This window comes from Clostridium sp. Marseille-P299 (assembly GCF_900078195.1).
Taxonomy (GTDB): Bacteria; Bacillota; Clostridia; order Lachnospirales; family Lachnospiraceae; genus Lachnoclostridium.
The window spans coordinates 749,729-807,399 of sequence record NZ_FJVE01000007.1 but is presented as its reverse complement, the minus strand read 5'-3'; the positions used below and the strand labels follow the sequence as shown (position 1 = coordinate 807,399).

The window sequence follows — 57,671 nt, the reverse complement described above, 5'->3', positions numbered from 1 at the left end:
ATATCCTTCATATTTATTTTTCCATACATTTTTAGTACCTTTTGCATGTCAGCCATCGCTTTTCCCAATTCTATGTAATCGAGCAGATTCATCATATCTATTGGCTTTTTAACTGGCATCTCGCAACAAGCCGCATAGGTTACATGCTTAATAAGCGTATTAATTTCCTGCTCATCTTCCGGGGATAACTCCAGCAGTTCTCTTTTTGTCCTTTCTATATCTTTCCAAAGTGTTATGCATTGATTGCCAAGATAACTCGTGTAAAATTTATCATTCTCAACAAATTTAATATCTGGCGATAATGCACCAACCTCTTCCCATAATTTCCGAAGTCCTGTATCTTGTTTTGTACCTGTCAGCCAATGTATGCAATTATCAATATGATGATTTTTACGATTCCACCCAATACATTGTCCTCCTGCTACCTGATTTTTTTCATATATATCTACCTCAAATCCAGACTTTCTGGCATAAATACCTGCTGTTAAGCCAGCGATTCCACCACCAATAATTACTATTTTTTTCATTTCATTGCATCTCCCACTGTATTTTTTCAAAATACATTATTTTATTTTCCCTACAATCGTCAAACCTTCTAAGATAGAATTTCCATGTGGAGCTTTACTAAGTACTTCCGTCAGATCTGTTCCTGCCTTCTGACCATTATGTTTTCCGTTTTTCCACTTTGGAATATCCGTGACATCATAGACCAGACCTTTATAGGCGATATATGCTTTATTACCATTTTCTCCATTATACTTTGACAATTCATCCAAAGTAAAAGATGGTAATTTTGAAGTATCTTCAGAATCAGATATCTGATATGTATTTTCCTTTCCTGGCGTTATATCAAATGCATTAGGAATAATTAAGTGAATTGCAATCCCAAGAATAAGCAGTCCCGCTATCACTCGGTGTGCAATGAACCACGCGCCTTTTCTTGGCATCTTCTTTACGTTTGCATAAATACCAAGCAATGCCTGTAAAATCATAAGAATGGCTGCAATACATCCAGTTACATTGATTCCAAACTTAGTAAACTGCGCAATAAAATGTGCCAACAACAGAACAACTGTAGCCAAACCAAAGTATTTGTGATTACGTACAAACATAGTCATCAGTACTTTCATAATCTTCTTCCCAACGGGAAAAGCAGAAATATTCTTACTAAAATGTTTATTCACAATTTTCAAACAATAGTTCAATATCGTACCCATAAAAGCAAAGACAAGAAGCCAACCAAATAATCCACCAAACTCTTCAAACATAGGAACCCCTCCCAATTTTATTTTATAATGATTAAAAGCAATACTAATATTATACAATAGCTTTATACATATTCCAATAAATTCCTTTCTCATATTACAATACATAGTAATATGCAATACTTTATAAAATTCGATACATCAAAAAAGGGAAATGGTTTTCTGAATTGAATACCATTTCCCTTTTATAGTGTGCCCAGCATGGGCGCAATCTAATGGGTTAAAGTCCCTAACACAGCCTAGTAGTGGCAAGTGTATAGCCCAAGACAAGGGTGTCGTTCGTGAGGGCGAATCTGAAGGAAGTCCGTGGGCAAATCTCTGGTCTGACGAACAGAAATCACATACAAGGCATTAATTAAGGATAAGATTGCTATACAAATCGAAGTCCAATAACTACTCGAAATTAATTAATGTAAATGTGGCAGATAGATGGAGAGGAAGATTGCGTTCTTACCTGGGGAGGTCTTAGTGATACGTCATGGAAGTGAACTCTGAAATGACAACCCATGCAGTGATGTATGGCTGAACACTAAGAAGTCAGCAGAGGTCATAGTACCGGAGGTAGTCGACGACCTTTGGGAAGGACTGAACAATAGGAGGTTTTGAAAGTTTGAAAGAAACAAAGAAATGTGATGACAGCAGACAACTGAATACAGAATCAGGTCATTTGCAAAAGGATAGAGTGGAACTCGAAAGCTATGCAAAGGCGCCGAGCATTTCTATGACGTCGGATAACAGACAGAACGCCCGAAGAGAATATCACTATGGATTGCTAGAGAAAATCATTAGTAATGAAAATCTAAATGAAGCCTTTAAACGTGTAAAGAAGAATAAAGGAAGTCATGGAATCGACAAGATGGGAGTAGATGAACTTCTACCATATCTAAGAAGTCATGGCGAAGAGCTTAAGCAATCCATAGCAGATGGAAGTTATAAACCGAATCCCGTAAGAAGGGTAGAGATACCAAAGGATAACGGGAAAACAAGACCATTAGGGATACCAACTGTAGTAGACCGAGTGATACAACAGGCAGTATCACAAGTACTAACGCCAATCTTTGAGAAGAAATTTTCAGAGAATAGTTATGGATTTAGACCAAATCGAAACGCGCATCAAGCAATTCTAAAATGTAAAGAATACATGGATGAAGGCTATAAATGGGCGGTAGATATAGATTTAGAAAAGTACTTTGATACTGTCAACCACGATAGGTTAATTGGGCTGATTTATAAAGAAGTCAAGGATATACGAGTAATCGGACTGATAAGGAAGTATCTAAATGCAGGAGTGATGGAAAAGGGATTAGTAAGTGCTACTGTAGAAGGGGTGCCTCAAGGTGGGAACTTATCTCCACTATTAAGTAATATCATGTTGCATGAACTAGATATGGAATTAGAACGAAGAGGACTTAAGTTCTGCCGTTATGCAGATGATTGCAATGTATACGTGAAATCAAAGAAATCAGCAGAACGAGTTATGAAAAGTATCACGGAGTTTATAGAAAAGGACTTGAAGCTTAAAGTTAACAAAGAGAAAAGTAAGGTAGACCGACCATGGAAACTAAAATATTTAGGATATACCTTTTACAATAAGAAAGGTGAAATGGGAATAAGAGTACATCAAGTTTCTGTTAAGAAGTTAAAAGGAAAACTTAAGAGTATCACTGGAAGAAGTAATGCAATGAGTATGGAACTCAGAGCTATTAAACTAAAACAATTAATTGTTGGCTGGATAAGTTACTTCAAACTAGCAGATATGAAAGGTACCTTACGAGAACTTGATGAGTGGCTAAGAAGACGTTTACGTCTTTGTTACTGGAAACAGTGGAAAAAGATTAAAACGAAACATGATAACTTAGTTAAACTAGGGGTAGAGAATTGGAAAGCATGGGAACATGCGAATACAAGGAAAGGCTACTGGAGAATCTCCAATAGCCCAATCTTAAATTCAACTCTTACCAATAAATATCTTAGAGAACAAGGTTTTATAACACTTAGTGAAAGATATTCGCAAATAAGGTAATCTTATTGAACCGCCGTATACCGAACGGTACGTACGGTGGTGTGAGAGGACGGAAATTCAATTAATGAATTTCCTCCTACTCGATTCTCTCCGGTGGTTGTTTTTAGTTCCTACAAATATTCACATATTCTATGTTCTAGCTTTATCATTAAATCTTAAATAAACATGTTTATTTTCACAATATCATCTTTATTAGCATCATTTATGTGAGTACCAGCAGAAACTGCCTATGTTTAATTAGTTTTACACAACGACATTTATTGCATCTTAATAATCTCTTTATAAAAATCTACTCCAGAAGGAAGTGTTGCCAAGCCGATGTTTTCATTTTTTGCATGAATGCTTTTGTACTGCTGCCCCGTAATGTAAAGTGGTGCAAAACGTAAACAATTATCACAGACGTCACTATAATATTTAGCATCCGTACCACCTGTCATAACATAAGGTGTTACGGTTACATCTGGATAAAATTTATGAACTGCCTCTTCTAGCATATTAAACTCAGCACTTTCATAGGAAACTACTGGACATGGTTGTTCCGCTATAATAACTTCCGTATCGATGTCATATTTTTTTGCTATTTTAGAAATCAATTCAATACTTTCATCCGTTGCTTGATGAGGAATAAAACGCATATTGCCTGTAACATAAGCTTCTGAAGGTAATACATTATAACCTTTTGAACCTTCTCCCTTTGTAAAAGCAAGCGTGGTTTGCATTAGCGCAGCTCCCACGGGACTAATCACTGGCATTAGTTTCTTTAAAAGGCCCTCAAATAGCCACAAATTTGAGAATAATAAACGCATTTTAAAATCCATATTCGGAGTCATTCGTTTGAACATTTCACGAACCGTTGGGTTTATTTCCAAACGGAAAGGATTCTTGGTTTCCACCTCATGAATGAATGCAGCAAGCCTTGCCCATGGGGTGTTTTTTCCAGGTGCACTGGCATGACCGCCCTTACCTTTGGCAACAAACTTCACATCTCCATATCCTTTTTCTAATACACCAACCATAGCAAACATGCCTTTTACACCATTGATTGGTTCTTCGATAATCATGCCACCTTCATCAATTAACATACGTAAATGAACACCTTGTTCTTTTAACCATGCTACTGTAGCAGGCGCCCCATCACCACTCCATTCTTCCGTGCAACTACCAGCAAGATAAACATCCGTTTTTGGCATATAACCATCACGAATCATTTCCTCTGCTGCCTGCATTAGACAAAAGAAGCTTCCTTTTGTATCAACGGTTCCTCTTCCCCAAACATTTCCGTCAATAATCTTACCACTAAATGGATCATGTTCCCAACCATCACTAGCAGAAACAACGTCCAAATGACTCATGAAAAGAATCGGATCCTTGCTTTCCTTCCCCTTCCATTTTAATAGTAAGCTACCATTAAAATGATGATACTCACAATTTGCCCAAACATTTGGAAAAAGTTCTTTTAAAACTTCATGATACTTATAAAACTTACTTCGATCTTCTTGATCACGACAAGAAATCGTTTCACATTGAATCATTTTTGAGAGTTTTTCTCCATATTCCTTGTTACGTACTGGATCCCCAACTGGAGCTTTTGCATGTATGGCAGACGTAGGTTTTAATCGCAGTGTACGTATTAAAACAATTGCGATAATAATAGCTAAAATAATTAAAACAGCGAATAAAAGTTTTATAATCATAATAATCTCCATTCTTGCACACGTTATTTGCCCATAACAAGTTTGTAGTGCGCAAATACAAACTTGCTTGTGAAAATTGATTTCAACTTTTCACATTATAGCTCCTACTATAATAAATTCTTTTTAAATAACACAAAGCTAATAACAAGTGCAAGACCGCCCGCAGGAATAATTAAAATACTAGTTTGAGTAATCATAGATGGAACTAAAATACACAACACAATCATAGCTAATAGCGGTACTGCTGTTATCTTTAAACTTTTACGGAAATATTTTAATCCAAGTGTACCAAATAACGCAGGTACCACCATATCAAAGGCTGGTGTTAGCACTGGATTTTCTAATATTGGAGTTAAAGGAACTAATAATAAAACGCCTACTAATAAGACCAACATCGTAACCAATGCACTTGTTGCTACACTCAACGTTGAAATAATTTCATGCTCAGGAGTACCAACTTTTGTTTTACAAATATCACGAGCATTCATTGCACAAGGCAATTTCATATTCGCGATATTTCCAGTTAAAAACGCCAGATAACTTCCGCCAACACCAAGCATAGGTGCATAAACAAAAAATTCAACTACGGAAACTGGAACATAAATAATCGCAACTTTATAAAAGCCATTCCAAAAACTTCTCCAATCAATGGATACCCCATAGATACCACCTATAAAAAGAGGTATTCCCAGTAAGAGTAAGGTTGCCACGATCAATGTGATTCTTCCTAACCTATGTAAATGATCTGTAAAATTCTGATTGTCAAATTTATTATTCTTCTGATCCATTGCTTCCTCCCCCATTATAGATTAATTACTACAGCAGCAATCATACCACAAAGCATGCTGACTGCTACACTAAAATTGTCAAGTACAGACAATCCTTTTTTAGTTGCTAAATATTCAAACACTGCCATCACAAGAGCAGAAATTACTGCAACAAACAAAGGCATATAATCACCATATGCTACAAAACTTCCAACATAAGAACCGATATAAGCACTACATAATCCAATAAACATAGCGATTGTTGCATAAGCCCCAAACCCTGGTTTCTTCTCTTTAACTTCACTCTCTAGTTGATGATTTTTAGACTTACTTACCTGTTCTTTCTCACTAGATACACTTTGTGATTGCTTATTTTCGGACTCAATCTCTTGTTGTATCGATACGCTTTCATTCACTTGATTCTTTCGATTTAATTTCCCTAAGTATTTTTTTAGTCCAAATAAACTACATAGAACTCCCCCTAAAATTCCAGCAGTCATTACCATAGCAACGGTAACAAAAACCTGTATCGACATTTCAGTCACTTTAAGTCCTGTTAACCCAGAAGCTGTTGCCGCGATTTCTGCTACATTTAACTCATACTGAAGTGCTCCTACTACGGATAAACGTAACCATGAAAACGGAACGCCAAGTGTTCCACTTAATGCAATAACTCCAAGTAAAATGCTAATACTCGGTAATAAAGTAAAGGTAGCGCTAGAAGTAATCGCTCTTTTTAAAAGCTTTTTGTCCATTCCTTGCGCAACGCCAGCACGATAGCTTTTAATAATAAAAACCAAGCACATAATGGCGATAAATAACAGTACTGCAGCAACAACTAGATACAGTGTAACCGCATTCACTTGTGAAATATAGTTTGACATAGTTTTCCTTCCTTTGTAGAAATATTTTGTTATTGTATATTGGAAATTCATTTCCAAATACAATAAAAAAAGTATACAAGAATACAATTGAAGATTCAATAGAGAATGAAGAAAGTATAAAAGAAAGTATAAAAGAAAGTATAGAAAAAAGGCACCAAAATATAATCATTATTCTGATGCCATTAATTTTGTTTATTATTTTATTTTTTCATTTTCCAAGCTAAATCCCAGAATTTCATTTCATAACGAGAACAGTTCACAAAAATCTGAACCAAATGCTCAATTTGCTCTTCTGTATAGTTTTCTGTCATTTTATCAAGAGTATTTAGTAAAATGATATTCTCCTCATGATAAGCATCGGATGAATATCCTTTGATCCAATCGCCATAAAATGGATGGTTAATAGAATCCGGATTGTTACGTACCATGTTTCTTGCAATCACTTCATAGCTATAAGCACAAGATAAAATTGCAGTTAAAATTTCAACCTCGCCTTCTTCATAAGCCACACGAAGCATATAAGAAGTGTAGGAAAGATTGTCTAGAGCTACTGGAGTATTATTAAGTTCTTCTTTTGTAATCTCAAACTTTCCCATATACCCTTTATGTATATCCATCTCACTGTTAGCAAGCAGATGAGAATACGATGAGAATAACTGTATGATTTCTATCGTTTTCGCTTTGGCAATACCGATACCAAATACCTTTGTGTATTCAATCAAATAAAGATAGTCTTGTAGAATATAATACTTGAATTTTTCCTTATCAAGCACACCGTTTTGTATACCACAAACAAACGGATGTTTATTATAATCTTCCCATAATTGTTTTGTTGCTTCAAGAAGTCTTTCTGTTGTATTCATAATAATTTCCTTTCTTGGCATGTTCTTTACACATAATCTTTACACACGTTCTTTTCCCATAACAGTTTGTGATGCACAAGCACCAAATTACACATAAAAATTGATTTCTATTTTTCACTCGAATCTCCTAGCGAAAGTTTTTTTGTCGTCTTAAGGTGTTTATAGGAATAAACATCAAAATAAGTATAGTAATCAGTGATTCTGGAATACTGGAGGAAAAATTATATGCCAAACTATATCCCCATGATCCCCATCCATCCCAAGCGTTTGATGAAAAGAATAAAACACCGGATAATAAATGCCCAAAGAACTTAATTGTAAGTGCAATTGCAATGCCAAACCATAACTTATATTTTTTCTCTGTTCCAAATGCACCTACATATCCCAAGCAAGAAAAGCAAACAAGATGTTCTACAAATATCTGTCCCCAATGTACTGGTTGCCACGTAGGAACGAAAAATAAGCACATTATACCAGTAATCCATCCGCATACTATAGCAAGGCGGTAATCACACAAGATTGCCAATAAAATCAAAGGTATTGCATAACCGACTGAAATGCTTGCACCCGTTGGGATTGGAATCATAATGCAGCCCAGCACAACCGTAAGAGCGCAGACAATGCCTCCAAAAGCTAAATCCTTTACCTTTATTTTAAGTCCACGGCACAAATAAATAGAAATGACAAAATATATAACAGAAAATCCTCCAGCTATGTATAGTGAAATCATAATGTGAACCTACCTTGTATTCCAAATCCGTGATTCATTGGTCCACTTCCTGCACCAAGATCAAGCATATCTGCAAGAGCTCCAGAAATATATGCTTTTGCATTCTCAACTGCTGTAATCAAATCTTGACCTTTAGCGAGATTTGATGCGATTGCACTTGAAAGTGTACAACCAGTTCCATGAGTATTAGGATTATCAATTCTCTTTCCATAAAACCAACGGTATTCACCATCCGCGTATAATAAATCGTTGGCATCGTTTAAATTATGACCACCTTTACAAAGAACAGCACAGTGATAAGTTTCACTGATGTATGCTGCTGCATCTATCATATCCTCGGCACTTTTTATCTCTCTCCTAGACAAAACCTCAGCTTCTGGTATATTTGGAGTTACAACAGTAGCGATCGGTAGCAATTTATCTTTCATAATATTCACAGCATCGTCGCAGAGAAGTTTCGATCCACTTGTAGCCACCATCACAGGATCCACCACAATATTTTCTGCTTTATACTGTAGTAGCTTATCTGCAATTACGGTTATAAGCTGCGCAGAGGACACCATACCGATTTTAACGGCATCAGGTCGGATATCGCTAAACACGCTGTCAATTTGCATACTAAGAAATTCAGGGCTAACTTCAAATATCCCTTGAACCCCTACGGTATTTTGTGCCGTTAATGCTGTAATTGCACTCATAGCAAATACACCATTTGTGATCATTGTTTTAATATCTGCTTGAACACCTGCTCCACCGCTAGAGTCACTTCCTGCTATTGTTAGTGCTGTTTTCATAAGATAAATTCCTCCGTTTTCTAAAGTCTTTATTTCATTTCGAGCATAACCCGAAATGTTTTTTCTTTACTCTTGCACCATTTTCTCCGAAAGCGAACGTAAAATAGTACATTCCATTTTGATATCTTCTGCTGCAAATATAGCAGAAACCAGCGCCACACCATCAACACCAGTGCCTGAAAGTTCTAAAATATTTGACTTATTGATACCACCAATTGCAACAACAGGAATAGAAACCGCTTCACAGATTGCTTTTAATGTCTGGTGTGATACCGAATTTGCATCTAATTTTGTGGTTGTTGTAAATACTGCACCAACCCCAAGATAATCCGCTCCTGCTTTTTGTGCAGCAAGGGCCTGCTCCACTGTTTGAACAGAAACTCCAATCATCATATTTTCACCTACCAAAGCTCGAACGTTCCCAGCTTCCATATCCCTTTGTCCAACATGGATACCATCCGCACCACATTTTATGGCAACTTCAACATTATCGTTGATTATAAATGGTACATGATGCCGAGAGCATATCTCCTTCATTTCAATTGCTTCTGCAAGGAAGGCTTCCTCCTCCAATTCTTTTTCACGAAGTTGGACACAGGTGACCCCTCCTTTTATTGCATCCTCTACTTGTTCCATGAGGGTTTGCCTACCTGTCCACGCACGATCCGTTACGGCATACAGTAGCATGGTCTCTTTATTACATTTCATCGTTAGCACCTCCTTATAATTTGTTAATGAATTTCATATCTTGCTAGACGCTCTAGTTCTTCTCCATTTAGGTTGTAAATAGCGTCAATAATATAGTTTCTATAAGTTGCATTACCATCCTCTGGGGATAAACGCTGGTGTGCTTTTTCGCCGCATATTCCCATCGCAGCAACGGCCGCCACAGTTGCTGATAACGGCGTATCCTGGTTTGCTGTAACATAAGCAGTAATAAGAGCAGATAGTTGACAACCAGTTCCTGTTATACTACTCATCATAGGATGACCATTGAAAATGCAATATGCCATATCGCCATCTGTTACAATATCAATGGCACCAGTGATTGCCACAACAGCACCGGTTTTCTTTGCAAATGATTTTGCAAAAAGAACTGCAGGTTCTAATGTTTCCTTTGTAACACTATCAGAAATATCTGCATCCACACCTCTTGTCGTTCCTTCTCCAAGGGCAAGGGTTTTTATTTCAGAGATATTCCCTCGTATCACAGTAAACTTCACTTCTTTTAACAACTCATTTGCAGTTTTTGTTCTTAGGGCCGAAGCACCTGCCCCCACTGGGTCTAATACAACAGGATGGCCAAGTTCATTTGCTTTTTTACCCGCACGAAGCATCGCTGGTATGGTTCGTGAATTCAGCGTTCCAATATTAATATTAAGCCCTCCACAAATGCTTGTAATTTCCTCGACTTCTTCTAGATCATCCGCCATAATCGGAGAACCTCCACAGGCAAGAAGAATATTTGCACAATCATTAACGGTTACGTAGTTAGTTATGTTATGTACCAATGGGCAAGCAATTTTTACATTTTGTATCATTTCTTTTAGCATCGTTATGTCTCCTTACATTTCCATAAATATTTTTAACACATTGGTTTTCTTAAGAATTCCGATAAAAACGGCTGAGAGCATTGCACCTGCTGCCGTTGAAATAAAAAACGGTATAATATATGCGTAAAATGCAATACTTCCAGCACTTTGGCCCATAAATAAAATAGCAATTGGATAGGCACAAAGTCCGCCAAGAATAGCAGTTCCAAATACCTCAGAAATTAAGGTAAATGTCATGTTCTTTGTTTTCCAATAAATGACGCCACATAACAGGGCCCCAAACATACTTCCCGGGAATGCCATCAAGCTACCAAGACCTATCATATTCCGGATAAAGCTTGCAGCAAATGCAACGCCTATGCCATACCACGGTCCTAAGAGAACTGCACATAGAATATTTACCATATGCTGAATTGGAGCACATTTGCTACTAAAAACGGGGAAGGAAAATAAACTACCTACTACAGCTACCGCACACAGGATTCCTGCGATGCATAGTTTTTTTGTTTTATTGTTCTTCATATGAATTACTCCTTTGCATACAATTAAAAAGTGAGAACGGCAATCACAGCGTCGTTCTCCGATTCTACGAAACCATATCCTGATTTCGCTAGGAAAAGGTCGGTAAAAGCTTACTGGCTTCCTCTCACGCCGGAACACGGCTTCCCATCGCTGTTATATACAAGACATGAGGCGCTCCCCTCTGTCCGCCCGAACTATATCGGGATACCGTTCATCACTTCCTTTCTTTTGGAGTATTCTTTGCTTACATTGATCTAAAAATGGACAAAAAAACAGGAGATACCTTTTGCGATATCTCCGTCTAAAATCAACTATGACTTCCTACGGCGGCATTATCCGCATCAGGTAAAGGGTCGAAGTTGATTACTTCCTCTCAGCCTGCTAACACAAGCTCCCCTGTAATTTTTATCTATTTAAACACATAAACATTAAAAAGTCAATTGTTTTTGCAAAATCTATGGAAAGACTTCTTTACAAAGCTTTCACAAAATTCACAAGTTCCATTGCATATTTTTTATCTGTGTGATCGGTAAAGGTAACTGGCTTTTTAGTCACCATCTTTACTATAAATCTTGAAAAGAATCCCATTTCCTTAGGATTCAAACCACCTTCCATATAAAAGAAAGGAATATCTGCTAGCTTATTCGTCTCAATTATCGCAGCTTCACATTCACCTTTTTTAGATGATCCAACACCAAAAGTCACTATTTTCTTATGTGGCATTTTACGAATTTTCTCTAGATGGCTTATCATATTCCCCATAATCCATCCTCCATAGATAATAAGATCCTGTGAGGATATGTCTTGCTCCGTCACCTCTTTTGCGGTTTTTAATCCACAGGAAAGTTCCTGTGCAATCCACTGTGCATACTTCTTAGTAAATCCTGTTTTGCTTTGATAAACCACCAGCATCTTCATAAATTTCCTCTTCTTTCTTTTATATTGTTTTACATTACTGTATTACATTTCTTTTAGGTTCTCATCTAATTGCATCAAGGTCTCAATCGTAATTTTTAATTTATCCATATCAATATTTCTATAAAGCTGTTTTATAAATAGATTGCTTGGTTCCCCATAGAATTTATCAAACTCTTCCGCTTTTTCTGTCACTATGATTCTCTGTTTTCGTTTATCTACTTCATCTGGAACAAACTTAATGAATCCTGCTTTCTCAATCTTTAATAACATCTGCTTTACATTTTGATGAGAACTTCCAACGGCATCGGATAATTCTTTTATTGTTGGTGGTATTTCAAACATTTTAATGCAGATTAATAAAAAACATTGCTTCCAACTAATTTTCTCAAAAAAACTATCTCCTTTTGTTTGGAGACGGTTGGAAAACGCGGTGATCTGGCCAATGAAAAAATGTGCTTCATCAATCCCTTTAAAATCAAGTTGGTTATTCATAATTAATCACACCCCTCTGTGCTATCTGCTTGTGCACTGCTACTGATGTCATGAAGTAAACTTAATCTCTCTTCGTATATTTTATGACATTTCATTTATGATGATTAAATTAAATTTACTTTTATAAAGAAGAAAGGGAATATATTATGTAATATATTCCCTTTCTTCTTTATTGTCAACGATTTTAAAATATTTTTTTCGAAGCACCTTAGACACATAATAAACGATGTAAGTACATAATCCCATAATGGCAAGATAGTAGATAAAAAATACAATGATTGGTTCATCAAAATCAATTATCTCTTTCATTCACTTTTTTTGATGATTTTTGACCCCCCGAAAACTTCGGACATTTCCATATTGTCTAGTGCATGATCCAACTGCTGTATTTCCTGAACTGACAACTCGATTTCTGCTGCACCTGCATTTTCTTTTAATCTGTCAAGCTTTCTTGTACCGGGGATGGGTACAATATACGGCTTTTTACATATCATCCAAGCTAAAGAAATCTGTGCTGGTGTTGCATTTTTAATTTCAGCCATTGTATATAAAAGGTTTAATAGTTCCTGATTTTTAGTCAAGGCTTCTGGCGTAAACTGGGGCATCATACTGCGGTAATCCGTTCCTGCTTCAAACTTAGTGTTACTGTCATATTTTGCCGTAAGGAATCCATTTGCAAGAGGACTAAATGGAACAAAACCAATTTGAAGCTCCTCCAATACAGGGAACAACGGTTCGTAATGACGGGCCATCATTGAGTAACGGTTTTGAATCGCTGTTACCGGACAAACCCTATGAGCACGACGAATGGTATCTTCCTTCGCCTCCGAAAGTCCCCAATGGGTGATTTTTCCTTCCTTTATTAAATCTGCCATAACACCAGCAACTTCTTCTATCGGAATTTGCGGGTCAGTACGATGCTGATAATAAAGATCAATGTGATCCATATTTAATCGTTTTAAAGAACCTTCTACGGATGCCCGGATTACTTCTGGTCTGGAATCTGGCACCAGCGGTTTATTTACCTCAGCACTTGTCATATCAAAGTGAATTCCGAATTTGGTAGCAAGTACGATTTTGCTACGAAACGGTTTTAATGCCTCGCCTAGCAATTCCTCATTCTCGTTTGGAGCGTCAGGCGTGCCATACACCTCTGCTGTATCAAAAAAGGTGTAACCCATATCTACTGCCTGTGACAGCAATTCAACCATTTCCTTTTTATCTGCCGGGGCACCATAAGCATGGCTCATTCCCATACAGCCAAGTCCAACGGCAGATACATTTAAATTATTTCCTAATTTACGATATTTCATTGTTTTCTCCTATCATACATTCCTGCCCATTTCATATGCTTCCTGCATTAACGGAGTATTTTGAACTGTTCCGGATTCAGATAGACCTTTTCCGTATATAACACCCATTTCCTTTGAACCATCCAAACAAACTGCAAACCCTCTAAAGCATTCTAGTGTACAATCCATTACGGTATCGGTATCATCGGCAGAAGTCATAATGTAATAAAGTTCTTTATTCTTAATCTTTGTCCATTGTGCAAAGCAGCGGTCAATCAAAGTTTTCATTTGTGCGTCAATGGAATAAAAGTAAACAGGGCTTGCCATAACGATGACATCTGCCCAGTACATTTTTTCAAGTATTTCTGCCATATCGTCCTTAATGGCACAGACACCATCACTTTTTAGACAATAGTAACAGGAAGTACAAAAACCTATTTTCTTATTTCTTAGAAATATCTTTTCCGTCTGATTTCCGCTCTTTGCTGCACCACGCATAAATTCATCGCACAGCAAATCGGAATTACCACCTTTTCGGGGACTTCCTGATAAAACTAAAATATTCTTACTCATAATAACCTCCTATTTTGTATATCCCAATTCCTGCAGCCAGCGAATAACATCAGGCTCAGCTTCGTGGACATTGTTTCTTGATACGGTATAACCATCTTTGTTGACGTGATGTTGGAATGAACGAATTATTGGAAGTATTTTTATTGCTACTTCAAGCAACAAGACTGAATATAAGCACAAGGCTTAGTAAAAACAAGCTAATCTTCTTCATTAAGAAACTCCTTTCAAATCAAAGACATTCTTGAAAGATTTCAAGTATTTCTTCATGTATCATTCGTTTATAGCTACTAGGAACAAGATTGCATGAATCCGCAATCGCTTTTAAGTCCGTTTGCTCATCATAGTTGTCACGATTGCTGTCATACTCTTTTGCTCTTTGGTCTCAAGCTCTTCGTGCTATTTTAACTGTACCCCATCCTTGAACGCATTTCCAACAATGCTTCCAAGAACTCTATAGGAAGCAGAAGTCGAATCAAACGCAATAGGTTCCATCTTGTCAATGTCAATATTTCCATTCTGGTCCAGAATGGTTTCATCTGCACTCATGTTCACTACTTCACCAACAATTCTTGTCTCTCCAAGGAGTTCCTGGATATCAATTACTTTGCACTCCAATGTAAGTGGATACTCTTCAATCATTGGTGCATCTACATGTGTACTTTTTGTCACATGCACTCCAGCTTTTGCAATCTTATCGGTATCTCTTCCAGATTCCAATCCAAAATAATCCGAAATTACCATTGTTTTCTTAGTTGCAAAACTTACAGTGAACTCCTTTTTAAGTTTCAAATTATCTGTTGTTTTATGGCTGGATAAATTAAGTGCCACGTGTTTTCCACCACATTGCCCTCCCCAGGCTGCATTCATAACATCTGGAGTTCCATTCTCATCATAAGTTGCTATCATTAATACTGGTAATGGTGTTACAATAGTTTTTGTTCCAAAGTCTTTTCTCATTTTCTAATCCTCCGTTTTTTTATTTCTGTAGTTTCCGATACCCACCTCGCCATTTGCTGTACATTACCTGACCAGGAAAAATAGGCCACTAAAACATTACTTTCTCCATATCTTTGTGCTGTTTCGCAGATTCCTTTTATTTATAAAATGAGATGTTTTATTAAGCCTATCATCCGATAGTAGCTACCGATCAAGAATAAAAGTATGTTTTTGTGTGAACAAATATACGACTATGCATGTTACTTATTTACGTTGCATGAACTTGCTTATATATTTAACGGAGACTCAGATGAGTCTCCGTTCCTTGATATTCAGTATTATTCGTGTATCTTTGCACTATGAAGATATTTTACAAAATCAGGACTGCTGTGATCTACAATTTCACTATGTCCAATATCCATTTTTGCAATTTTATCCATGTCTTCCTGTGATAATTCAAAATCCCAGATATCAATGTTCTGTTCCATACGATCTTTGTGTACGGATTTTGGAATAACAACAACACCTCTTTGTGTATTCCAGCGAAGTGCAACCTGAGCCGCAGATTTTCCATACTTATTTCCAATCTCAGTGAGTACTGGATCTGTAAATATTCCATGATTTCCTTCTGCAAATGGTCCCCATGCTTCTGGCTGAACACCAAATTCTTTCATTACCTTAAGTGCATTTTCCTGCTGGAAGAATGGATGAAGCTCTACCTGATTTACAGCTGGTATTACTTCTGCTGTAAGGCAAAGGTCTGTCAGTCTTTCAGGATAGAAATTACATACACCGATTGCCTTTAAGGTGCCTGCTTTGTATGCTTCTTCCATTGCACGGTATGCACCATAGTAATCGCCAAGTGGCTGATGAATCAGGTATAAGTCAATGTAATCCAGTCCTAGCTTGTCAAGGGAAGTTTGAATTGCTGCTTTTGCACCTTCATAGCTTGCATCCTGAACCCATAGCTTTGTTGTAATAAATAGTTCTTCTCTTGGAACTCCACATCTTTTAATCGCTGCTCCAACTGCTTCCTCATTAAAATAAGCTGCTGCTGTGTCGATCAGTCTGTAACCTGATTCAATTGCGTCTACTACTGACTGTTCACACTGTGCTGGATCTGGTACTTGAAATACCCCAAATCCTTCTTTTGGCATTTTTACTCCATTGTTTAATGTTACAATTTCCATATTTTTCTCCCTTTCCTGCGCATCTTGCAAATACGATATCGTTTATTGGCTCTTTTGTTGATTCATTTTGCTGTTGCTTTGTTTTGCTGTTGATTCGTTCTTTCATTTCTAGTGGATGTTCCACTCATTCAGCCACTTTGCTGTATAGGCACTCCTATGATCAATAATCTCACTATGTCCAATATCAAGCTTTTCAATCGTCTGGATGTCCCTGTTATTTAATTCAAAGTCCCAAATATCCATATTCTCAATCATTCGCTTTTTATGGACAGTCTTTGGAATAGCAATGATACCTCTTTGCATATGCCACCGAAGTACAATTTGCGATTCTGTTTTTCCATATTTCTCTGCAACTTTTGCTAATACTGGGTGCTTAAATATATTGTGCTGTCCTTCTGACAAAGGTCCCCAGGCCATTGGCTGTACATCATATTCCTTCATGATATTTAGCTCAGATTTCTGACAAAGGAATGGATGAATTTCAATTTGATTGACAGCCGGCTTTATCTGACTATGAAAGCATAAATCAACCAACCTGTCTGAAGCAAAATTGCATACGCCTATAGATTTGATCCTGCCATCTCTCACCAAATCTTCCATTGCTCTCCATGAACCATAATAATCTCCAAATGGATGATGAATTAAATACAGGTCCAGATAATCCAGTCTCATTTTTTTTAAAGATAACTGGAATGCCTGCATCGTTGCCTCATACCCTGTATCCTGAATCCAGACTTTTGTTGCCAGACAAAGTTCTTCTCTTGCCACGATTCCATTGCTAATGGCTTTACTTATTGCTTCTCCAATTGCCTCTTCATTTCCATAAGATGCCGCCGTATCAAATAATCGATACCCTGACTCTATCGCTTCCGTTACACACTGTTTGCAAAGTTCCGCATCTGTAATCTGAAATGTTCCAAATCCCAAGAGTGGCATAGACTCTCCATTATTTAGTATGATGTTCTGCATTTCATTCCTCTTTCTCTTGACACTTATAATTTAATAAAAAACATAAAAAAAGTACAATGTTCATTTCACATTGTGCTATAATTTAAACACATACTGAAAGTTTAAGAATAACTGAAAGAAGGTCTGAACATGTTTGAACTAAATCAATTAGAACAATTAATAACGATTGCTGAAGCTGGAACTGTATCAAAAGCCGCTGAGCTTCTTCATCTTTCTCAGCCTGCTTTAAGTCGATCTATACAACGATTGGAAGAAGAACTACAAGTATCGCTTTTTGATCGTCAGAAAAATAAAATAACATTGAATGCAAACGGAGAGCTTGCTCTGGAATATGCAAGAAAAATACTTAGTGAAGCAGCTTCTATGTCTGAAAGACTCCAAACTTTCGAGCGAAGTCAACATACCTTAAGCCTTGGTTCCTGTGCACCGGCTCCATTGTGGCGTCTTACCCCCACACTTTCAAGACTATATCCCGATATGACCATTCAATCTGAGATAAAAACTTTTGAGCAATTAACATCCGGCCTGTTAAATGGAACTTATCAAATCATTATCACCACGAAACCATCGGATCATCCAGATATTCTTTCTTTCCAATACCTAGAGGAACATCTTTACGTTGCCCTTCCACCTGCGCATCCCCTTGCAGTATATAAGAACCTTTCATTGCGGGATTTGAATGGTCAGAGTATGCTTATTTTATCTAAAATTGGTTTCTGGTATGATATTTGCAAAGCAAAAATGCCCGATTCCCTATTCCTTGTTCAGGAAGATATACAGGTATTGGATGAACTTCGAAGATCATCCGCCTTGCCTTCATTTTCAACAAATCTTGCTAATCTCGATACAAATAAGAATGGGAATCGTGTTTTAATTCCGCTTACCGATTCAGAAGTGAATGTGACGTTTTATTGCCACATAAAGAATTCAGATTCACAACGCCTAGAACGTTTTGTCTCTGCTATAGAAAATAGTTAGGAGAAATCCATATGAGTGAAACTTGTAAAGAAATAACTTGTCCTACAAAACATTAAAGTATTATTGCAAGGAAGGTTTGATTCCAAATGTATACGGAGATGCTCAGAATCGACGAGTCTATAATGAAAAAGATATAGTGGTAGCAAGGCTTTTATCAAGATGTGCTTTCTGGAAAAACCAAATACTTTAGTAATTTGCCTCCAACAAAGTGATAACAACTGATTATGAGCCTCACCAAAATAAGGATTAGCTAATTTACAATATGAAAATTAACTAATCCTTATAACTTATTTTACTTTTGTGTTAAAACGTTGGGTAGATTATGATTGTAAATAATATCCTAAAAAAGTTGCTACTTACTTACGAAATTGCTTACCACGTTTATAAATTTCATGCTATACGTTTTATTTTTCAATTAAATATAATTCAATTGAAGAATTGATTTGTCCCTATTTAAATTTATTTGATTTTACAATAATCATTGTAATTATAGTAACTACACATTCAGTAAAAACAAAAGCTAACCAAATACCTGTCATTTTCAATATAGTACTTAATATAAGAACCAAAGGTACTATTATAATACATCCCCGCGCAATGGAGATGAGAAAGGCATCCCTTGCTCTCTCTGTTGCACTAAAATACGTCGCCATAATAATATTGATACCAGCAAAGAAAAAACCTAAGAAATAAATTTGCAGACCCGTTTTCGCAATCTGTGCTATTTCTATATTGTTCTCACTATTAAAAATGCCAACGATATCATCGGCTTTATAAAAAACAGTTATGTATATAAGTGATGCTATACCAAGTGAAGTAATTAATGCATACTTCATTACTTTTTTTAATTCATCATGATTTGCCATACCATATCCATGACTAACGAGAGGTTGTATCCCTTGCGCAATTCCAGTAAATATTGCAACTCCAACCAGTGCTATATTAGCAACAATTCCATAAGAAGCAACACCTAAATTACCTTTCAGCCCAATAATCACTAAATTAAATGTTATTAAAACAACAGCAGAAGAAACCTCTGTAATAAAAGCAGATAATCCTAGACTAAATATATCGCAAGTAGAACGCCAACGTAATTTACTTTTTATAAATGCAAAATTATTTTTACCTTTTATAAAATGAATAGACAGTACGCCAATACTTATAATTGGAGCGAGTCCAGTTGCAAAAGCCGCTCCAAACATACCCATACCAAGCGGAAATATGAACATATAATCCAAAAAAACGTTCGAAAGACTACCAGTCAACATTGCTATCATAGATAACTTCGGATCATTATCATTACGAACAAACGCAAGTAGAATATTATTCATAATAAAAAATGGCGCAAAACAAAGTATTGTTGTTAAGTATGTTTTCGTTAATGGTAAGGTAACGCTATCAGCTCCTAATATCATTGCCAAAGGTTTTGAACCAAATATTCCGATGATTGCAAATATAATCCCCAAAAGAATTCCTAACATAACACTAGAAGAAAATACTGCATTTGCTTTCTTATCATCATTTTGAGATTTTAATATACTGTATCTAGTAGCACCACCAATTCCTATCATTAAACCAGTACCATTAATCACACTATAAATCGATATAGAAAAATTAAGTGCTGCTACCCCCGTTGCTCCTAAGGCTTTTGATACAAAAAAGGTATCCGCAAGGATGTAACAAGAAAGTCCTATCATTCCAAGAATATTCAAACTTACATACTTGACAAACTTTTGTAAAATATTTTTATCCATTGTAATCCTCCTCTTGTATTATAGAGCTAAGCATTTATGCTTTTATGCATTTATGTATTTCTCTCCTTAACTTAAAAATAGTGTCCTAAAACATCCCTTCCATGACCTAACGGAATGTTTCAGAACACCTAATAATACTTTACCCGGTGGCAAAGTTAAGGTTGATTTATAATATTAATTTCATGTTATTATAGTTCTTTCAAGAAGTCAACAACAATTCCGCAATTCTCCTCTAACTTTTTGCATTGGGGTTCTTTTTCGTATATTATCAACAAACTTTCTTTGCATAAACAAATTGCTAATTATAGCATATAATATTAAAAAGATAAAAAAAGGATTTATTATGGAACTACTTAAATTTGCAGAAGAATTTCCTGAAATCTATGCAATGCTCAATGACAATGTCAGCTATATCATCGATAACAACAATATGAACGGTGAGGAGTCCCTCGTAAGTTTAGACGACATGATCGATAACCTCGTAAATCAATATGAAGAAAATGATTATTATGGCTTTAATACCGTTGAAAGTCAACAAATCGGCGAATTCAGAAGAGATGACAGAGACCGTCGTAGAAGGCGCAGACGTTTCCGTGATTTTGATGTAAGAGATGTATTAAGACTTTTATTTTTTAGAAATTTATTTGATAGAAGACACCGCCATTAATAACGGGAATATCCAAAGAAAGCGTACCCTCCAAACTGATGTGTTTTCATCCGTTTGGAGGGATTAATATTTATCATCCCTTAACACATGCTTTGTAGCAATGAATCTTTTTCATAGCACACTTCTATATATTTAAATTAACTACGCAAAATTTTATCCATCTTCTTGCCTTTTGCTAATTCATCTATTAATTTGTCCAAATACCGTATTTCACGCATCAATGGATCTTCAATCTCTTCCACTCGTACCCCACAGACAACGCCTTTAATCAGGAATCTTGATGGGTTTAATTTCGGAGCTTCTAGAAAAAACATTTCAAAATCAACATGCTTTTCTAGTTGGTCATCTAATTCTTCCTGAGTATATCCAGTGAGCCAGCATATAATTTCATTTACCTCTTCTTTGGTACGGCCTTTCTTCTCAGCCTTAGCAACATAATAAGGATATACGCTTGCAACACTAGTTGTAAATATTCGATGTTTTTCCATCTTAACCTCCTACTCGTCTAAGCAATATTATCTGATTCACTTAGTCATATTAATTATAATAGTTTTGTTAATTATAAAAATTATCTTTATTATGTTAATAATTTTAATTTTCAAATTCATCTAAAGCTTTCATTAATAATGGCAAAGCTAGATATAATGCTTTTAGATTTGCAGCCAGCATCCTGTACTGCCATGTATTATCTGCTAATTTTGTCTGAGCTTTTTCACTTTTACTAATCAGAGAATTTATTGGTGCAAGTGCCCCATGGAAATCTTCTTTTGTAAAAATAGCAACTACATCTTTATTTTTCAATTCTTTGGCTATTAAAGACGAAGCTATGTAAAGTGCCTTTCTTCGATTCCTTAACAAAGTATATTGTGAAGTACCTTTTGCAAACTTTTGTTGTGCTTTCTCACTTTTTTCAATCATGGAAGATATTGCACTAAGTGCATCCTCCATCTCTTTGTTCTTCGAATCTTCCACCAACTCTTCCCTCCTGTTATGTTATATGTTTAATTATAACAGATTTAAATGTTCTACACTTCTATAACATCAATTCATACACTCTTACTTCGTGTAAACGATAGCAAACTGGTATCAATTCCTCTTTTCGTTCAATAGGAGCTTCAAAATTAAAGCTTCGAACGCCATATATATCTCCTATGTTTTCTAGATTAATAAACTTTTTAATAATATCGTCTCTACCGGTTCCACGAATAAAAGCATTAAGATAAGCCTCTTTAAGCTCAAAGCCTTGATTCTTATACCACTGGTTGGACATTTCATCATCTTGTGTCCATACTTCAATACGTTTGATTCCATTTTGAATTAATCTATCCCTCACAATTTCAAATAGTTGTCTTGCAACTCCTTTATTCCTATACTCTGGCAAAACACCCAAATGCCATATAGTAGCACCTATGTCACCTTTAATATAGCATACATCTCCTGTAGATGTCTCATACTCTACATCAATGAATCCAACGATTACACCATTTTCTTCTGCAACTAAACTGATTGAAGGATTTTCATAAGTTTCTTTTTCTTTTTTAATATCATCAAAATATGAACAATCTAAAAATGATATAACTCTACATCTTATCCAACCTTCTTCATCCTCTTTTACATAATCTCTAAATATCATTATCATTCTCCTTAAAATTATTATTGCCTGTTTAAAAATAGTATGTAGCAGAGCACTCCACAACGTTTGCTATTTGTGGAGTACTTTGCTTTAAATTATGTTAGGTTCACTTTCTTATCTTTATTTCATAAATCACATCAGCCACATTTTCAAAACGTCGTTATGGCGTGGATTTTGTGTAATTTAGAAATATATTAGCGATGGCTCTAATACTTTCAGTTTCTCTAATTGGTCTGTCGTGCTAGTACTTTCATTAATGATAATAGGTTCTTTTACCTTATTAAATATTCCACTCATTATTTCTCTTCATAGCTGCGTTATAAGTTATACAATAACATATTTCCCCAACCAGGACCAGTTCCTTATGTTATTTCACAGAAAGTTATCATGAAATAAAAAAAGGTTCTATAATAAATGTTGGGGTGCAAACTCCAACATTTTATATTACAATAAAAAAAGACCTCCTCGTGCCAGTCTGACAAACAAATCACAAGGAGGTTGCAATAATGCATAATTATTGTATCAATAAATTATTAGATTTAAAAGGGGTAAAAATAAAAAATATCACTCATGCTGATACTTTTGTTAAAATATATCTCGAAACTAATCCTTCTGAACATATTTGCCCTAATTGTGGTAAACAAACAAAACGTGTTCATGACTATCGAGATCAAAAAATAAAGGATTTACCTTTTCAATTTAAAAACTGTTTCCTTGTTCTTAGAAAACGGCGTTATATCTGCACCTGTGGCAAACGGTTTTATGAAAAATACTCTTTTCTAGCAAGATACCAACAGCGCACAACTCGTCTTACACATATTATTGCTCATATGCTTCGTGAGCTTGTAAGCATGAAATCTATCGCTAAGCGTACTAATGTATCCCCCTCAACGGTTGCTAGAATTCTTGATACGCTCAGTTATTCCTGTCCGAAGCTTAAAAATTCTATTTCTATTGACGAATTCAAAGGCGATACAGATGCAGGAAAGTATCAATGTATTATAGTAAATCCAAACTTACCTTCTGTTATGGATATTCTCCCTAATCGATCACAGGCTCACTTATCATCTTACTTCTCTGGACTAAATCGCGCAGAAAGATATCGAGTGAAATTCTTTGTTTGTGATATGTGGCAGCCTTATGTTGAATTAGCTAAAATTTATTTTCCCAATGCTGCCATTATTATTGATAAATATCATTTCATTCGCCAAGTAACTTGGGCTACTGAAAAGGTACGCAAACGTCTTCAAAAGACAATGCCTGTAGCATTACGGAAATACTATAAACGTAGTCGAAAGTTGATTCTTACACGATATTATAAGCTCAAAGAAGAAAAAAAGCATGCATGTGATTTAATGTTACAATACAATGATGATCTTCGCTTAGCTCATAAATTAAAAGAATGGTTTTATGCGATATGCCAAAATAAGAAATACTCAGAACAAAGAAAACAATTCTTTGAATGGATTAAATGGGCTGAAACATCCGGCTTAGAGGAGTTTGAGAAATGCGCAGCTACTTATCGTAATTGGTCGGAAGGAATTTTAAATGCATTTAAATACGGATTAACCAATGGCCCTACAGAAGGGTATAATAACAAAATTAAAATTCTAAAACGTGTATCATTTGGTATGAAAAACTTCCCACGTTTCAGAACCAGAATATTGCATAGTATGAATTAAATAAAGCTAGACTGGCACGAGGTTTATTTGTCATGTCCAAAAACAGACATTATAGAAAATAACATAAAAACAGCTCTGATTCTAGTAAAGAAGCGGGTTCCACAAGAACCCGCCCCAACACTTGACACAGAGCCTAAAAAAATAGCTCTAATATCAACGTTGTTACGAGTGCAACGCACCTCGCACCAACGAACTAATATTAGAGCCAAAAAAAATACATTCATAAGTTTTTCATAACGTATTCAACTAATTTACACTATCACATTTAAATTCTTCATAAATACATTGTTTTATCACATTCAGAGTTTCTATATCCGCACCTTTTGGCACAAAACTATTTTTCTTGATATCCCGTCCAAATAGGAATGTATATATAACCCCAGCCAATAGATACCTTCCATAGATCATATCCATATGATACCCATCTCTACATAGTGATTTTTCTCCAAGTTCATAACGAAATGGTGCCTTTTTTCTTACTCTTTGAATTACATCTGCACTAGGAATTAATCTCATACCTGTTTTTTCAGACGCCATATCATAACATTTGCTTAGTTTTTCATACATTTCCTGCTGACTACAATGATATCTTCCAAACTCACTGTGATTACTATCAATTTCATATGCCCAGGTTTTATGTAATAAATATTCCGCCTCTGGACAGTTAGATTTAAAATAATCTAACAGCTGATTTAAATAAGGAAAATAGGACTCTTCTATACCACTATCATGACTTGCTTGCTGTGTTATAATATAATTCCACTTTTCTTCTTTCAGAACCTCATTTACCGATACATATCGTTCCGTTGATTGTCCCTTTGCTTCATACAAATAGTCTTTCGATTCCGTTAAAACATTACTCCAATGTCGTTCTAGGGAACAACCTCCAATATATAAATTTACTACCTTCAATTCTATACCATCGGCTTTCGCCACGTCATGTAAATAATATAGCGCATCTTCTGAAAAGCTGTTACCCACAGCTAGTAATTTGATTTCGTCCATATCCACATCCCCTATATTAATTCAAACGATACATATTCTTGTGTATTACTATCAGTACCAATAAACACATGGAACTCACCTTTTTCACTACCAAAGGTTAAATCCGCCTTACAGAATTGCAACATTTCTTCCGTAATCTTAAAAGTTACACATTTCACTTCACCAGGTTTCAAGTCCACCTTCTGATAAGCTTTTAGTTCTTTTCTTGGACGAACCACACTTCCCACACAATCTCTGATATAGAGTTGAACGGTTTCTGTTCCGCTATATTCTCCTTCGTTTTTAATCTTAATACATGCTTCAAGAGTTTCCCCTTCCTGCATTGTATCCTTACTTAACTTAAGGTCAGAATATTGAAACTTTGCATAACTAAGTCCATAGCCAAAAGGATAAAGAGGAGAATTTGGAATATCTCTGTAATTGGAACGATATTCTTTTCCATCGCTTTTTGGATCATAAGGTCTGCCGGTAAAATACTCATTATAGTGAACTGGTACTTGTCCCACACAATATGGAAAACTCATAGGTAGCTTTCCGCTAGGACTCACCTTTCCAGTAAGCACATTAAGAATAGCATTGCCACCCTCTGTTCCAGGCATCCACACATTTAATATTGCTTTGGATTTTTCTGATACTAAGCGTAAATCCAAAGGTCTGCCAGTAAAAAGTACTACACCAATATTAGGGTTTACTTCATAGATAGCATGGAGTAATCTTTCTTGCACTTTCGGTAATGTTAACTCTGCTCTGCTGGCAGCTTCACCGGACATACGACGATGTTCCCCTAATGCTAATATTACCTTATCTGCATTCTTTGCTGCTTCCACTGCCTCTTTTAGCAATGTCTCCTGATTTTCTAGTTTCATCGCCTTACCATGGACCTCAGGAATTAAGTCTATATCTTCTTCTCCAAGAATGTCACATCCTTTGGCAAAAGTTAATTCATAATCCACTCTATATTTTTCAGCAGCATTTGCTATTGATACTGTATCCTCCGGTCTTCCAAGCATAGACCAGGTACCGTATATTTCCTTTTCATGAACAAATGGACCAATGAGTGCTACCTTTTCTTTCTTATTTAAAGGAAGAATTCCCTCATTCTTTAATAAAACAAAGGACTTTTCTGCTGCTTCCAAAGAAACCTGTCTATGTTCCTCACATAATATAACTTCTTTTTCTTTTTCCTCATCTGCATCTTTATATGGATTTTCAAATAAACCTAATTTATTCTTTAATTGAAGTATCCGAAGAACTGCTTCATCTAATATTTCTTCCTTAACTGTCCCGTCTTCTATAAGAGAAACTAGATTTTGACTATAGATTCCTGTCATCATATCAATATCTACACCAGCATTCATAGCCAAACCTGCTGCTGCTTTTCGATCCTTTGCATAACCATGATAAATCAACTCTTCAATGGCTGCCCAATCAGATATTAAAACACCATCAAATTTCATCTCATCTCTTAGTACATCTCTCATAAGCCATTGGTTTCCAGTAGCAGGAACTCCATTTAAGGTATTAAATGATGTCATTACCATTTCCACTCCGGCCTTAATGGCTGCTTCATAAGCTGGTAAATAATAACCCCTTAGGGTATTCTCTGACAGTTCCACCGTATTGTATTCTCTACCCGCAGTTGGAGCACCATATGCTGCAAAATGCTTCACACAAGCTGCAATTTTATATTCCTCGCCCACATGATTTCCTTGGAATCCCTCTACCATTGCAGCTGCAAAGTCACTGTTTAGCTTTGTATCCTCGCCAGTGGATTCCATTACTCTTCCCCATCTTGCATCCCTAACTAAATCAACCATAGGTGCAAAAGTAACATGGACTCCAGAAACCGCGGATTCCTTTGCTGCTATCTTTGCACATTTTTTTGATAACTCTGGCTCAAAGGTAGCTCCTTGGGCTAACGGTATAGGAAATATGGTTCTAAATCCATTGATTACATCCAGCATAATTAACAACGGAATTTTATGTGGATGTTTTTCTATGTAAGCATCCTGTATTTCCTTATATTTTTTTGCACCTAATAATCCAATGATAGAACCCGCCTCTGAAATACTTTCCTCAGTGATTCCATTTTCCCTTATAGGGCCAGTAAGTTCTGCTTCATTTACGAAAAATCCACTAGTCACTTGCAACAGTTGATTTATTTTCTCTGTAAGACTCATATCACTAACTAATTCTTTTAACTTCTGTTGATCCATTGCACGTCCTTTCCCTTACACAATAAAGTAATGTTTTATTCTTTCGTTTATATCTTTTTAACGGAACCTCGTTTCATAATAACAGAGTCATACACGATGTGCTGTGATTTTTCTCCATTCATCATTCCCTGCAATAGTGATACTGCCGATAAAGCCATTTCTGTTGCAGGCTGATACACAGTATCCAAAGCTGGATTATAAAATTCCATCATTTCTATACCATCAAATCCTATAATGGAGATATCTTCCGGTATTCTCTTACCACTACTTAATGCTGCCTTTGCTGCTCCAATTGCCAATACATCAGAAAAGGCAAAAACAGCAGTCATATGAGGATTTTTTTGCATTAACTGTTTCATAGCCATAAATCCTGTACGAAAACCTGTGCCACTGATTGGAAGTCCTGTAGATATTAAATTATTATCCACTGGAATACCACTTTCCTCCAATGCTCTTTTATATCCTTGATAGCGCAATATATTCGGAGTAACCAGACTGTCTGAATCTTTGTATAAAAACCCTATATTCCTATGTCCCATTTCAATCAAATATTTCGTTGCTTTATAGGCCTCTTTTTCATCATCTATAATCACGCTTGAATAAAGAGAGGGGTCAACATTTCCTTCAGAATTTACGGTAAGAAGAACAGAGGGTATCCCAAGTTGCTTAAATTTCGCCTCAGTATAGGAAGAGAAGGACCCTCCTAAAATAATTACACCACATAAATTACTGTGCATAGACTCACTGATTGCAATATCAAGTTCATCTGACCTATCATCTACGTTCTGAATCAAAAGGGGATATCCTCTAGATTCCATTTCCATTTCTATGACATCCATCATCTTGATAAAAAATGGGTTGGACATATACTTGACAATCAATGCAATATTTTCAGATTGAGTTAATTTTAGATTTCGAGCATTATTATTAGGGATATAATTATATTCATTAATTACATCCATAACTTTCTTTCTTGTCTTCTCACTGACTTTCCCAGTTTGATTTATTACACGAGAAACTGTTGCAATACCTACTCCTGATAGTCTTGCTATATCCTTAATATTGACCTTCGCCATTATGTACCTCCATTATCAAGATTTAAATACTTTATTTTATAGAAAAGAGGCTGTTGCAAAACTCTATGTAATTGTTGTGCAACAGCTCTTTTTATTAGTTTGTCACAACAGGTGTAAAGGATGATAGTTGATTTTTTAATTCTTCTATAACCGTATCAATACCTGCCTTTTTTAACTGATTTCTATATTCCTCAATAGCAGCCTCTACATTATCTGTCTTACCTAACATAAGCTGAATACCAAGTGTTGAGTTTACGTTACTTATTGCTGAAAGTTCTGTACTTACCTTAGATGAATCAAAGCTAAATCCTGTGTAAGGGTCACTAAGATAAATCTTACTCCACTCAGCCATTTTCTCGTAACGGCTTGGATGCTCTGTTTTTAGTGGAATCTTAAATTCTGAGTTACTAAATGCCCATCCAGCAAATCCGCCTGCATCTACATTTTCATCGTAACTTGCAGGTTTTTCAAGAAATCCATCTGCAACTTGGTATTGACGACCTTCGATACCATACTGCCACAAATTATAGTAAGATTGATCTGTTAAGAATTTTTCGATTGCCATAACACATCTTTCTGCATTTTTCGAATTCGCATTCACAACTGTGATATCCTGTGCTGGTGAGCTTTTCATTATTTTATTCGTAGTTTCACCAAAATACCATGCATCAATATCTTGATCTTGTAATTGACCATGAATATTTGTATAGTTTCCTGTCCAATCTCCCAAATGTGTTATGTAAGAAGAGGATTGTCCATTCTTATACATTTCTTTATCACCTGTAGAAGCGGATAAAATATCCTTAGGCCAATAGCCTTTTCCTTCCCATTCATCTAACATTTTCACAAACTCTACAAATTCATCCGTAAATGCTGGGTGAACAATATCATTAATATTATTATAATCGCGAGTTACTAAAAACATTTCTTCATTTGATATTCCAGGAGCAGGAACCCATTTTCCAGTTAATTCAACTAACATTTTATAAAAATCTTTTGATATGTTAGCGTCACCATTAAAAGGATAAATACCATTTGCTACGGAAGCGTCACAATATGCTATCATGGATTCTAAATCTGTAACTTCACTAATACCCCATTTTTTACAATTCGCTTTATTGTATACAAATCCAGTATTGTTATAGCCTGAACCAAGGCTAGGTACTCCATAGATTTTACCATCGGATGATGTTGCAGCCCAACTGGATGCTGGAACTTTTTCCTTTAGGGTTGGGGTATACTTGTCAATGATACTCGTAATATCATATAAAGAACCCTGTTTTGCAAGTGTGTAAAATGGTACAGCAGTGGTTGCTGAAGCATACGCCATATCAAACTCTTCCCCAGAAGCCCAAATGAGCGGATACTTTGTGCCGATATCACCCCAATCGATATACTTGATTTCGATGGATGTATTGATATCTTCTGTAAGTTTACGATTGATTTCTGCTAAAATATCAGCGTTTGCTACCCCCGCAGAACCATAAAGATACAGGCTAAGTGTGACATGCTGTGATAACTCCACATTTCCTTCTGAATCCGCTTGATTGCCTGTTTGGTTTGCTTTTCCCCCTTTACTACATCCAGCTAATAGCACGGTAGCCATAGTAAGGCATAAAATACTCGACACAACTTTTTTTAATTTCATACTTTTTCCTCCTTTTATTTTATAGTTCTTCTACTTATAAGTAAAGACTATAATTTCGATTTAGAAGTTCTCAACCTTTCACGGAACCCATGGTAAGTCCAGTTACAAAATACTTCTGTACAAATGGATACAGCAGGATAATTGGCCCAATCGTTAATACTGCCGTAGCCATCTTTACAGACTGTGTTGGCAATGATTGTATATCAATAACGTGCCCCTGACTTGTTAAAGCCTCAATATTTGCCTGATTAATCATCTTTTGTAAATAATATTGCAGTGGATACTTAGATGGCGTGTCAATATATAAGCTCGCATTATACCATTGATTCCAGTAACCTAAAGCAAGAAAAAGTCCAACGGTAGCTAAGGAAGGAATGGCTAGTGGCATAAAAATTTTACGGTAAATGGAGAAGGCACCAGCGCCGTCCATCATGGCAGATTCATACAATTCATCCGGTATGGCCTTCATAAAGTTTCTCATTAAAAATATAGACCATGCACTAATGAGACCTGGTAGAATCATTGCCCATAAACTGTCTTTTAAATGAAGATATCTTACATTTAAAATATAAGAAGGTACTAAACCACCGCTAAATAAAGTAGTAAAGTATATGAAAAAGGAAAAGAAGTTTCGATATCTAAAATCCTTACGATTAAGTACATATCCTGCCATAGACATTATAAGTAGACCAAGCACAGTACCTACCACAGTAGTTGTAATAGTAACTTTATATGCATCAATAAGTTTCGTCGGATTATCCAGCAAATATTTATATGCTGAAAACGATATTTCTTTAGGAAATAACTTATACCCTTCTGCAACAATCTCTTTTTCTGTCATAAAGGAGGAGGTGATCATTAATGCAAATGGAAAAAGGCAAATGATTGCAAAAATTCCAATTACCCCATAACAAATCACATTCAAATTTCTATTACTTCTGCTCATTTTGATGGTATTACCTTTTTGATGACTTGTCTTCATCTTGTACCTCCTTTCATTAAAATAACGCACTATCTGGTTCTATTTTTCGAACAATAAAATTAATGGTTAGAACTAATATCAATCCGAACACCGACTGATACAAACCTACAGCAGCACTTGAAGAGAAATTAAAAGAACCAATTAAGCTACGGTATACATAAGTATCAATAATATCTGTTGAATGATAAAGGAGTGAATTGGTACCGATGAGGTTATAAAACAAATCAAATGATCCTCTTAAAATTCCTCCCAAACCAAATAATACTAATAAAACAAAGGTTGGCTTTAAAAGTGGAACCGTCACGTAACGAATTCTCTGTAAGCGACTAGCCCCATCAATATACGCAGCTTCATAAATCTCATGGCTAATCCCTGTAATAGCTGCCAAATATACAATCATACCGTATCCTGTAGACTTCCATAAGTAGAAGAATACAATTATGTACTTCCATATCCCAGGACTGTTATAAAAAGAAAATCGTTCCATTCCTAGATTTACTAATATGGAATTTATAAATCCATTATCATAATTAAAAAAGTTATACGCAAACACTCCAACGATTACATAAGAAATAAAGTGTGGTAATAAAATTACTGACTGTGATACTTTCTTAAATACCTTTGCGGTTATTTCAGATAACATAATAGCCATTATAATTTGCAGAGAATGACTTAGAATTAAAAAGACCAAATTATAAAGTAATGTATTTTTTGTTATTCTCCAAAGGTCACCATTTTTAATTAAAAACTCGAAATTTTTGAATCCTACGAATTCACTTCCAAAAATTCCTTTTGTAGGATTGTAGTTAACGAAAGCTACATATGCTCCGGGCATCGTGATATATGAAAATATAATAAAATATACGATTGCTGGTAAAAGCATAAGGAACATAACCCAATTCTTTCGTACTTCTTTTCCAAATATATGGATGTTTCGTTTTATTTTCAATTCCTCTCCTCCATTCATTTTATTATCAAAAATAGGAAGAATAACAAAGGGAAACGTTTCCTTTTTTTGATATCTTTATCATAATCCATTCAAAACATATTGTCAATATGTTTATCAAATTAAGATTAATAAAAATATTTTTATACACTTTCACCAAAACAAATTTTTACTTGTCATTTTAAATCTTGTATTATAGACAATTTTCCTTGACATATAGTTTACACCCTTGTATACTTCATGGTAATTGGAAATGTTTCCACTTAATTTCCTGAAGGAGGTAATTACTATGAGATTAAAAACTTTATCTGCTCCAATCACCTTGAAAAACGGCAACAGTGCTTTTACTTTTTTATCTGGAGGAGATAGTTTTGAATGGATTCATGACTCCATTCTGATTAATTCTTTTCGAGGTAACACATTAAATGGCTCAGCCAATAATATATATCTTCGAATATACAAAGATGACTCCCTTACTTTTTACCCATTGGTAGGATTAGCATCCAAAAGCAGTTTAAAATCAAGCAATTCTTCTCTTGTGTTTGAAGGTATTGTTGAACAAATCAGCTACACTGTTACTTTTCGTTTGGCCTCTAATGGAATCTGGTTTTGGGATATATCTCTGAATGGCAAATGTGACAAAGCAGATATTATCTACTCTCAGGATATCGGTATTGGCTCAAAGGGAAGTATAAATACAAATGAATTATATGCAGCACAATATTTAGGACATAGTATTTTTGAAGGAGATTATGGATATGTTATCTGCTCTAGACAGAATATGGCCCAGAATGAATCCTACCCTTATCTTCAACAAGGTAGCCTAGGGATACGTTCTATTGCATATTCTACCGATGGTACACAATTTTTTGGACTTTCTTACAAAAAAACAGATATTCCTGAAGCATTGCTTGGCAATCTTCCTAGCAAAAATAAACAATATGAGTTGTCACATACCGCACTTCAAACGGAATCATTTTCTCTATCCGGTACAAAGCAGTTTTCGTTTTACGGTATCTGCAAATCCAATCATCCAGAAGCTATTAAAGAAATCGAATACATAAATGAATTACAAAATGCCTATAGAAGTAAGGAATCCCAGGACTTCCAACCTGTTAAAGTGCCATCTCTTACTAAGACCGGAACTCCTTATTCTTCCAAACAATGGAAAAAAGAACAACTAAATCAATATTTTCCTGATCGATTATTAGAAGAAAAAGATAGTGATACATTACTTTCCTTTTTCACTCCTACAAATGGTCATGTAGTTTTACAAGCAAAAGAATTAATAACAGAACGTCCCCATGGACACATCCTCATGACAAACTTTGATTTAACGAAAGTTCCTCAAGGAGTAGTTAGCTCCACCAACTATATCTATGGTGTATTTAATTGTCAGTTCGTAGTGGGAAATACAACCTATAATAAACTACTATCCAATCACAGAGGGCTATTAAATGTAGAAAAACATAGTGGTCAAAGAATTTATGTTAAAATTGGAGATTCTTACAGACTGCTTACATTACCTGCAGCTTATGAAATGGATGTGGCCGGAAGTACCTGGTACTATCAGTTAGAAGAGGATGTTTTAATCATAACCTCATTTGCCATGTATAATCGACCAGAAATCGTCCTAAAAGTTCAATCTATAAACAACATAAAATATGATTTTATCGTTACAAATCAACTTACTGCTGGACCAAATGAATACGAAAACGATATTGTATTAACGAAAGAAGATAATATATTACAGATTCGTCCAACTTCAGATGTTATTACAAATTCATATTATCCTGATCTTCATTTTCGTATGAGAATCCCTAAAAATAGTACCATAACAGATGATCGTTTCTTCTTTGAAGAAAATACTACAATAAATCCATCTCTTTTATCTGTTATGATACCAAGCAGTTCCAATTTTGATATTGTAATGCAAGGCTACGATAATGAAAATGATATTCCCTTCCTGGACAGCTATGACTATCCAGCACAAAAGGAGGCTTATCATGAATATTATAACAACCTAACCTGTAATTTTAAGATAAGTACTCCAAAGGGTGCTTCCCTTACAACGCAAAAATTAAATACAATTATGCATTGGTACACACATGATGCTTTAATTCATTTTGCTTCCCCACACGGACTTGAACAATCTGGTGGCGCAGCTTGGGGTACTCGTGATGTGTGTCAGGGCCCAATTGAATTTTTCTTAACCACACAACATTATCAACTTGTTCGTGATATATTATTAACACTATTCTCACATCAATTTGATGAAATTTTTGAGTGGCCACAATGGTTTATGTTTGATCGTTATTCTATGCATCAAGAAGACTGCCATGGAGATATCGTATTTTGGCCATTAAAATCCATCAGCGATTATATACAGGCTACTGGTGATTCTTCCATTCTGGAAGAAGTTGTTGATTACCGTACCCAAAAGGGTGCATTGCTCGTCAATAAACCTGAAACCATATTGACTCACATAAAGCATGCTGTTGATGCCATAAAAAATCGTTATCTTCCTGGTACTGCTCTTATTTCCTACGCTGGAGGGGATTGGGACGATACCTTACAACCTGCCAATCGTAAGTTAAAAGAAAATTTAGTGAGCGCTTGGACTCAGGCACTTGCTATGCAAACCCTGGAGATACTTAGCTTATCTGTTTTAGATACAGATGAATCCTTTGCAAAGGACGTTTCACATATGGCAACGGAAATTAAAATTTCCTTCTATCAATATCTGATTAAAGATGGGGTTATAGCAGGATTTCTTTACAGAGAATCTGAGGATCATATGAAATATATGCTACATCCTATGGATACTGAAACATCCATACACTATCGTTTACTACCGTTAACGAGAAGTATCATTGCTCAATTGGCAGAACCAGAACTAGCATCCCGCAATATGGACATTATCGACCAACATTTATCATGTCCTGACGGTGTTCGTCTAATGGATCATCCTGCTAGCTATAATGGAGGAATCAGTAAAATTTTCTTAAGAGCAGAACAAGCAGCCAATGTTGGCAGAGAAATCAGCCTCCAATATTCACATGCACATATTCGATATATTGAAGCTGCTGCAACACTAGGATTATCAGAAAAAGCTTGGGATGCTTTGATGCGTATTAATCCAATCCTGCTTACTGAGTATGTACCAAATGCATTAACACGTCAAAGTAATGTTTACTTTAGCAGCTCAGAAGGATGTTTTAATGATCGTTATGAATATGCAGCCAATTTTGATAAATTAAGAACCGGTGACATATCAGTAAAAGGAGGCTGGAGGCTTTATTCTAGTGGTCCTGGAATCTATATCCGACGAATTATTGCAGATTTACTTGGCATTCGTTTCACTAATAATAAAATACATATTGATCCGGTTATAACAGAGGATTTCGATGGAGCCTCCTTACAATATACATGCTACGGAAAAACCGTCTCCTTTATCTATCATATAGATAATAATATGGATCAACCGATATGTGTAAAATCAAGAAACAAAGAACTTCCTGGAAACTACATTATGAATCATTACCGAAATGCTGGTTTCGAAATTTCAAAAGATGACTTTATTGAAGCTACAAAGAAAGATAATCAATTTCATGTCTACTTAAAGAAATAAAAATGTAATAACTCTATTAATTGATGTTGATAATCTTTTAATAATAGTAAAAATTATTTTATACTTATCTATATAATAAAACCTCTAAAAAATCCTTGTATAAATCTTAATGATGGATTTTTCAAGGATTTTTTAGTTAGGCATAATTAGAGATGGGTATTTATTTAAAATTGGAGGTAAATATATATGAAAGTAGTAACCTTTAATATCCGTTGTGATTATAATCAGGATGGAGATAATAACTTTCAAAATAGAAAGGATCTTATTTTAAAGAAACTAAACAAAGAAAATGCAGACATTATCTGTTTTCAAGAAGTATTACCTCATGTAGCCAGTTGGATGAAAGAAAATTTAAAAGATTATTACATTCTTGGCTGTGGTAGAGAAAAAGACTTGCAAGGTGAGCAAAACACGGTAGCAATTAAGAAAGAAAAATTTCAGCTAATCTCTATGAATACTTTTTGGCTTTCTTTAACTCCCGAGATTCCTGGATCCAGATATGACAATCAAAGCATGTGCCCAAGATCAGTTACAGAGTTGTTTCTACAAGATTTAGAGACTAAAAAACTATACTATCTCTTAAATACCCACTTAGATCATATTGGAAGCGAAGCAAGATTGCTTGGTATGGAGCAAATATTAAAGCACATGAAACAGGCAGCCGAACAAAAAGAACAGGCGGGATATGGAAAAATTGAAATGATATTAACTGGAGATTTTAACGGATATCCTGACTCCCCTGAAATACAGCTCATGGTAAATAGTAATTTTTTAAGAGACCTTACCAATGGGATGGACGGAACGTTCCATGACTTTGGAAGAATGTTCCCACCTGAAAAGATAGATTATATTGCAGTTTCTTCCGGTTTGGAATGCAGTAAGCGTGAGCTTTGGATGGGTTGTGAAAATGGAATTTTTCTATCCGACCATTATCCTGTCAGTGTGGTATTGGAAAATATATAAGATAAAATAAAAGAACGAAAAAACACCACAATACCAGTAATTATACTATACTGGATGCGGTGTTTTTCTTCTTTCTGCTTATATAACATTAATACTGAGTAAGTATAGTGATGCTATTATTAAAGTTTTTCCTGTATGGCATTTTGGATTATGTCCAAAATTGTATAAAACGCTTGGTCTAAACCTGAAAAATCCATGCTCGCTATATATAGCTTTTCAATCTCATCATGAACGACCTTTTGAGCATCCATCATATTCATTGATTTTTGAAGAAGTTCATCAAAGATCTTTTTATTGTATTCCATTTCTTCACTATGTTTCATCAGCAAATCTATATCACAAAACTCTGTAAAATCAATTACTCTGTCAACCGATTTCGATTGCTCCACGGCGTGATACTCATTTAAAGTAATATAAGCCAAATTACGCTCCGGAATTAGTAAATGATCCATTTTTTCTGTATTTAGGGTGCACAGACAACTTTCTGTATAATACCCCCGGCTATTTGCCATGTCACGGATAGCCGGTAACATCTGCTCCATGCCCATTCCACCTTCGCCCTTTAATGCAACAATTGTCATGTCTTTTACCAAGCTATCCAAATAGCTGACCATACCTTGGGGCGAAACTGCACTGGCAAAAAAACTACGATTTAAGCCTGGCTTTTCGGAAAGCTTTTCTAAATAAAATGGTTTTATTTCTGCTTCGATTGCAGCCCTAAGCTTCACTAGATTCAGTGCCTGATGATTCATATAGATATTATTTTCATATATTTTGCAAGCTGCATTTAAATAAGCATATGCTTTTTGATAATAAGGTTTTTTTTGAACTTGTAGCTTTAGCAGCTCTTTTGCATGTTCCTTTATATAATTCCTATCTATAAAATCTGCAAGATTGAATATCTCATCAATCGCAACTGGCACGGACGGATCGCATACATGAGGTGCCGTCGCATCCACCATGCTGATTCCCTTTTCGCGAATACAAATACCATCCAAATCAGTAACATTATTTGAGCAATGAATATAATCAACCTCTATTCCTTTCTCTTCAAACGTAGCTGCTACCTTTCTCATCAAGGTACTTTTTCCACTCCCTGATGATCCCTTTAGGTAGATGATCTTCTTCGCTTTCTCTAAAAATAAAATATCGCCAAATCTGCCATAAAATCCATTCGGTGTATTTCCTCCAAAAAACATATGTCTTGCCATCGAATCTCTCCTCATTTCATTACTATGATTTAATATATTGCCAACTTTTTGTTTTAAGTATACATTAACTCCATTTAATAACAAAATTGGTAATAATATTGAGTTGATAAGAAACCTAGTTTTGATTCAAACTATACACTAGGATAAATGAAAGGTAGATGATTAATGAAAAAGCAAAAAGAAAATGAAATCAAAAAAATTTCATGGGTTGAAAAGGTTGGTTCTAAAATACCAGATCCTGCAATGATCTTTATTTTCTTATACGCCATTGTAATGATATTGACTGGAATATTTGGCGGGACAACGTTTGAAACCATTGGGAAAGATGGCGGGACCATCACCTATGAAATAAAAAATATGTTTACTGCAGAAAATATCCGATGGATTTTTGATAATGCAATATTAACTAACTGGCTCTCCTACGCAGGTGGTATCCTTGGAACCATACTAATTGTTATGTTTGGTATCGGTATTGCTGAGGAATCGGGTCTTTTCTCTGCTTTAATACGAAAGGTTGGAGGTAAGATTCCAGAACGTTTTCTTCCTTATCTTTTGGTATTCCTTGGTATTATGAGTAATATTGCTTCAGATGCAGGATATATTATTTTAATTCCTCTTGCTGGTCTTTTATACTTAGGCATTAAGAAGAATCCACTCATTGGTATGTTTGCTGCTTTTGCAGGTGTATCTGCTGGTTATAGTGCAAACTTGATTCCTGCAACTGTTATTGATGTTATTATAGGTACCAATGCACAAGGATTTGCAACAACACAGGGAGTTCCTTTTGTTTCTTATTTAGGAAAGAATTTAAATCCATTCACGATGCATTATTTCTTTATGTTAGCATCCACTGCTTTACTAGTCTTGTTAGGAGGATTTATTACAAATCGCTTTGTACGTCCTAAGTTTGAAAAGTTATCTTATTCTGTACCAGAAGATATTAACATCTCAGAGTATTCTATTAGTAAAGAAGAAAAAAGAGCTTTGTGGTTTTCGCTACTAGGTTTTGTTTTATCACTTGGATTTTGCGTATTTCTTGCATTCGGTCCTTTAAGACCATACATTGATAATGAAGGTACGAAAGTAACACCTTATCTAGATAACATCATTTTATTGATTACCTTTGTTTTCCTTGCTAGTGGATTATTCTATGGTTTTGCAATTGGCACATTTAAAAAATCCAGCGATGTAATTTCCGCAATGTCAAAACAAATTGGAAGTATGGGTTATGTTATCGTTTTAACCTTCTTTAGTTATAATTTTCTTGCATTGTTAACTTATACTAATCTTGGAACCTATGTCACTTATATTGGAGCAAGTGTCCTTGAAATGTTTGGACTTGCAAAATCTCCAATACTACTAATTATTGGCTTCATCCTTGTAACTGCCATCATCAATTTATTCGTTGGTGGTCTTACTTCAAAATGGATGTTGCTTGGTCCAATCTTTATACCAATGCTATATCAGGCAAATCCAAATATGACTCCTGATGTAGTTGCAGCAGCTTACCGTTTAGCGGATTCTTCTACGAACATTATTACTCCGCTAATGAGCTATGCCGGTGTTATTTTAATTTATATGAAAAAGTATAAGAAGGACTTTACCATTGGTAACTTAATTAGCACAATGTTTCCGTACTCCATTTTATTCTTGATTTCATGGACAATATTACTGTTAGCTTTTATATGGTTAGGTATTCCTCTTGGTTTTTAAGATAACTTTGTTGGAAAGATATTTCTACTTTCTAAAACGTAGCAAAGGTTGATTTTCTATAAGAGGCTAAGTCTTTAGGTCTTGATGATGGCCTGTACACTTAGCCTCTTAATTTTTAGAGCAACTACAACCATTAGTCTTCCATTTTTACACCTTTTACATTTGATAATTATTGTTTATAATCTATTTATAGTACTAAATGACTCAAAAATCTCATATACACCCAAAAAGGAGTGATCATTATAGAAAAAATCTGTTTTGAAACCAAAATTTATGAAATAAACACATGGCGTATACTGAAATTTCCAAAACAATCAAGTGATGAACTTCCATCCAGAGGAATGGTGATGGTGAAAGGAACAATGAATAATATCTATTTTGAAGCTCCTCTTGAGCCAGACGGTATGGGAAGCCATTGGTTTAGAGTGAGTGATACTCTATCAAAGGAAGCACATGCTAATGTTGGTGATACAGTAACATTGATTGTTGAACCCATGAAGATTTGGCTTGAACCAGAAGTACCTTCTGATTTAAATAATTCATTAGTTAATTCTGATTTACTGAATCAATGGAATAAAATCACAACAAAAGCACGGTGGGAATGGATTCGTTGGATACGATTTACCAACAATACAGCGACACGCCAAAAAAGAATTGAGACTGCTTGTTCGATGCTTAGCGCTGGCAAAAAAAGACCTTGCTGTTTTGACCAAAGTCGATGTACTGAGACATTTGTTTCTAAAAACGGCATATTATTACCTATTACCGAGATATAGAATAGTACTATCGAGTAGGAATAGCAAATACTTAAAATTGTATAATGTTTTATATCAATACTAAACCATTTTAAAAATCAAACCCACAGGTTCATTCTAGAGCCTGTGGGCTTTTCATTATTACATATTCACTTCTTTTTATTACATATCCGCTTCTTTTTATTTCATCGCACCCTTAGACAACCATTTATCTGATTGATATCGTAAATAAAAAACCAAAGTACGTACCGCCCATTCAATTCCCAAGCAGATCCAAAGTCCATACACGCCTAAACCAAATATTATTGCAAATATATATCCAAGTCCAACACGAATAATCCACATAGTAATCAGTGAAACAATGGAACTAAACGTTGCATCCCCAGCGGAACGAAGTACATTTGGCATCACATAGGAAGTTGACCAAAAAAACGGCATAGGGATTATAGCAATGAGTAGTAATTTGTAAATTAAAGAAAGTGTTTCTGCTGGTGCTTGATACAAATTTAAAATGATTGGCATCAACGGAAATAGTAAGGCAATCGAAACTAAAGACATTGCTGTTCCCAGTCGGACCATTTTTTTACCATATTGTCTCGCCAAATCCTTGTCATCCGCCCCGATACACTGCCCTACAATGGTTGTCGCTAAAGTTCCCACAGCAAGACCTGCCGAATAAAGAATAGTAAATGCTGAATTCGCAATGGCATTTGCTGCTATGTATATTGTTCCAAGATGCACAATATAGGTTTGCACAATCATACTCCCAGCATTAAATAAGACCTGCTCAAGTGCAAATGGAATTCCAATCTTAAATATTGATTTTAAAATCAGTCTATCAATTTTAAAGATATTCTTAGGATAAATCCGTAATATACTCTTAGGATACATTAGTAACCAAACTGCAACTACACTTCCAATGAGTCGTGCTATGTTAAGTGACAGTGTTGTTCCTAAGATATCGAGATGCATCACATTAATAAACAACATACTTGCAAACAAATGTATCACATTAATAATTATCGTTAACTTTAAACATATCTTTGTGGCGCCCATACCGCGAAATGCAGCAAATGCTCCCATATAAATTGAAAGAAAAATCTGAGATATCGCTACACCAATAAGATAACTACGTGCTTTCTGAATGACAACCGGATCAGCCGCTCCAAACATACGATTTACCAGTACATCAGAGCATGCTATAAGTATTACGCATGAAACAATCGCCACTAAAAATGTAGCCATCATAACCTGCCCCGCAGCATTTCGGATTTTGGTTTCATCACCACTACCTTTATACTGTGCCACAACTACGGTACCGCCCACCGAAATTGCACTAAAAATAGCCCACATGATCATAGACACGGGAGATATTATACTGACTGCTGAAACAGATTCTTGACTAGAAGAACTAATCATAGCAGTTGTTAGTAAATTAATCACATTGATAAAGAAATGGTCCAAAATAAGTGGTATTAACATAGCAAAAATCGTTTTATATGTAAACTGCGTACTGCCATATTTTCGTTCTAAATAAAGATCAACCTTTGAGCCCTGCTTCAAAAACTTTATTTTATGTTTCATATTTAACTGCATATAATTACTCTCCTTTATTATTCCATAGTAATCATTTCAAAATATGAAAACAAGGCATTAATTTTGTTCTTTTTTGTATTTATCAGCTATATTTAGTTTCTCGAGTTTTTATTTCTTGTAACTCATAATAACCTATTCACTGATAGTCTAAAGATATTTAACTAATTATTAGAAACATTGAAAAAACTTTTCATTTCACCCCTATAATAAAGTATCGTAACCTCATCAAGTTTCTAGTATAAAAATCAAAAAATCCGAGAGTAGAAATCATTCTTTTGAACTATTCTAACTCTCGGTTATCTCTTATGTTCTGCACTCTTACAGCCTTCTATTTTTTGGATTTTGAATAAAAAGCAAATAAAAGTGCTTCACCCTTTTATATAAAAAACACTTTTACTTATTCCTGTATTGTTAAAGGGATTTTTATTAGAAATTTAAACTCTCTATTTTCTTTATCTACTTTTGTAAGAGCTATGCCATTCGCTTTATAAACGATATGTTTTATACTTTCTACGCCTATACCATGACGCTTTTTATCTTCTTTCGTTGTCATTAACTTATCATTTCTAAATTTTATATTCCCATTAAACGAATTGCATTGATATATAATTAAATTATTATCCTTAACGTAACTTTTAAAACTTACCCATCTTTTTTCATTACTATTTTGCTTAATGCAGGCTTCTATTGCATTACTTGATAAATTATTAAAAATATTTACAAGTTCTAGTTCTGTTATACTAAGATTATTCGGAATATAGCAATCCGATTCAAAGCAAATATGCTTAGCATTACATTCTGTATATAGCCTATTAAGTAAAGCATTTACCAATGAATTATTTGATAATCGTTTATTATAGTTTGTAAGTTCATGTATATTTTCATCAAATTCCAATATAATTTCTTTCGCCTTTTCCGTATCTCCTATTTCAATGGAATCCCTAATATTGTACAATATGTTTTTAAAATCATGATTGTACATACTTAATAAGTTCGAGTACTCCTCTACCTTTTTATTTAAATTTTCATTATATTCTAGATTTAGTAAGTTAGTTTTATAAAGTACCTCTTCCTCTACCCATCTTATTATTTTGGTACTCATACCAATAGCAAAGTGAAAACAAACATAGATGCAAATTCTATTTGCCAGCATTATCGGAGTTGTTGAATGTATATTCCCTGAATAATAGTATGTATAATTAGAATTTAATAATATAACTACTAAACTTGTAACGGTTAATACATTTAACCCCAACTTTTTTCTGTATAATAATAGCATTCTAACTTTAGTAACATAAATTTCTTTATCAAATATCAATCCTAAAATCGTAATTATTATCATTGAAAAAGTACATGTAAAAATATATATATTATAATCTTGAACTATTATAAACATACTATTTCCATGCACCAATGCAGTTAACCCAATGATAACATCTCTTAAAATAATTATTTGAAAAATTGGACATATGCTTAGTATATAAATAGGCCCTAGGGTTTTATCAAAAACTAAATTAAATACTAACATATATACTAGAAAATTTATTATATATACTATAGGTAAAAAAACTAAATTTACTATCATACTAAAAGTAACTGTTGTAATAATTATTGGGAAAAATACAAGTGATATTATCTTGTTTAATTTAAATCCAACTACTTTTCCATAAAAATATATCAAAAATAAATTATACGTATATATAGATAGAAAAGCTAATATTTCACTAATAATTAATTTCATAGTAATGTTCACTCCATTTTAAATCATAATATTGTCAAATTCATTTTCTATGAACATACGTCTGAAATCTTTTGAATATTTTCTACCTATTGGTATAATAAAATCTCTTTGCAGTTTGCACTCTAACTTATTAAATGTCTGTACATATTTCATATTTACTATATATGACTTATGACAACGAATAAACCCTTGCTCTCTAACTTTTTCATACATATCTTTAAAAACACAATTTACTTCGTCGAAATCTCCTGTTATTTTATGCAATATAACTTTTTTATTTAAACTTTCCATATAAATGATAGTATCTAAATTAATAACTTTACTTTGAGGCTTGGATAAAACGATTATATTCTTATTCGTTTTTTTATAAACTTGCTCAGCAGCTTTTAAAAATATATTATTAAATCTATCAACACTATCCGTCTTCAATATATAATTTAAGGGTTCCACTCTAAATGAATCTAATGCAAATTCCTTACTTGAAGTCAAAAATATTATAATTCCATTATATCCATAGTCTCTTAATATTTTTGTTGTTTCAATACCATTAATACTTTCCAATATAATATCCATAATTATTATATCAAATTTATCAGGATTATCTTCCAGTTCAAAAATTAAACTTTCACCACTTCTATAAGTTATAATTTTAAATGCGTAATTATGTTCCTCTAATAATTCACTTATTCTATTTGAATAGCAATTTAAATCATTTACATCATCATCACATAAACAAATATTTAACATCGATACCTCTCCAAAAAAACTTTATAAATAATCTCTTTAATGATATTATACAAAGATATATTGTTAATTTGGATAGCTTTTTAATAAATTTGTTTTTTCTAGTATTTCTTCTAATTTCATTGGTTTATAAAAATAATACCCTTGACCAAAATCAAATCCTAATTCTAAGAATCTTTTAAAATCTTCTTTTGACTCAATTCCCTCAATTAATAACTTTATATTTTTTTCTTTACACGTATTAACTATATAATTTATTTCATCTTTCTTAAGGTTAAAATTCTTTACCATACTTTTATCTACCTTAACTATATCAACACGATACTCTTCTAACATATCACTTTGATTAAACTCTGATCCCAAATCATCAATGGATATGTTAATTCCCCACTTTTTCAATAAAGAAATCCTTTCCCGCATTATTTCACTATCTTTGATTTCATGCTTCTCAGTTATTTCGATTTCTAATCTATTAAAATATTTTTTACATTTACTTAGCTTTTTTTCTAAAAATCGTTCCACATTTATATTACATAATTCTTTTGAGGACATGTTTATAGATACAGTTACTTTACAATTCAGATCCTCCAGTTTTTCAAGATCCAAAATAACTCTATCAAATACTTCACTAGTTAATCCTATCATTTCATCTATAGATGTTATTGAGCTAATAATTTCTTCAGTATTTAATATATTTTGAGACATAGGATCTAAAAATCTTATTAAAGCCTCTAAACCTACTATTTCCAATGTATTCAAATCAACTTTTGGCTGATATACTAAATATTTATCTAAATTTTTAATCTCATTCATATTTATATCCCCATGAAATAATATCTTAATTTTTTTGACAGTTTTATATATATAATATACATAGGATACGTAATATATAATCTTTTTTTGCTTAAACAGCACCGTTATAGTACCAAACGACATTAAAACTGGATTATACGATAAAAGGATATGTAAATTCATTATCTTTTTATATTGGGATATAGAAAACAAATGACCAATATGAACCTTTCAAAAAAAGAGCCGACAACTGTGATTAACTCACATGTTATCAACTCTACTTCTTAGCGTCTGGCTCTTTAATAACCGATATATTATGTTTTTTATTGTTTTAGTTTCAGTTTATACCTTGGACAAAATAGTAAGTTCTAAATCAACGTACCATCATATATCTTTCCCCTTGTTTATTACCACATACCAGGCATATATCCACTCATGTTTACGCACACTACCGCCCCATTTACTCTTATTTATTTATAGCCTTTTCATAGTCTTATTTTTTTGGTGAACAGATTCATGATTGAGGTCAGCATAAGTTTTTTAATCTTTGATAAGTTCGTCACAGAAAGCCGCTACATCACTACCAGTCACTTCTAGCACAGCTTTCCCACGTGCTGCACCCTCTTCAAAAAGATCTATGATACCCGAAAGCAAATCGATTCCATCTGATAGCTCAACAGGTCCTACTTTATAAAGATATTTTTGAATCTCATGATAGACGATCTGATAGTCTTTGGGAAGCTCTTTAACACGTGCTACGTGGGCTCTCCATTCTTTTTTACCTTCAATTACATCTTTTAGTCCCATTTTATCCTCCTATCTTCCTAGTTTTTTGGCTATATTATTGTTAAGTTGCTTACGCCACTTATCTCGAAAAGAATTTGCCCCTTCTTCACCAACCAATGCTGAACAAAATTCTTTGATATTATTCCCTAATACTGCTGTTACATCCTGCCCATTCACAGCCGTTTCCTCAAGCATTCCAAGTACACTATCTAGAATTGGCATTAGATTGCGACCGGTGAAATCCGAGTGTTGCCAGAGGTTATTCTTAATTTGTTCCCATGCCTCTTGAAAATCCACTGGTAACTTTTTGGCTCTAGCTTCAAAAGCTTTATATTCTTTAGTCATATCATTTCCAGTAACTTTTTCCCAAAAATTCATTATTTACTCTCCTTTAAGTCGTTAATTTTCGATGAGACAAACTCCCATTTTTTCCAAAATTTCTTTAACTCCTCACGGCCTGCATCATTTAGAGTGAAAAACTTTCGTGGTGGTCCCATATCAGATGGCCTTTTTGTGCTATTTACTAATTTATTTTTTTCAAGCCTTATTAATATAGTATATACTGTTCCATCTACAACATCTGAAAACCCAAGAGCATTTAGTCTCTTTGTAATTTCATAACCGTATATTTCTTCATGGCTAATAATCTCTAGAACACATCCTTCTAGTACACCTTTTAACATCTCTGTTATATTATCCAAATTACTCACCTCTTCACTACTTTGTATTACTTGTATTCAGTATTACTTACTACTGGTATATAGTATCACTTACTACCATGTGTGTCAATGATTAAAATGCGTTTAGTTTACGGTAAAAGCAAACGTTTTTCTCTCAAGTAATCAAAAAAGGATTCTCGCGACTTTTAACTAAACTTATCATTAATTTCTTTTCTCTTCAGTCAAAGCCTATCATCCTAATGAAATATCCCAAATATAAAAAGAACAATGCTAGCCGCTTGTAAAATCTTAGCACCAGCACTGTTGTTTTGAGGTTTATAAACTATATATTGTACATTAGCATTGCAGTTTCATTATTTATTATCTTTAATCCATCTAAGTAGATATGGTCTATCATTGTTTGCTCCAGGTTTTTCAAACCACTCAGAGCAAAGATAATACTCTTCACCAAAAATATCTAAAATCGGCTTTGCCATATATCTAACTGGACGAGTAGTACACTGCGATTTTTTTACTAGTAACGGATATTGCAAATCAAAATTTTCTTTTGAATACTCTTTTGTTTGCATTAAAGCAATAATTTCCGCTGAAATTCTTCCACTTTCTAAGATTGGCGGTAAAGCAGTTCTTGCAATTTCAGCCACCTTTAGATTTTCATAGCCTGAAATAATATCTTCGGCACTTTGTGCTATTTTTTGCTCTCTTACTTTAGGCTCTTTTGGTATTGAAATAGTTTTCACTTGTCTCTTATCAAACAGATTAAATAATTGTAGTCCACGCATAAATAGTTCTGAAGTATCTGAAACATTATTTGCAACTTGTGTCACTGGCAACAATATTTCACTATGAAAGCTTTCATTTGCCAAAATATGTACATCATATTCAAGCCCCATGTTTTGCAATACACCATTAATATCATCTACTGTAGCCATAAGATCATTATACACAGCAGGGGTTATTTTGGGTGAAGCAAAAACAATATCACCATAGGGAATATTAAAACATCCTAAAATACACATCGCTGTTCTGATACATTTTTTCACAACACGTGAAACTGTTTCTTCTCTTGAGCCATAGTTAAGTCCACTTTCGTGAAAGGCAATATCTACTGCGTAAATATGAGCACCATTTTCATCAAATGATATACCCACAGCATCAGCTTCGCTCTGAGCAATCAACTGTTCAAGTGAATTATTTTTAAATACATTATAGCCATATTTTATCGAAAACAAATCATTAGTTTTATTCATTAATTCTGCAATAATATCCTTATTTTGAAAGTCCCATTCAGGCGAAACTGTCCAGTTTAATTGTACCAGCTGACAATCTTTAATGTGTTTTAGCCAAGATAATATAAGGGATTCTCCCATTTCAATTTTCATACTCTAACCTTTCCATATTTCTTGTTAAACTTTTCTTTTCTGAGTAACCATAATACTTGTCTATTTCCTTTAAGTTAAATATCAGTAATGTCGATTCTCCTTAACAATCATAATAACAACATTGTTGAAAATATTATATAGCTTCCAATCCTTAGAAGTCAAATATTCATACAGGATTTGAAATTATAAACACACCTAGAATCCTAACAACTTTAACCCTTTTACTTTTTAAGTACGAAAAAATATATGAATTTTCATTGTCTTTGCTTATAATAAAACTATATAATATGAATTTTTGAAAGAAGGAAATGTATATGAACACAACTGCATTTGAATTATTAGGAATTGAAAATAAAGAACTTCCGATATCTAATCTTATGTCTTACTACCTAAATCCGAATATTAATACCGACTATGGTTTACAGTTTCTAAATAAATTCTGCCATATAGCACATATTTCCCCTGTATCAAATTCTGATATTATATCAGTGGAAAGGGAACATCATATTTTCTTTGAAAACGAACATAACTATATCGATATTCTCATCCGTATCGGCAAAGACAGTGAGAATCCAGAACGTATTATCTGTATTGAAAATAAAATCAATTCCAATGAAGGTATTCGACAGACACAACGGTATTATAATGCCCTTCAAGCAGAATTTCCTAATTGCAAGAACAGACAGTACATATATCTGACAAAGAACAATTCTTCTATTAACTTAACTTCACAGCACTTCATTCACATTAGATATGCTGAACTTGGCGCTTTACTCGCGGAAGAACCATTTAATAAAATGCCATTAGCAAAAGATTTCTATGATTTTTATATTCTTAGAGAGAAATCTCTCTTCCAGGATATTGAAGATAATGACAGACAGTATCTTCCCGCTAACAAGACTGATTTTCATACACTTATTGACTATATAGTTTGGAAAATCAATGTACCAGGAAATGTAGCAAATAATAAAAATTACTTCTGTCTTCACGGAAAATCAGCACAGTCAAATGACCACTTCTTCCAATTTTCTATGCAAAATTGGGAATTTGAATTAGATGACGGCAATGAAAAAAGATCAATAAGTATTCATCTAGAAGGAAGCTCTAATGAAATTCCTCTTCACATGGAAGTAAAACCCTATGAACCTTTCAATAGCTTAGAAAAAAAATATGGTTCAAACTTTTTCGAAAAATATGTACAAAAAAGAAATGAACTAAGAAAAAGTATAACATTTGAAAACACAGTATCCTATGAAAATCTACCTATACGAAAAAATGCGGAACTTACAATTGCAAAATTTAAAATTACTGCAGAAACTTTTAAAGAATACTTTGATGCACTCATTAAGCTAGTTACTTATATAAATGAAATCCTTATTGAAAATGGCATCGTTAAAAACAGCTAATACTTACTTACCTTATAATTACTAAATAAAGCAGTGCTGGTCACTTGATAATTCAAGCACCGGCACTGCCGTTTTTTTGTATAACATCTTTGGTATAAATGCCAATTAACTAAAGTCAGCTACTATATAAAATCTTCTATAACAATAACAACGTCTTTGCGAAGTAACTGCTTTACTCTTTTACCCTTCTATTTTTTATTTCTTCTTTATTTTATACTGCTTTTTAGATTGGTGAAGGTTCCTTAACTTAAAAAATTCGACAACTTTGATTTAACTCATATATTATTTTGATTTTCTCATAATCGATCTATCATTCTTTATTCATTCCACCATCTTAGCCAAAAGTATTCATACTATGGTCCAACTATTATGTACATAAAAAATATCTACACAAAATATTATGTGTAGATATTTTTGGCAACTCTAATATATGATTTTTAATATAATTATCTTAAACGATAATTTTACTATTTTCATAGATATTCAGATAATTGATATTCTAATCCTGGTTAATTTCATCAGCACTGGAAAATTCTAAGGCATTATCAACCTTTAACATGATGACTTTATCATCTTCTAATAGTAATGTATCTCCAATTGGAACAATGATGTCACTATCTTTACGTTGCACCATGATAATGAGGCGGTCATGTGGTAATTTTAAGTCTTTGATGTAATGGTTCGCCCATTGGTGATCTCTTGGAATGGTAAATTCAATAAGGTCTTGCCCACTTTCATCAAAGTGTAACTCACCACCCAAGACAATTACGTCATTTTCTTCTATGGTTGTATGTCCTCTAGGAACAATTGTTTTACCATTACGTTCGATCTTAGCAACAATATAGTTGAGTGGTAGGTTCAAATCCTTTACCTTACTACCAATTAAGCTACTATCCGGATGAATTGTTGTTTCTAAGAAGCCGATCTCCGCTTTACTTTGATAGTAATTGAAAGTCTTTAAGACCGTATCACTAGGATCTAGCATATTCCATAGCCTTGATGTAGGTGGCATTAAGGAACCTTGAATTAACGCAGAAAGTACACATATACCAAATACTATATGATATATATCAACGGAGATCACCGCGTCACTATTCACAGCTATAATTGCAAAGGCAGCTGCTGCTGCACCTCGAATACCCGCTAATGAAATAATATTCAATTGATTACGTTTGAGACGAAATGGCAACATCAGACCATAAACGGTTACTGGACGGGCTATGATAGTCATAAATAACATAATAGCAAGTGCTAATGGGAATGCCGCTATAAATTTTGTGAAGCTGGACAATAGACCTAGGATGAAAAATAGTCCAATCTGCATTATTTCAGCAAATCCGTCAAAGAAAAAGATTATGTCACGCTTACCTCGAAATTCCATATTTCCAAGATAAATTCCTAAAATATAAAGGGCCAAGTAGCCATTACCTCCGACAAGTCCTGTAATCGCATATGTAACAAGCATGGAAGAAACCATAAAGACAGCATAAAGTCCGTCTGCTCCCAGGGAAAGATTTTTAAGTAGTTTTCCAATAACAAATGCAAGGACAAACCCCATAACTATTCCAATGGCTACCTGAGATATAATCAAAATCGGGATAGACACTTTCGTGCCTATAATTACAGATAAAAATACCATAGTCATTGTATAAGCCGTTGGGTCATTTGAGCCACTTTCAAGTTCCAATAGGGATGCAGTGTTATACTTTAAGTTCAAGTTTTTCGAACGTAAAATATTCGAAACACTGGCATAATCGGTAGAACCCACAATTGAACCAATTAGCATACCTTCTAGTAAATCAAGACCTAGAATATAATGACAAAATAACCCTGTTACTAACGCTGTAGCAACGACACCCAGGGAACTAAGTACTATCGCTTCTTTTGCAACTGGCTTGGCCATCTTCCAATTCGTACCAAAACCACCATAAAACATGATGACCATAAGTGCAAACGTAGCAAAACTATCCGCAAATTCGAAATCCTCAAATTCAAAGCCTACTGCACCAAAAACCATACCGAGCACAATAAATAATAATAGTGCAGGTATCCCATGCTTATTAGAAAAACGGATAGCAAAGAGCGCAAGGATAAAAATAATACCTAAAATTAAATAATTCATATATACTCCATTCTGACAGTAAATGATTTAAGAAAATATCTGAAAAGATTGTAAATTTTATCTTTACGTAAATCTTTATATAGTAATCGATACTGCTCCTTATGTACTTATTTGTGGTAACATTTCTATTTTATATAGTTCCATGATACAAAATTATTTATCCTATTTACTTGTCTATCTTTTGCGGAAAGTCCTACATTTGTACTCCTCAAATTCTAACTATTTATATAGTTTAGTTAGTATATTATGGGCAATCAGCTTATGATATCATAGATTATTCTTCTTCCTTAAATAAAATAGAAGTTATAACAGATGGGGATGGCATTATAAAACTATCTTTTAATGTGATTTTCATCATCGCTAATCCTTGAAGTGCCGAATAGAATAACTCCGCTAATTCATAGGCATTTCCTGGACGGAACTCACCAAGCCCCTGGCCTCTTTCAATACACTTGGCAGTAGCCTGAATCATATTGGTATCTAATTCTATAATTTCATTTTGCCTAAGATTAGTTGCTCCCGATAAAAATGATTGTGCCATGAGAATTAATAGATTAGCCAATTCTTCTCCATTTAAAATATCGTTATAAACTTTGTAAACAAATTGATTTACTAATTCTCTAGGTGAATCATCCTTATTAAAAAAATCAGTAATGCTTTTAAGACTTGTAAGTGAGTTTTCAACTAAATCATTAAATAGTTCTTCTTTCGTCTTGTATTGACGATATAAAAGCCCTATGCTAATTCCAGCTAAATCAGAAATCTCATGAACACCTGTAGCACCAAATCCCTTTTGAACGAACAATCTCATTGCCGCTAATTGAATTTTATCTCTAGTAGCTTTGCGCATTTCCTCACATTGTTCTTTGCTTCGCGGCATAAATCTCCCTCCTTTATGATGAGTGAACATATACTCATTATAAAATTTTAAAATGTTGTTGTCAAACCAAAGTTTCTATCAATATGAGTTATGCTAAAGATCAATAATATGAGAAAGGATTATCAAAAATTAATACATAGCGTCAGCAATTGGGTTAACCAATGCAAATCCACATCTTATTAATAGGGAGTCAACGCTACGTTAACTCCCCATTGAATAATTAAATTCCATTAGTAAAGATCATTAAATTTCGCACACTCTTCCTGCCACATTTCCATATTGCAAAACCCGCTCCAACATTGAACTTAGTAAAGGGTAGGAACGGGATAGCATGCAACTTGGTCAATATATTCTGGATCAAAGCCATAGAACGTCCAATTTCGTCCAGTCCATATATATCCCGAAGCTTCGCCATATTCTACTCTTGTAGGATAAAACCAGAAAGGTGTTCCATACTTTGGCCATACATAGGTATATGAGTACATACAGTCAATAATATATGACGTCTTTGGTTTTTTGGGAATCGTTGTAGGCGGTGGAGAACTAGGAGGTCCGTATTGTCCCATAATTTTACTCCTTTTAAAGTCCTTTGTGAGTATTATATGAGCGAAGTCATGCTGTCGTTCATGTGACATCAATTTTAGTTTTTGACTTTACCTAGTCCTTTTTTGTCGCTGTTCCTTCATTAGAAAAGAATTACATAATTTCAAATATCTGCCCCTCTATAGCAACTATATCATCAATTGAAATCTCTTTTCTATCGGTCATGACCACAATTCTCTCATATTTGTCTATCTTTTTAACCGAACCCGCAGCTGTAACATAAGCCCCGCCATTCTTCTTCTCATCTGGCTGAAAGTAAGTAATCTCAATTTCAGGCTTATCTTTAAGCCGTTCCGCAATAATCTGAAGCTTATTGCTTAAAACGTTCTTCATATATTCATCCAATTCCACTCTCTCATCCGTCAATCTTGCAGTTTCTTTGATTGCGGCACCATGGCCAGTCAGTGCTGCGAATGGCGAAAATTGTGCCGCTCGGTCAATAAGTGCCATATGAGGATGTTTCGTAGACACATGGTGTGGTAGATGAATAATATCGTCATATGTCTTCGTCATGCCTTATGCCCTCCAATCTGATTGTTCCTATCTAATGTGGTAGCACCCTCTTCCAGATTCATACCCTTTAAAACGGCGTTTTTACCGTATTTCTTCTTAATCGCCAGCATTGCTTTTTGCATCTTTTTTTCACGTTCAAGCTCAGCTTCTTCTTCCTCTTTTCTTGCCTGCTCGGCCGCATAATCTGTAAAGAGAGTAAGCTGTTCAAAGCTGTCTTTTCTCTGAACACTTCTCTCATCTACAACATGATTCGCTGCGATATTAATTCTCCTGACCAAAAGATTCTTATCAACGATACGCTCAAACAATTCTGTGAAGGCATCCATAATCAACTTTGTAGAAGATGTCTGTCGGCTAAGATTGGTAGTTCCATGGGCAGGTTTTGGAACCAAACGCCCATAATGGTCTGTTACAATTGACCCATGATAAGATTTCTTTATTTCCGGAATTGTTAGATTTTCAATGTCATATCCCACTGTTAAGACGATTTGGTCCGTCACAAGTCCTTTATCCACCAAATCAAGTACCAGCAGATCGGCCATTTCTCGCACAATCAGTAGCGCTTTCTCATAAGGATAAGCACATTGCAGTACCTGACCTGATCCTATACTATTTGTACTTGGCTTATATGCCTTTATGTCTGCAATCGTACATGGTTCCCAGCCCCATGCATGGTCAATTAACAACTCCGCATTAATGCCAAACATCTTATAGAGCAAATCCTCGTTATAGTAGTCTGTGGACTTACCAATGGAACACCTTGCAATATCGCCCATGGTAAAAAGACCTTGTTCCTGTAGCTTCTTTGCATATCCTCTCCCAATACGCCAAAAGTCTGTTAGAGGCTGATGTGACCACAACAGGTGACGATAGCTCATCTCGTCCAGTTCCGCAATCTGTACTCCATTTTCATCCACTGGAATACGCTTTGCTTGAATATCCATGGCAACCTTACTCAGATACAGATTTTTCCCGATCCCCGCTGATGCTGTAATACCTGTTGTTTTTTTAACATCCAATACCAATTTTGTAGCGAATTCACGGGCTGAAAGTTTGTAGGTTTTTAGATAATCGGTAGCATCAATGAATACTTCATCGATGGAATAGACATGGATATCTTCTGGTGCGATGTATTTCAAATAAATATCATATATTCTCGTGCTGTACTCTATATAATGTGCCATTCTCGGAGGGGCTATAATATAGTCTAGGGCAATGCTTGGCATGGATTTTACTTCCGTGTCACAGTAAGAAACACCGGAAAACTCACGTCCTGGAGCTTTTTGCAACCGTGATGCATTTACCTCCTTCACTTTTTGTACAACCTCAAACAACCTTGCTCTGCCGGGAATACCATATGCTTTTAATGAGGGAGATACAGCGAGACAGATTGTTTTTTCCGTACGATCTGCATCGGCAACCACAAGATTCGTGGTCATCGGATCAAGCCCTCGCTCCATACATTCCACCGAAGCGTAAAATGATTTTAAGTCAATTGCAAAATATGTTCTGTTTTTTATGTTCATTCTTCGGTTACCTCCTTCATAAGATCTCCACTTGAGGTTATATGTCTGTTATAGTATGCACAGCTTTCATATCAAACTTTCCATGTTCGTATATTATTATAGATAGGTATATTTATTATATCATGACAATTCTCATTTTTGGATGTCTAATTTTAAAATATAAATTTTCTACAGCAAAACACACCCATCAACGAATGTTAATGAGTGCGCTCTAATTATTACTATTTAACTATTATTTCACCTTGGATAGCAAACACACCGTCTCCACATGCACAGTCCCCGGGAACATATCCACGCAAACAACTCTCTCTACCTTATAACCTCTCTCCTGCAACATCTCCAAATCTCTAGCAAGACTCGTAGGCTTACATGAAATATAAACAATCCTGTCTACCCCATAATCAATAATCTTGCCAAGCGCCTTTGGATGAATGCCATCTCTTGGAGGATCAAGCACAATCAAATCTGGTCTATCTTCAATGGAATCAATTACCTTAAGCACATCTCCAGCAATAAACTCGCAATTATTCAACTGATTAAGCGCCGCATTTTCCTTCGCAGCTTCCACCGCTTCTTCAATGATCTCAACCCCAATAACCTTCTTCGCTACTGGTGCTAGTAACTGCGCAATTGTACCTGTACCACTATATAAATCAAAGATCAACTTATCCTTTGTCTCACCCACAAACTCTCTCGCTGTACTATATAATACCTCAGCCCCAAGAGAGTTTGTCTGGAAGAATGAAAAAGTAGATATCTTAAACTTCAAACCAAGCAGTTCTTCAAAGAAATAATCCTGTCCATATAAAATATCCGTACGGTCACTCTGTACCACATCCGCCAAACTATCATTCACCGTATGAAGAATACCAACAACCTTACCATTCATTTCTAATGAAAGTAATCCATCCACCATTTCCTTTAAAAACTCATCTTCAGCAACGCCTATGCTATCTGTCTGAGATGTAGTAATTAAATTAATTAAAATCTCTCCAGTTTTTGCAGCTCTACGAACAAGTAAATGTCTCAAGTATCCGATATGGCTAAGCTTATGATAAAAACTAAGCTCATACTTTCTACAGACCTCTAAAACCATAGCCAAAATATGATTATAATCCTCATTTACAATCTTACATTGATCTGCTGTTACAATATCATAAAAACTTCCTCTTTTATGAAGTCCAAGTGCTAATGGTCCATCTTTTACTTCATCTCCAAAAGAGAACTCCATTTTATTACGGTATCCAAGGGATTCTGGACTACCTTTAATACCTTCAAAATTATATTCGGTAGTAATAACTTGATCCAGCATCTTCTTCACTTGTTCTTCCTTGATTTTTAGCTGTTCTTCATAAGGAACTGTCTGGTACGTACAACCACCACAAGTACCAAAATGGCTACATGCTGCTGCCTCAGTTTCTAATTTTGAACGTTCTAACACCTCAAGAAGTCGCCCTTCACATTTCCCTTTTCGAACCTTATTAATTAAAAAACGTACCTTTTGCCCTGGTATTGTATTCTTAACAATGGCCGCCTCGCCATCCACAATCACTACACCTTTGTTTGGAAAATCTATATGATCAACTATGCCAATATACTCTTGTCCTTTTTTCATACAAAACCCTTTCTTGTTCACTTCATCTTACTTTCTTATTTTAACGTTCCTTATCCGCCATAGAACCAGTACATATCCTTTCTATTCCCTAGCCTTCACAACTCCGTTAAAATGAATACGTACTATTATAACTTTTTTTTACTCCATTGTCCACTTAAGGAATATTAACACATTGGTATCATATGACTAGTCATCATCAATAATAGGTTAACAATTCATTATATCACTATTATAGAGTTCATTTTCTGGAGATAATTGTATTTTATTGGTTTTTGCGTACACCTGTGACAGACACGCTTTCTATTAAAATATTAAATTTAGTCTATTGTTTGAAATTTTTATCTAATATGAATTTTTTATATTAAATCTTCATTTTGTACAATTATTTTTTTGATTTTATTGAATAAAAAATTATTACTTTTGAATTTTTAATAGTCAATTTTATAAAATCTAAATTTATATTTTAAGTATAAAAAAACTTTAATGATAAGATTTATCAGACTTTTCTTAACTTTAATGAAATTAAAAATTTATTTCAATTTCTTTTTTAAAAAATAATTATATTTGCAAATTGTAAATTACTGTTTATTTTTTCATTTTCTTAAATTGATAATGATTCTTAATAAAATAAGTAATAAAATGTTTCTAAATATACAAATATTAGAAATTAATACATATTTTACATATTTTTTATAAAAATAACGTTAAATTTCTCTTTACTTTACTCCTGCATAGTGATAAAATATATTAAGGAAAATCAAATAGTGTCTTTATGTCACGGACAAATGCTTGTCTAAAAATTGAATGAGTATTTCAAATGATAATGAAAGATAATCCCAAATTAAAACTTGTCATATTAAATTTTGATGGGATTGAAATTAGAAGGAGTAGATGTATGAGTAAAAACATTAAAAATGCTTCCGTCGATTATTTGTTTGAAGCAATTCTTAGTTTAAAAAA

At 34.5% G+C, this 57,671-nt stretch carries 54 protein-coding genes, 1 pseudogene and 1 riboswitch (2 of these 56 running past the window's edge); of the genes and pseudogenes, 11 read left to right on the top strand and 44 right to left on the bottom strand.

Annotated elements, in window-relative coordinates:
- Window positions 1-527, bottom strand: partial view of a phytoene desaturase family protein gene (locus tag BN4220_RS11740; RefSeq protein ID WP_066716312.1) — the 5' end (the start) only. Its footprint begins 958 nt before the window's first position; the window shows 527 of its 1,485 coding nt (coding positions 1-527); it begins with the start codon at window positions 525-527; its stop codon lies beyond the left edge, outside the window.
- 36 nt (window positions 528-563) lie between these two features.
- The gene (locus BN4220_RS20290; protein WP_242867788.1) at window positions 564-1,268 is read right to left on the bottom strand and encodes a cytochrome b5 domain-containing protein; all 705 of its coding nucleotides are present in this window, start codon (window positions 1,266-1,268) and stop codon (window positions 564-566) included.
- A gap of 607 nt (window positions 1,269-1,875) precedes the next feature.
- On the opposite strand from BN4220_RS20290, the gene ltrA reads away from it, so the two are divergent.
- Window positions 1,876-3,288: a group II intron reverse transcriptase/maturase gene (gene ltrA / locus BN4220_RS11730; RefSeq protein ID WP_066713335.1), complete on the top strand. Its 1,413-nt coding sequence runs from the start codon at window positions 1,876-1,878 to the stop codon at window positions 3,286-3,288.
- 257 nt (window positions 3,289-3,545) lie between these two features.
- Here the strand turns inward: ltrA and BN4220_RS11725 are convergent, their stop codons facing one another.
- From BN4220_RS11725 to BN4220_RS11645, 17 genes are all read right to left on the bottom strand, one after another.
- Window positions 3,546-4,982 carry a M20/M25/M40 family metallo-hydrolase gene (locus BN4220_RS11725; protein ID WP_066716309.1) on the bottom strand — a complete coding sequence of 479 codons (1,437 nt, stop codon included), beginning with the start codon at window positions 4,980-4,982 and terminating at the stop codon, window positions 3,546-3,548.
- Between the two features lie 107 nt (window positions 4,983-5,089).
- Window positions 5,090-5,770 carry a hypothetical protein gene (locus tag BN4220_RS11720; protein ID WP_066716305.1) on the bottom strand — a complete coding sequence of 227 codons (681 nt, stop codon included), beginning with the start codon at window positions 5,768-5,770 and terminating at the stop codon, window positions 5,090-5,092.
- Window positions 5,771-5,784: 14 nt separating this feature from the next.
- Window positions 5,785-6,633, bottom strand: a complete 849-nt coding sequence (locus tag BN4220_RS11715) for a DUF5058 family protein (protein ID WP_066716304.1) — start codon at window positions 6,631-6,633, stop codon at window positions 5,785-5,787.
- Between the two features lie 200 nt (window positions 6,634-6,833).
- Window positions 6,834-7,496 (bottom strand): thiaminase II, encoded by a 663-nt coding sequence (gene tenA, locus BN4220_RS11705; protein WP_066716300.1) that lies wholly within the window; start codon window positions 7,494-7,496, stop codon window positions 6,834-6,836.
- Between the two features lie 127 nt (window positions 7,497-7,623).
- Window positions 7,624-8,226 carry an energy-coupled thiamine transporter ThiT gene (locus BN4220_RS11700; RefSeq protein WP_066716299.1) on the bottom strand — a complete coding sequence of 201 codons (603 nt, stop codon included), beginning with the start codon at window positions 8,224-8,226 and terminating at the stop codon, window positions 7,624-7,626.
- A complete protein-coding gene (gene thiD, locus BN4220_RS11695; protein ID WP_066716296.1) occupies window positions 8,223-9,020 on the bottom strand; it encodes a bifunctional hydroxymethylpyrimidine kinase/phosphomethylpyrimidine kinase in 798 nt (265 codons plus the stop codon). The genes BN4220_RS11700 and thiD overlap by 4 nt, the downstream gene beginning before the upstream one ends.
- Before the next feature lie 66 nt (window positions 9,021-9,086).
- Window positions 9,087-9,728 (bottom strand): thiamine phosphate synthase, encoded by a 642-nt coding sequence (gene thiE / locus BN4220_RS11690; RefSeq protein WP_066716294.1) that lies wholly within the window; start codon window positions 9,726-9,728, stop codon window positions 9,087-9,089.
- A 23-nt stretch (window positions 9,729-9,751) separates the two neighbouring features.
- On the bottom strand, window positions 9,752-10,573 hold the full coding sequence (gene thiM / locus BN4220_RS11685; RefSeq protein ID WP_066716293.1) for a hydroxyethylthiazole kinase: 822 nt from the start codon (window positions 10,571-10,573) through the stop codon (window positions 9,752-9,754).
- Window positions 10,574-10,585: 12 nt separating this feature from the next.
- A complete protein-coding gene (thiW, locus tag BN4220_RS11680; RefSeq protein WP_066716292.1) occupies window positions 10,586-11,095 on the bottom strand; it encodes an energy coupling factor transporter S component ThiW in 510 nt (169 codons plus the stop codon).
- Window positions 11,096-11,396: 301 nt separating this feature from the next.
- Window positions 11,397-11,503: riboswitch (TPP riboswitch) on the bottom strand.
- Window positions 11,504-11,566: 63 nt separating this feature from the next.
- On the bottom strand, window positions 11,567-12,013 hold the full coding sequence (locus BN4220_RS11675; RefSeq protein WP_066716291.1) for a flavodoxin domain-containing protein: 447 nt from the start codon (window positions 12,011-12,013) through the stop codon (window positions 11,567-11,569).
- A 42-nt stretch (window positions 12,014-12,055) separates the two neighbouring features.
- Window positions 12,056-12,505 (bottom strand): MarR family winged helix-turn-helix transcriptional regulator, encoded by a 450-nt coding sequence (locus BN4220_RS11670; protein ID WP_066716289.1) that lies wholly within the window; start codon window positions 12,503-12,505, stop codon window positions 12,056-12,058.
- Between the two features lie 144 nt (window positions 12,506-12,649).
- The gene (locus BN4220_RS20095) at window positions 12,650-12,814 is read right to left on the bottom strand and encodes a hypothetical protein (RefSeq protein ID WP_156476417.1); all 165 of its coding nucleotides are present in this window, start codon (window positions 12,812-12,814) and stop codon (window positions 12,650-12,652) included.
- Window positions 12,811-13,818 carry an aldo/keto reductase gene (locus tag BN4220_RS11665; RefSeq protein ID WP_066716287.1) on the bottom strand — a complete coding sequence of 336 codons (1,008 nt, stop codon included), beginning with the start codon at window positions 13,816-13,818 and terminating at the stop codon, window positions 12,811-12,813. Before BN4220_RS11665 ends, BN4220_RS20095 begins: the two co-directional genes overlap by 4 nt.
- A 12-nt stretch (window positions 13,819-13,830) precedes the next feature.
- Complete coding sequence (locus tag BN4220_RS11660; RefSeq protein ID WP_066716285.1) at window positions 13,831-14,370, bottom strand: flavodoxin family protein; 540 nt, start codon at window positions 14,368-14,370, stop codon at window positions 13,831-13,833.
- Between the two features lie 396 nt (window positions 14,371-14,766).
- On the bottom strand, window positions 14,767-15,327 hold the full coding sequence (locus tag BN4220_RS11655) for a flavin reductase family protein (protein ID WP_066716283.1): 561 nt from the start codon (window positions 15,325-15,327) through the stop codon (window positions 14,767-14,769).
- Window positions 15,328-15,644: 317 nt separating this feature from the next.
- Window positions 15,645-16,496 carry an aldo/keto reductase gene (locus tag BN4220_RS11650; RefSeq protein WP_066716282.1) on the bottom strand — a complete coding sequence of 284 codons (852 nt, stop codon included), beginning with the start codon at window positions 16,494-16,496 and terminating at the stop codon, window positions 15,645-15,647.
- A 108-nt stretch (window positions 16,497-16,604) separates the two neighbouring features.
- Window positions 16,605-17,465, bottom strand: a complete 861-nt coding sequence (locus BN4220_RS11645) for an aldo/keto reductase (protein ID WP_066716281.1) — start codon at window positions 17,463-17,465, stop codon at window positions 16,605-16,607.
- Between the two features lie 129 nt (window positions 17,466-17,594).
- Here BN4220_RS11645 and BN4220_RS11640 point away from each other — a divergent pair, with 129 nt between their 5' ends.
- Both BN4220_RS11640 and BN4220_RS19840 read left to right on the top strand, forming a co-directional pair.
- Window positions 17,595-18,443 carry a LysR family transcriptional regulator gene (locus tag BN4220_RS11640; RefSeq protein ID WP_066716280.1) on the top strand — a complete coding sequence of 283 codons (849 nt, stop codon included), beginning with the start codon at window positions 17,595-17,597 and terminating at the stop codon, window positions 18,441-18,443.
- 37 nt (window positions 18,444-18,480) lie between these two features.
- Window positions 18,481-18,633, top strand: coding sequence for a MerR family transcriptional regulator (locus BN4220_RS19840; RefSeq protein ID WP_082812276.1), 153 nt, complete (start codon window positions 18,481-18,483; stop codon window positions 18,631-18,633).
- Between the two features lie 259 nt (window positions 18,634-18,892).
- Here the strand turns inward: BN4220_RS19840 and BN4220_RS11635 are convergent, their stop codons facing one another.
- Entirely contained in the window at window positions 18,893-20,197 is a 1,305-nt protein-coding gene (locus BN4220_RS11635) for an MATE family efflux transporter (RefSeq protein WP_066716278.1), read from the bottom strand.
- 343 nt (window positions 20,198-20,540) lie between these two features.
- Here BN4220_RS11635 and BN4220_RS11630 point away from each other — a divergent pair, with 343 nt between their 5' ends.
- Window positions 20,541-20,864 carry a hypothetical protein gene (locus BN4220_RS11630; protein ID WP_066716275.1) on the top strand — a complete coding sequence of 108 codons (324 nt, stop codon included), beginning with the start codon at window positions 20,541-20,543 and terminating at the stop codon, window positions 20,862-20,864.
- A gap of 137 nt (window positions 20,865-21,001) precedes the next feature.
- Here BN4220_RS11630 and BN4220_RS11625 read toward each other — a convergent pair whose 3' ends face one another.
- The 3 genes from BN4220_RS11625 to BN4220_RS11615 form a co-directional block, all read right to left on the bottom strand.
- The gene (locus tag BN4220_RS11625) at window positions 21,002-21,352 is read right to left on the bottom strand and encodes a DUF2200 domain-containing protein (protein WP_066716273.1); all 351 of its coding nucleotides are present in this window, start codon (window positions 21,350-21,352) and stop codon (window positions 21,002-21,004) included.
- A 103-nt stretch (window positions 21,353-21,455) separates the two neighbouring features.
- Window positions 21,456-21,836 carry a hypothetical protein gene (locus BN4220_RS11620; protein ID WP_066716271.1) on the bottom strand — a complete coding sequence of 127 codons (381 nt, stop codon included), beginning with the start codon at window positions 21,834-21,836 and terminating at the stop codon, window positions 21,456-21,458.
- A gap of 61 nt (window positions 21,837-21,897) precedes the next feature.
- Entirely contained in the window at window positions 21,898-22,497 is a 600-nt protein-coding gene (locus BN4220_RS11615) for a GNAT family N-acetyltransferase (RefSeq protein WP_066716268.1), read from the bottom strand.
- 506 nt (window positions 22,498-23,003) lie between these two features.
- Between BN4220_RS11615 and BN4220_RS11610 the strand changes: the two genes are divergently transcribed.
- Window positions 23,004-24,179 carry an ISL3 family transposase gene (locus BN4220_RS11610; RefSeq protein ID WP_066716266.1) on the top strand — a complete coding sequence of 392 codons (1,176 nt, stop codon included), beginning with the start codon at window positions 23,004-23,006 and terminating at the stop codon, window positions 24,177-24,179.
- 246 nt (window positions 24,180-24,425) lie between these two features.
- On the opposite strand, the gene BN4220_RS11605 is transcribed toward BN4220_RS11610, so the two are convergent.
- From BN4220_RS11605 to BN4220_RS11580, 6 genes are all read right to left on the bottom strand, one after another.
- Window positions 24,426-25,184 carry a DUF4886 domain-containing protein gene (locus BN4220_RS11605; protein WP_066716264.1) on the bottom strand — a complete coding sequence of 253 codons (759 nt, stop codon included), beginning with the start codon at window positions 25,182-25,184 and terminating at the stop codon, window positions 24,426-24,428.
- Window positions 25,185-25,195: 11 nt separating this feature from the next.
- Entirely contained in the window at window positions 25,196-27,400 is a 2,205-nt protein-coding gene (gene bglX / locus BN4220_RS11600) for a beta-glucosidase BglX (protein ID WP_066716262.1), read from the bottom strand.
- A 47-nt stretch (window positions 27,401-27,447) separates the two neighbouring features.
- Entirely contained in the window at window positions 27,448-28,476 is a 1,029-nt protein-coding gene (locus BN4220_RS11595; protein ID WP_066716259.1) for a LacI family DNA-binding transcriptional regulator, read from the bottom strand.
- Between the two features lie 94 nt (window positions 28,477-28,570).
- Entirely contained in the window at window positions 28,571-30,124 is a 1,554-nt protein-coding gene (locus BN4220_RS11590) for an ABC transporter substrate-binding protein (protein ID WP_066716257.1), read from the bottom strand.
- 70 nt (window positions 30,125-30,194) lie between these two features.
- Window positions 30,195-31,106, bottom strand: coding sequence for a carbohydrate ABC transporter permease (locus BN4220_RS11585; RefSeq protein ID WP_066716255.1), 912 nt, complete (start codon window positions 31,104-31,106; stop codon window positions 30,195-30,197).
- Window positions 31,107-31,122: 16 nt separating this feature from the next.
- Window positions 31,123-32,055: an ABC transporter permease gene (locus BN4220_RS11580; RefSeq protein WP_347477085.1), complete on the bottom strand. Its 933-nt coding sequence runs from the start codon at window positions 32,053-32,055 to the stop codon at window positions 31,123-31,125.
- 286 nt (window positions 32,056-32,341) lie between these two features.
- Here BN4220_RS11580 and BN4220_RS11575 point away from each other — a divergent pair, with 286 nt between their 5' ends.
- Entirely contained in the window at window positions 32,342-35,683 is a 3,342-nt protein-coding gene (locus tag BN4220_RS11575) for a GH36-type glycosyl hydrolase domain-containing protein (protein WP_066716251.1), read from the top strand.
- 186 nt (window positions 35,684-35,869) lie between these two features.
- Window positions 35,870-36,646: an endonuclease/exonuclease/phosphatase family protein gene (locus tag BN4220_RS11570; protein ID WP_066716249.1), complete on the top strand. Its 777-nt coding sequence runs from the start codon at window positions 35,870-35,872 to the stop codon at window positions 36,644-36,646.
- A gap of 119 nt (window positions 36,647-36,765) precedes the next feature.
- On the opposite strand, the gene BN4220_RS11565 is transcribed toward BN4220_RS11570, so the two are convergent.
- The gene (locus BN4220_RS11565) at window positions 36,766-37,857 is read right to left on the bottom strand and encodes a hypothetical protein (RefSeq protein WP_066716247.1); all 1,092 of its coding nucleotides are present in this window, start codon (window positions 37,855-37,857) and stop codon (window positions 36,766-36,768) included.
- Window positions 37,858-38,022: 165 nt separating this feature from the next.
- On the opposite strand from BN4220_RS11565, the gene BN4220_RS11560 reads away from it, so the two are divergent.
- Together BN4220_RS11560 and BN4220_RS11555 are read left to right on the top strand one after the other, a co-directional pair.
- Window positions 38,023-39,570, top strand: coding sequence for an AbgT family transporter (locus tag BN4220_RS11560; protein ID WP_066716245.1), 1,548 nt, complete (start codon window positions 38,023-38,025; stop codon window positions 39,568-39,570).
- A gap of 233 nt (window positions 39,571-39,803) precedes the next feature.
- Window positions 39,804-40,346, top strand: coding sequence for a YdeI/OmpD-associated family protein (locus BN4220_RS11555; protein ID WP_066716243.1), 543 nt, complete (start codon window positions 39,804-39,806; stop codon window positions 40,344-40,346).
- Window positions 40,347-40,505: 159 nt separating this feature from the next.
- Here the strand turns inward: BN4220_RS11555 and BN4220_RS11550 are convergent, their stop codons facing one another.
- The 8 genes and pseudogenes from BN4220_RS11550 to BN4220_RS11515 form a co-directional block, all read right to left on the bottom strand.
- Window positions 40,506-41,921, bottom strand: coding sequence for an MATE family efflux transporter (locus BN4220_RS11550; RefSeq protein ID WP_066716241.1), 1,416 nt, complete (start codon window positions 41,919-41,921; stop codon window positions 40,506-40,508).
- A 397-nt stretch (window positions 41,922-42,318) separates the two neighbouring features.
- Window positions 42,319-43,662, bottom strand: coding sequence for a sensor histidine kinase (locus BN4220_RS11545; RefSeq protein ID WP_066716239.1), 1,344 nt, complete (start codon window positions 43,660-43,662; stop codon window positions 42,319-42,321).
- An 18-nt stretch (window positions 43,663-43,680) separates the two neighbouring features.
- The gene (locus BN4220_RS11540) at window positions 43,681-44,409 is read right to left on the bottom strand and encodes a LytR/AlgR family response regulator transcription factor (RefSeq protein ID WP_066716237.1); all 729 of its coding nucleotides are present in this window, start codon (window positions 44,407-44,409) and stop codon (window positions 43,681-43,683) included.
- Between the two features lie 63 nt (window positions 44,410-44,472).
- The gene (locus tag BN4220_RS11535; RefSeq protein ID WP_066716235.1) at window positions 44,473-45,219 is read right to left on the bottom strand and encodes an EAL domain-containing protein; all 747 of its coding nucleotides are present in this window, start codon (window positions 45,217-45,219) and stop codon (window positions 44,473-44,475) included.
- 522 nt (window positions 45,220-45,741) lie between these two features.
- Window positions 45,742-46,005: pseudogene (locus BN4220_RS11530) on the bottom strand (DUF1048 domain-containing protein); the annotation flags it as partial.
- 9 nt (window positions 46,006-46,014) lie between these two features.
- Window positions 46,015-46,362, bottom strand: a complete 348-nt coding sequence (locus BN4220_RS11525; RefSeq protein WP_066716232.1) for a DUF1048 domain-containing protein — start codon at window positions 46,360-46,362, stop codon at window positions 46,015-46,017.
- Complete coding sequence (locus tag BN4220_RS11520) at window positions 46,362-46,685, bottom strand: PadR family transcriptional regulator (RefSeq protein ID WP_066716231.1); 324 nt, start codon at window positions 46,683-46,685, stop codon at window positions 46,362-46,364. The genes BN4220_RS11525 and BN4220_RS11520 overlap by 1 nt, the downstream gene beginning before the upstream one ends.
- 332 nt (window positions 46,686-47,017) lie before the next feature.
- Window positions 47,018-48,046 (bottom strand): hypothetical protein, encoded by a 1,029-nt coding sequence (locus BN4220_RS11515; RefSeq protein ID WP_066716229.1) that lies wholly within the window; start codon window positions 48,044-48,046, stop codon window positions 47,018-47,020.
- Between the two features lie 314 nt (window positions 48,047-48,360).
- Between BN4220_RS11515 and BN4220_RS11510 the strand changes: the two genes are divergently transcribed.
- Window positions 48,361-49,452 (top strand): PD-(D/E)XK nuclease family protein, encoded by a 1,092-nt coding sequence (locus BN4220_RS11510; RefSeq protein WP_066716226.1) that lies wholly within the window; start codon window positions 48,361-48,363, stop codon window positions 49,450-49,452.
- Window positions 49,453-49,951: 499 nt separating this feature from the next.
- Here the strand turns inward: BN4220_RS11510 and BN4220_RS11505 are convergent, their stop codons facing one another.
- The 6 genes from BN4220_RS11505 to rlmD all read right to left on the bottom strand — a co-directional run bounded on the left by BN4220_RS11505 (window position 49,952) and on the right by rlmD (window position 56,711).
- Window positions 49,952-51,574 (bottom strand): potassium/proton antiporter, encoded by a 1,623-nt coding sequence (locus BN4220_RS11505; RefSeq protein ID WP_066716223.1) that lies wholly within the window; start codon window positions 51,572-51,574, stop codon window positions 49,952-49,954.
- 274 nt (window positions 51,575-51,848) lie between these two features.
- On the bottom strand, window positions 51,849-52,454 hold the full coding sequence (locus BN4220_RS11500) for a TetR/AcrR family transcriptional regulator (RefSeq protein ID WP_066716221.1): 606 nt from the start codon (window positions 52,452-52,454) through the stop codon (window positions 51,849-51,851).
- Window positions 52,455-52,759: 305 nt separating this feature from the next.
- Window positions 52,760-53,020, bottom strand: a complete 261-nt coding sequence (locus BN4220_RS11495) for a transporter (protein WP_066716219.1) — start codon at window positions 53,018-53,020, stop codon at window positions 52,760-52,762.
- A gap of 130 nt (window positions 53,021-53,150) precedes the next feature.
- The gene (locus tag BN4220_RS11490) at window positions 53,151-53,570 is read right to left on the bottom strand and encodes a hypothetical protein (protein WP_066716216.1); all 420 of its coding nucleotides are present in this window, start codon (window positions 53,568-53,570) and stop codon (window positions 53,151-53,153) included.
- Complete coding sequence (locus tag BN4220_RS11485) at window positions 53,567-55,090, bottom strand: Y-family DNA polymerase (RefSeq protein WP_066720889.1); 1,524 nt, start codon at window positions 55,088-55,090, stop codon at window positions 53,567-53,569. Before BN4220_RS11485 ends, BN4220_RS11490 begins: the two co-directional genes overlap by 4 nt.
- A 238-nt stretch (window positions 55,091-55,328) precedes the next feature.
- Complete coding sequence (rlmD, locus tag BN4220_RS11480; RefSeq protein ID WP_066716214.1) at window positions 55,329-56,711, bottom strand: 23S rRNA (uracil(1939)-C(5))-methyltransferase RlmD; 1,383 nt, start codon at window positions 56,709-56,711, stop codon at window positions 55,329-55,331.
- A gap of 895 nt (window positions 56,712-57,606) precedes the next feature.
- On the opposite strand from rlmD, the gene BN4220_RS11475 reads away from it, so the two are divergent.
- Window positions 57,607-57,671 carry the 5' end (the start) of a YerC/YecD family TrpR-related protein gene (locus BN4220_RS11475; protein WP_066716211.1) on the top strand. Its footprint extends 256 nt past the window's final position, so the window shows 65 of its 321 coding nt (coding positions 1-65); it begins with the start codon at window positions 57,607-57,609; its stop codon lies off the right edge, out of view.

Excerpts from the sequence above, each read along its gene's own strand:
- BN4220_RS11565 (WP_066716247.1), bottom strand. The coding sequence starts at position 37,857 with ATGGCAAGACATATGTTTTTTGGAGGAAATACACCGAATGGATTTTAT.
- rlmD (WP_066716214.1), bottom strand. The coding sequence starts at position 56,711 with ATGAAAAAAGGACAAGAGTATATTGGCATAGTTGATCATATAGATTTT.
- BN4220_RS11655 (WP_066716283.1), bottom strand. The coding sequence starts at position 15,327 with ATGAGAAAAGACTTTGGAACAAAAACTATTGTAACACCATTACCAGTA.
- BN4220_RS11625 (WP_066716273.1), bottom strand. The coding sequence starts at position 21,352 with ATGGAAAAACATCGAATATTTACAACTAGTGTTGCAAGCGTATATCCT.
- tenA (WP_066716300.1), bottom strand. The coding sequence starts at position 7,496 with ATGAATACAACAGAAAGACTTCTTGAAGCAACAAAACAATTATGGGAA.
- thiD (WP_066716296.1), bottom strand. The coding sequence starts at position 9,020 with ATGAAAACAGCACTAACAATAGCAGGAAGTGACTCTAGCGGTGGAGCA.
- BN4220_RS11720 (WP_066716305.1), bottom strand. The coding sequence starts at position 5,770 with ATGGATCAGAAGAATAATAAATTTGACAATCAGAATTTTACAGATCAT.
- BN4220_RS11715 (WP_066716304.1), bottom strand. The coding sequence starts at position 6,633 with ATGTCAAACTATATTTCACAAGTGAATGCGGTTACACTGTATCTAGTT.
- BN4220_RS11675 (WP_066716291.1), bottom strand. The coding sequence starts at position 12,013 with ATGAAGATGCTGGTGGTTTATCAAAGCAAAACAGGATTTACTAAGAAG.
- BN4220_RS11660 (WP_066716285.1), bottom strand. The coding sequence starts at position 14,370 with ATGAGTAAGAATATTTTAGTTTTATCAGGAAGTCCCCGAAAAGGTGGT.
- BN4220_RS11610 (WP_066716266.1), top strand. The coding sequence starts at position 23,004 with ATGCATAATTATTGTATCAATAAATTATTAGATTTAAAAGGGGTAAAA.
- BN4220_RS11500 (WP_066716221.1), bottom strand. The coding sequence starts at position 52,454 with ATGCCGCGAAGCAAAGAACAATGTGAGGAAATGCGCAAAGCTACTAGA.
- BN4220_RS11650 (WP_066716282.1), bottom strand. The coding sequence starts at position 16,496 with ATGGAAATTGTAACATTAAACAATGGAGTAAAAATGCCAAAAGAAGGA.
- thiW (WP_066716292.1), bottom strand. The coding sequence starts at position 11,095 with ATGAAGAACAATAAAACAAAAAAACTATGCATCGCAGGAATCCTGTGT.
- bglX (WP_066716262.1), bottom strand. The coding sequence starts at position 27,400 with ATGGATCAACAGAAGTTAAAAGAATTAGTTAGTGATATGAGTCTTACA.
- BN4220_RS11605 (WP_066716264.1), bottom strand. The coding sequence starts at position 25,184 with ATGGACGAAATCAAATTACTAGCTGTGGGTAACAGCTTTTCAGAAGAT.
- BN4220_RS11615 (WP_066716268.1), bottom strand. The coding sequence starts at position 22,497 with ATGATATTTAGAGATTATGTAAAAGAGGATGAAGAAGGTTGGATAAGA.
- BN4220_RS11505 (WP_066716223.1), bottom strand. The coding sequence starts at position 51,574 with ATGAATTATTTAATTTTAGGTATTATTTTTATCCTTGCGCTCTTTGCT.
- BN4220_RS11525 (WP_066716232.1), bottom strand. The coding sequence starts at position 46,362 with ATGAATTTTTGGGAAAAAGTTACTGGAAATGATATGACTAAAGAATAT.
- BN4220_RS11665 (WP_066716287.1), bottom strand. The coding sequence starts at position 13,818 with ATGAAATATCGTAAATTAGGAAATAATTTAAATGTATCTGCCGTTGGA.
- BN4220_RS11535 (WP_066716235.1), bottom strand. The coding sequence starts at position 45,219 with ATGAATGAGATTAAAAATTTAGATAAATATTTAGTATATCAGCCAAAA.
- BN4220_RS11670 (WP_066716289.1), bottom strand. The coding sequence starts at position 12,505 with ATGAATAACCAACTTGATTTTAAAGGGATTGATGAAGCACATTTTTTC.
- BN4220_RS11725 (WP_066716309.1), bottom strand. The coding sequence starts at position 4,982 with ATGATTATAAAACTTTTATTCGCTGTTTTAATTATTTTAGCTATTATT.
- thiM (WP_066716293.1), bottom strand. The coding sequence starts at position 10,573 with ATGCTAAAAGAAATGATACAAAATGTAAAAATTGCTTGCCCATTGGTA.
- BN4220_RS11570 (WP_066716249.1), top strand. The coding sequence starts at position 35,870 with ATGAAAGTAGTAACCTTTAATATCCGTTGTGATTATAATCAGGATGGA.
- BN4220_RS11595 (WP_066716259.1), bottom strand. The coding sequence starts at position 28,476 with ATGGCGAAGGTCAATATTAAGGATATAGCAAGACTATCAGGAGTAGGT.
- BN4220_RS11510 (WP_066716226.1), top strand. The coding sequence starts at position 48,361 with ATGAACACAACTGCATTTGAATTATTAGGAATTGAAAATAAAGAACTT.
- BN4220_RS11560 (WP_066716245.1), top strand. The coding sequence starts at position 38,023 with ATGAAAAAGCAAAAAGAAAATGAAATCAAAAAAATTTCATGGGTTGAA.
- BN4220_RS11645 (WP_066716281.1), bottom strand. The coding sequence starts at position 17,465 with ATGCAGAACATCATACTAAATAATGGAGAGTCTATGCCACTCTTGGGA.
- BN4220_RS11495 (WP_066716219.1), bottom strand. The coding sequence starts at position 53,020 with ATGGGACAATACGGACCTCCTAGTTCTCCACCGCCTACAACGATTCCC.
- BN4220_RS11550 (WP_066716241.1), bottom strand. The coding sequence starts at position 41,921 with ATGCAGTTAAATATGAAACATAAAATAAAGTTTTTGAAGCAGGGCTCA.
- BN4220_RS11545 (WP_066716239.1), bottom strand. The coding sequence starts at position 43,662 with ATGAAATTAATTATTAGTGAAATATTAGCTTTTCTATCTATATATACG.
- BN4220_RS11490 (WP_066716216.1), bottom strand. The coding sequence starts at position 53,570 with ATGACGAAGACATATGACGATATTATTCATCTACCACACCATGTGTCT.
- BN4220_RS11700 (WP_066716299.1), bottom strand. The coding sequence starts at position 8,226 with ATGATTTCACTATACATAGCTGGAGGATTTTCTGTTATATATTTTGTC.
- BN4220_RS20290 (WP_242867788.1), bottom strand. The coding sequence starts at position 1,268 with ATGTTTGAAGAGTTTGGTGGATTATTTGGTTGGCTTCTTGTCTTTGCT.
- BN4220_RS11515 (WP_066716229.1), bottom strand. The coding sequence starts at position 48,046 with ATGAAAATTGAAATGGGAGAATCCCTTATATTATCTTGGCTAAAACAC.
- BN4220_RS11640 (WP_066716280.1), top strand. The coding sequence starts at position 17,595 with ATGTTTGAACTAAATCAATTAGAACAATTAATAACGATTGCTGAAGCT.
- BN4220_RS11630 (WP_066716275.1), top strand. The coding sequence starts at position 20,541 with ATGGAACTACTTAAATTTGCAGAAGAATTTCCTGAAATCTATGCAATG.
- BN4220_RS20095 (WP_156476417.1), bottom strand. The coding sequence starts at position 12,814 with ATGAAAGAGATAATTGATTTTGATGAACCAATCATTGTATTTTTTATC.
- BN4220_RS11575 (WP_066716251.1), top strand. The coding sequence starts at position 32,342 with ATGAGATTAAAAACTTTATCTGCTCCAATCACCTTGAAAAACGGCAAC.
- BN4220_RS11635 (WP_066716278.1), bottom strand. The coding sequence starts at position 20,197 with ATGGATAAAAATATTTTACAAAAGTTTGTCAAGTATGTAAGTTTGAAT.
- BN4220_RS11590 (WP_066716257.1), bottom strand. The coding sequence starts at position 30,124 with ATGAAATTAAAAAAAGTTGTGTCGAGTATTTTATGCCTTACTATGGCT.
- BN4220_RS11540 (WP_066716237.1), bottom strand. The coding sequence starts at position 44,409 with ATGTTAAATATTTGTTTATGTGATGATGATGTAAATGATTTAAATTGC.
- BN4220_RS11585 (WP_066716255.1), bottom strand. The coding sequence starts at position 31,106 with ATGAAGACAAGTCATCAAAAAGGTAATACCATCAAAATGAGCAGAAGT.
- thiE (WP_066716294.1), bottom strand. The coding sequence starts at position 9,728 with ATGAAATGTAATAAAGAGACCATGCTACTGTATGCCGTAACGGATCGT.